Source organism: Dyella sp. AD56, from assembly GCF_002878475.1.
Lineage (GTDB): Bacteria > Pseudomonadota > Gammaproteobacteria > Xanthomonadales > Rhodanobacteraceae > Dyella.
Window position 1 is genome coordinate 57672 of record NZ_NRDP01000020.1, and the last position, 57671, is coordinate 115342.

Consider the following 57671-nt stretch of genomic DNA (forward strand, 5'->3'; position numbering starts at 1 on the left):
GGGCTGTTGCTCAGTCGGGAGATTGCCGGCTGGCTGCTGGGTGACGTCCGTTATCAAAGCCTTATTGCCGTGCTGGCCGCCGTGCAACTGGGTATTGCCCTGGTGAACTACATCCTCGCCGTCATCAACGGCTTCATGGATGTGAAGCGGCTTGCCTGCATCCAGGTGCTGGGGTCGCTGCTCAGTATTGCGCTTGCGTTGTGTCTGTCGCGCTGGTTGCATCTATACGGTGCGTTGCTGGCGTTGGTGGTCGGCCAACTGCTGGTACTCGCCGTGGGTCTTCCCGCATGGTGGCGAAGCCCGTACTTCAATCGGCGCATGTTACGCATGCGCTTCGATCGCGAGATGACGTTGCGGCTCGCTGCATTCTCGGTGATGACGTTGACCTCGGCATTGCTGCCGCCGCTGGTGAATATCGCTGTGCGAGACCATCTGGCCGCCCACTTCGGCTGGGAGCATGTGGGCTATTGGCAGGCGGTGGGCAAGGTGTCTGATGCCTACCTGTTGTTCCTGACCACGGCGATCAATGTGTACTACCTGCCCAAGCTGGCATCGACGCATGCGCGCGAATCGCTGGTGGCGGAACTTCGCCTTGCCTATCGCTACGTGATGCCGGCCGTGGTGCTGCTGACTGCAGCGGTCTACCTGTGTCGGGGCTGGGTGACGTCGCTGCTGTTCAGTGACGGCTTTGCGGCGGCCAATGCGCTTTACGCGCCGCAATTGATTGGGGACGTCGTGAAGGTCGCTTCCTTCGTGCTGTCGTACGTGATGCTGGCTAAGGCCATGACGGGATGGTTCGTGGCTTCCGAGATCGTCTTTGCCATCAGCTATGTCGCGCTGGTGTTTCTGTTTACGGGGCGTTTCGGGTTGGTGGGCGCGATGTACGCATTCGCCGTGAATTATGTGCTTTACCTCGCTTTCAACATCATCGTCGTGCGTCGCTACCTGGGGGAACTATGACGAGGGACGGAGATGTGCCCGAAGTCGTGCCATGCCGGCCGCTGGTTTCCGTGCTGGTGCCCGCGTACAACCACGAAGACTTCGTGGAGCGCTGTCTGGACAGTGTGCTGGAGGAACCGTATCCGGCGAAGGAAATCGTCATCATCGATGACGGATCGACGGATGCCACGGGTCAGCGCATTGCCGCCTGGATCGCCCGGCACAGTGATGAGGTACCCGTCGAGTATGTGCGTAGGGAGAACAAGGGCATTGCGGCCACGCTCAATGAGCTGGCGGCGCGTGCGCGCGGAGACTTCCTGCGTCTCGGCGCCAGTGACGACTACCTCTTGCCGGGCGGCATCGAGGCCCAGGTGGACTATCTGCTGGCGCATCCTGGCAAGTGGGCGGTGATTGGTGATTCGCTGGTGGTGGATCGACATGGCCGGCACCTGCACGACAGCGGCATGCGTGACCTGCACCACGCGGACATGAGGCTCTACCAGACAGGCGATGGCATCCGTCGTGCGGTGATCACGCAATGGGCCGTCGGCGGCCCGGTGACACTGGTACGTCGCCGCGCGTTGGAGCGAGTGGCGGGTTGGAACGAAGGGCTGCGATTCGACGACTGGGATTTCTTCCTGCGCCTCTCCGCGCACGATGCCATTGGCTTTATCGACCGACCTGTGTGCGCCTATCGCATTCACGACACCAACGTGAGTCGCACGCGCGATACGCGCGCGCGTATCCACAATCTCATCGAAGCCCGTGACGTGGCGATTCGGCGGATGGGTATGTTCGATGATCCGTATCGCACGCTGCTGCTCGCGCAGTCGCACCATATCGGCGCCAAGATTGCCTTTCTGCAGCGACGCCTATCTGCCGTCGCCGCGCACATGGCCGCGTACGCATGGCTGACGCAGGTGTCTCGAATGAAGAGTGGGCCACCCCATCGATTGGCGGCACGCACATGAAGCAGCTCCTTCGCTTGCCTTCGTTCTACCTGAGTGCGCCGCTGCTGGTGGCCTGCGGCTTGACGTTGCTCACCTATGACCTGCCATCCGACTACATGGAAGGCCTGCTGCTGCTTGCGGCGGCGGCCATGGCGATTCTGGCTTTGGACACCTTCGTCGGCATTCGCCTGCCGCGTAGCGAGGCATTCCTCGCGCGCGACTACACGGGAACGCGCGACGCCTTCGTGGCCTTGGTCTTCGCCGCCGTGATCGTGTTGTTTTGCCTGTTGGACCTGGTGCTGTTTCCGGTGCCCTTGTTTGCGTCTCCAACCTCTTACGCGAACATGGAAGGTGGCCGTGACCATATCCGGCATGTGTCGGACATGTGTTGGGTGCTGCCGCCGATCGGCCTGTTGTGCGCACGCCAGCGATGGCTGCGTGCCGCGCTCGTGCTGGCCGGCCTTGTCTTTCCGGTGTTGGTGATTGACCGAAACCGGATCTTTGCGGCGTTGTTCTCCGTGGCGCTCGTCGTGTTGCTGCGGCGTCACGAGGCAAAAGCCTTGCCGTGGAAACGGGTGCTGCTGTTGGCGGTGGGTGGCACGACGGTGTTCTCAGTGCTCGGCATCCTGCGCTCGGGCACGTTGGACTACGTGACGCTCCCTTTCAGCGACATGTATCGGGGCGCACCACAAGGCGTGAAGTGGCTGCTCCTGTATGCCAGCGCGGGGCCGTACAACTTCGCCTCCATCCTGGCCAAGCAGTACAACGACACCCATTTCCTGATCAATCAGTTGGTGCCGATGGCCGGATCGATCGCCACGGCGGACACCGGCATTCCGCTGGATGCGGCCAACATCAACGTGGGCACGGAGTTCTTTCCCTTCCTTATGGCGCTGGGGCCGGGCGGCGCCATCGCCTCCATGGTAGGTCTGTATCTGATGCTGCTGTGGAGCGTGCGACGTGTGCAGCCGATGGTGCCGCTGTTTGGTCTGCTCATCTTCCTGCGTGTGTCCTATACGGCCGTCATGGCGCCGTTCGCGCCGCAAGCGTTCACCTGGACCAGCTTCGGCTTCATTGCGTTATGCCTGTTGCTGCAACTGGTCTCCTCGCTGCTGCCGGATCGCCGTACTCAGGGGCCGCCTGTCGAATACGACATGCCCGCCGGCCACGGCGCATCCCCCTCCACCCATTGACGAGTCAGGATCATGCAACGAGATGAAGTTTACGTAGGAGACATGTCGCGGATCCTGATCCGCGAGTGGCCATGGTTTGTCGCAGGACTACTGGTGGTGATCGCCGCGGTCTTCGCATTTACTCAGTCGGCACGGCCGCAGTGGGAGGCCACAGGCTACATCCAGATCGGTCAGGTCGCGGGTGTTCTGCAGGGACAGGATCCGAAGGTCGAACCGCTGGCACGGGTACTTGAACGCCTGAAGTTTGTGCCGTTCCAGAATCAGGTGATGGCCCGCATGGGCATCGGCGAAGGCGCACCGGAGGCGAGGCTTTATCGCAAGAGCCTGAAGCTCGAGCCGCTGCCGTATGCCGGCCCGCTGGTGAAGTTCACCGTGAGGGGCTGGTCACCCCAGCAGGCCAGTCAATTTGCCGAGGCTACCGTGGCGCAGCTGCAAACGCTGCATCAGCAGTTGCAAGCCGGGCCGCTGGCGTTGACCCAGGCGCGGCTGGGCGAAGTGCAGGCGGATCTCGACATCGCCCAGAACCAGCGCAGGCAGTTGATTCTGGCTGCTACGCCGGATGATGCGCGCGACAGGAATGCGCAGGCCGCCGGAGTCGCTTCCATGCTGTTGGCCACCACGAACACGGAGATTCACACTTTGCAGCAGACCCGGGGTGAACTCGCGGTACGCCTCAGCCCGAACTATACGTACGACACCTCGTTGATGTGGCCCGTCTATGTACCCCGTGGGCCGGCGTTTCCGAATCTCCCGTTGCTATGGGGCGTCGGCGTGTTGTTCGGTTTGGCGCTGGGCGCGTTTGCCGCGATCGCGCGGCACGCTGTTCGACGTGCGCGTGCAGTCACCGTCACGTTCAACCAAACAGACGACACAAGGCACCTACCGACACATGGCGGTCATGGCGCAGCAGCAGGGCGCGACGCCGCCACATCCAATCCGCATGCAGGTGTGAGAAATCCATGATGGGGCAGGCAAGCCGACGTCCGCCGGAGGCATCCTTGAACGATGCGCAGTTACTCGACACGCAGCGCGCTTTCGACAGTGTTGCCGAGGATTACGACGGTCCGCGTGGCAACAACGAGTTGATCCAGCGTATGCGTACCACGCTGTGGGACACCGTCTGCCGGGAGGTGTCGCCAGGATCGCAATTACTGGACATTGGTTGCGGCACTGGCCTGGATGCCATCGAGTTCGCGCGGCGCGGCCATCAGGTGATCGCCACGGATTGGTCGCCGGCCATGATTGGCCGAACGCGCTCGCGTGCCGCCGTGGCTGGATTGGAATCCCATGTGGTGGCCATGCATCTGGGCGTGCAGCAGCTGGATCAGTTGCATGAAGAGTTCGACGGCATCTATTCCAATTTCGGGCCGCTCAATTGTGCGCCGGACCTGCGTGGGGTGGCGGAAGAATGCGCGCGCCTGCTGAAACCGGGCGGCAAACTGGTGTTCTCCGTGATTGGTCGTATCTGCCCTTGGGAGCTGGGGCACTACGCGCTACGCGGACGCTTCCGTCGCGCCAGCGTGCGTGGCACGCGCGGGCCGGCGGCAGTGGGGATGAACAAACACACCATATGGACGTACTACTACCTGCCGCGCGAGTTCTACCGCGCATTTGCTCCCTTGTTCTCGCTGGAAAGCTACCGCGCATTGAGCCTGTTCATGCCGCCGCCCTATTTGGTGGATTACTACCGCAAGCGGCGGCATTGGTATGAGCGGCTGGGTCGCCTCGATGACCGCATGGGGGCACTGCCCTTGCTGCGTGACATGGGCGACCACTTCCTGATTGTCATGCGCAGGCGGTGACGTGATGGCTGCGCCATCTGCACGCATCCACGCCAGCCTGTGCGGCGCGGCCTGTGTTCTGCCCGAAGGGCTGTCGCGTGCACCAATGCTGATGCGCGGTGGCTACATCGCCGACTCCGTGCCGGCGTGGGCCTGCCGGATCGATCTGCGTGACCACCTGATTTTCCCCGGGCTGATCAATGCACACGATCACCTGCATGTGAATGCCGTGCCGCCGCTCGCTACGACCGACGTGTTCGCCAACAGCTACGCGTGGATCAACGCGTTCCAGGCGCACTTCGCCGATCCAGCCGTCGAGGCCGCGCTACAGGTGCCCAAGGCAGTGCGCCTGCGTCATGGTGGTTTGAAGAATCTGCTGGCTGGGACCACATGCGTCGCCCACCATGATCCCTGGCACGAGGTGCTCGATGCCAGCGATTTTCCCGTGGCATTGTTGCGCGATTACGGCTGGAGTTATGCACTGGGCTGGCGTGCCTACGGTCCGCCGGTGCAGCAGAGCTTTATGCGAACACCGATGGATCGGCCCTGGCTTATCCATTTGGCCGAAGGGACCGATGCGACGGCGCAGGCCGAGCTGGCATGGCTGGATGAACTCGGTTGCCTCGCGTCACGCAGCGTGCTGATTCACGGCGTGGGGATGCGAGAGCGGGACATCGATCGAATCATCGCCGTTGGAGCTGGTGTGGTGTGGTGCCCGAGCAGCAACCTGCGGTTACTGGGGCGCACGCTGGATCCCCGGCGTTTGGCCGACACAGGACAGTTGGCCTTGGGTACGGACTCGCGCCTGAGCGGATCGCGTGACCTGTTGGAGGAGCTGCGCGAAGTCGCCGCCTGCGGCGCGCTCGCGCCGAGGCAATGGCTGGGACTGGTGACGACCGACGCGGCGCGGATGTTGCGCATGCCATCGCGCGGCGCGTTGCACGTGGGTGCGCATGCGGACCTCGTCGTGGTCGAGGACTGCGGTGGCGATCCGGTGCATAGCCTGGCCGGTATCGGCCGGGCGCAACTGCGCGCGGTGGTGCGTGATGGCCTGCCGCGCATCGCCGATCCGGATCTCGCGAACTGGTTCGACGCGGCTGGCGTGGAAACGGTTCCCGTCGTGCTCGATGGTCGCCCCAAGCTGCTCGCCAAATCGTTGGCGGATCCAGACGTGATCGCACTGGAGCCCGGTCTGGAGCTGCTGCCTGCGTACAGCGGCGCGGCGTTTTCCCTTGAGGCATGTCACTGATGTTGCACACACCGATTCTCGATCCCGCTGAAGCCTATGCGCTGTGGGCGCCCAGCTATCCGCCACACGCGCACAATCCCGTGATGCAGGCGGAAGAGCGGGCCATGCTCGCTCTGCTGCCACAGGACCTGAGCGGCCGCAACGTATTGGACGCCGGCTGTGGTACGGGGCGCTATATGCGCTACGCCTTGCAACGCGGCGCTGCTCGACTGCTAGGGGTGGATCTATCGCGCGACATGTTGCTGCGCGCCGACACCGAGTTGCACAAAGAACGCAGGCGCGTGCCTGTGGAGCTTATGCAGGGCGGCCTGGATGCGTTGCCCGTGGCCGACGCCTGGGCTGATCTCACGGTCTGTGGATTGGCCGTGGGGCATGCCGAGCAGCTCGAACCGGTACTGGCGGAGCTCAGTCGTGTCACGCAACCCGGCGGCATGGTGTTGTGCAGCGACGTGCATCCCATCGGTCACGCACTGGGTTGGTTGCGCGACTTCAAGGCCGAAGGTCGTCGTTATGCCGTGCGCCATACCGCGCATCTTTACAGCCACTGGCATGCCGCGTGCGCCGCGCTGGATCTGGAGATCGGCTGCGTCCTGGAGCCCATGATCGATCCCGCGGATATCCCGGCCGGGGCACACTTTGATCCTGCCGCACTGCACGTTCCGGTGGCCCTTGTTTTCCAGTTGTGGCGAAGGCCATGAGTTTGCCCATTCACGTTCCCATGAATCGGGGGCCGCATACGCTGCTGGTCAACCCCACGATTACATCGCAGTCCAGTGCGCGCTTCCCGCTGTCGCTACTCCATCTATCCACGTCGCTCGATCGCACCGGCAGCAGCCGCATCATCGATGGCAACATGGATCGCGACTTCATCGAGCGCACGCTGCACGCATTGGACGAACGCGCGTGTAGCGCAGTCGGCGTCAGCGTGATGGGTGGCCCGCAGATAGAGCCGGCCATCGCCGTGTCACGCGCCATTCGCGCACACCGTCCGGATGTGCCCATCGTGTGGGGTGGCTACTTCCCCACGCTCTATACGGACACGGCGCTGTCTGCGCCCTATGTGGATTACGCCATTCGTGGACAAGGCGAAGACAGCCTGCCGGAGCTGGTGACTGCATTGCATGCCGGTGATGCGATCGAGTTGGCGTCGATTCATGGCTTGTCATGGAAAGGCGAGGGCGGCCCGATCCACAACCCGGGCCGTCCGTTCTCACGCAACGGCCCACCGGTGGTTTTGCCGTACGACAAGCTGGGTGATCCACGCCGCTATCTGGCGCGCACGTTTCTCGGTCGCCGTACGGCAGCGCACCAGGCATCGGTGGGTTGCCGCTTCCGTTGCACGTTCTGCGGTGTGGCGGCGATGTTCGGCGGTGCCACCGCCTTGCCGCCGATGGCACGGCTGGAGCGGGATCTGGCTTATCTCAAGCATGAGCTCGGCGCGGATTCCATCCAGTACTTCGACCACAATTTCTTCGATCGCGAGGAGGACATGATTCCGCTGCTGGAAATCATGGCGCGTTACGAGCTGCCATGGTGGTGCTATGCGCGCGCGGATGCCTTGCTCAACTTGTCCGAAAGCACATGGAAGCTGGTTCGCAAGAGTCGGCTGCGCATGGCCTATATCGGCGCAGAATCCGCGAGCCCGACCATGCTTAAGGAGATCCGCAAGGGTACGCGACCGGATCAGACGCTGGCCGTGGCGGAGCTGTGCCGGCGCCACGGGGTGATTCCGGAGCTGTCCTTCATGGTGGCGCCGCCGGAGAACACGGAGGAAGAAACCGAGCACACGTTCGAGTTCATTCGCGAACTCAAGCGTATCAATCCGCAGTCCGAGATCATCGTCTATATCTACACGCCGCTACCCGAAAGCAGTCGCCACGAGAAGGATCGCAATCGACGCCCCTCCACGCCGCTGCTCGATCTCAATGGTGAGCCCGTGGTGTTTCCTGCCACACCGGAGGAGTGGACGCAGAAGCAATGGGTGGACTACGCCTGCCATGCGGATGCGCCATGGCTGAGTGATCGGTTACGCCAACGTATCCATGATTTCGTTACGGTGCTGCGTTGCCGTTACCCCACCGTGCAGGACCTGCGTTCACCGCCGTGGGCAAAACGCACGCTGGCCGCGGCGGCATCGTGGCGTTACCGGCTGCGCCGGTACGACCGTCCGTGGGAGCTGAACCTGGCGAACCGGTTGGTGCGTCTGCGTGTGCCGCAGGTTTCGGGGCTCTGATCCGTGCCGTCACTCCATGTCGCGCAGATCAACTTTCATCCCACGCCGGCGGGTCAGGGCCTGACTGACACCTTGACGCGATGGCCATCGCTGGTCGACGTCGCGGAGGCGGCAGCCGGCGCAGGGGCGCGGATTACCGTGATCCAGCGGGCCGCGCACCAGGAGCACCTGCATCGGAATGGCGTGGACTATCACTTTGTGGTGGCGAACGATCATGATGATGGTGGTGCCCGCACCATCGCGAATCTGCTGGCCGACTTGCGAGCGGATGTGCTGCATGTCCATAGCCTGAGCGCCGCCGCCCAGGCCCATGCACTCGCGCGAGCACTGCCTGGTGTTCCGATGCTTTTGCAGGACCATGCGGATCGCGTGCCGACATGGTGGCGGCGCTCGCGCTGGAGGCATTGGTATGCGTCGGCCCGAGGCGTGGTGTTCACAGCGAACGAGCTGGCGCGGCCCTACATGTCCGCGAAGCTGTTCGTTGCATCGACGCGCTTGTTTGCCATTCCCGAATCCACCAGCCGCTTCACCCCGGGAAGCCGTGCACATGCATGGTCCGAAACGGGTCTGTACGGGAATCCCTGCGTGGTCTGGGTCGGACATTTGCAGTCCGGCAAGGATCCGTTGACGGTGTTAGCCGGTGCTGCGGAGGCCGCTCAGGCCTTGCCGGACATGCAACTGTGGTGTGCTTTCGGTAGTGCGCCTCTGCTGTCGCAGGTTCAGCGACGTATTGCGAGTGATCCGCGCTTGAGAGGGCGCGTTCATCTGCTTGGCAAGGTGCCGCATGAGCGCGTGCAATCGCTGATGCGAGCGGCCGATATCTTTGTTTCTGGAAGTCGTGCGGAGAGTTGTGGCTACGCATTGCTGGAAGCCATGGCGTGTGGCGTGACGCCGGTGGTGACCCGTATTCCTTCATTCCGAGCGCTGACAGGCGAGATTGGCCGTTTGTGGTCGCCCGGTGACAGTAACGAGCTTGCGCAAGCGCTGATCCAGGCGGCTGCGTTTCCCGCGTCCCCGCAAGCAGTGCGAGCCCACTTTGAGCGCTACCTGTCGCTGGATGCGGTGGGGCAGCGCTGGGTTGATGCCTACGAGCAACTGGTCAGCGATCGCCAGGGAGATGCATCGTGAAGCTCGCGCTGGTTGTGCCTGGGGGTGTGGACCGCACCGGTGAGTTCCGCGTGATTCCCGTGTTGCTGGCATTGATCCGGCGACTGGCCTGCGAGCACGAAGTGCACGTGTATGCGCTGCGACAGGAGGCCGCCGCGGATGGTTGGCGGCTCGCCGGTGCGCATATCCACAATATCGGTGATGGCTGGCCGCGCCTGCGTGCCATCGGCGCCATCCGCGACGAGCACCAACGGGCGCCGTTCGATCTGGTGCACGCCATCTTCTCGGGTTCGTGCAGCCTCGTTGCGGTGGTGGCTGCCGTATGGCTCGGCGTGCCGAGTCTGGTGCATATCGCGGGCGGCGAACTGGTCGCCATGCATGAGATCGACTATGGCGGCCGCCGTTTCCTGAAGGGGCGGTTGCGCGAAGCGCTTGTGTTGCGCGGAGCCGACGCGGTGACCGCGGCGAGCGCGCCCATCATCGATTCCCTGCGGACACTGGGGCTGCGGGCGCGCCGCGTGCCATTGGGCGTGGATCTTCGCTGCTGGCCACCTAAGCCGCCACGATGCCGACGCGAGGGACGTGCGCGGCTTATCCATGTGGGCAGCCTCAACCGTGTGAAGGATCAACCGACGCTGTTGCGTGCGCTTGCCGTGCTGGTCGAACAGGGCGTGGACTTCGAGATGGATATCGTGGGGCAGGACACCCTCGATGGTGAGATGCAGCGACTGGCCCATGCGCTGGAGCTCGATGGGCATGTGCATTTTCACGGCTTCAAGACGCAGCGCGAGTTGCGTCCCATGATGGAGGCAGCTGATCTGCTGGTGATGTCGTCCTGTCACGAGGCGGGGCCGCTCGTGGCGCTGGAGGCTGCCGTGGTGGGTATCCCTACGGTTGGCACGGCCGTGGGACATATTGCCGAGTGGTCGCCATCTGCCGCGATGGCCGTGCCCGTAGGCGACTGGTCGGCGTTGGCAGAAGCCATTCGACGTGTGCTGGATGATGACGCGTTGCGCCTGCGGCTCGCGGTATCAGCGCATCGCCGCGCCGTGACGGAGGACGCCGACCACACGGCGCGTGCTTTCCAGGCGCTCTATCTTCAGGTGGTGACGGCGGGCCCGGGGCGCTGAGTCCATGCGGGCGATGTCTGCTCAAGCGCGGCACGCACCACGTACATGGTGTCCATGCGGGTTACCGGGTGCTTGAGCCAGGCGAGTGCGCGGCGCCACAGCGTGGCCGTTACCCATGGTGACGCCTGCAGCCAGAGTTGTGTGCGCACCATATCGGCCCGTTCCTGTCGTGCTTGCGCCGATGGACGTACGCGGTTCAAGGCGAATTGTCCGGCCTCGCGGACAGAGCGCGACCATTCGATGCCGGACCACGCATGCAGCCATAGTTCGGAGCAGGAGGCCTTGGTCAGGGTGAGGTGCCTGGATGCGAAGCGAAGTGGGCCACGGCATTCGGACTCAAGCTCGTAGAGCAGCGAGGGCGGAACGGCGCCGGTGTAGTAGCGCGACACCAATAGCAGCGGAGGCAGAGCCCACCAGGGGGATTCGGTGGTGCCGTCACCCCAGAGCGCCAACCACTCGCTGCGCACCATACGGGCGGCCAGCAGCGAAATATCGTTCAGATGGATGAGCCGCATCGTGCGATTGCAGATGTTGCCCGCCGCGTGCAGCAGCAAATGGCTCATCAGTGCGCCATGCGACGGATACGGGTTGATGCCTGGCGCCGGCGATCGAGGGTAGATGCAGCTCGTGATATCTACCGTGGCTACTGGAAGCCGTTCCTGGATGCGCGTATGCAGTTCGATGTTGATCGGTGTGTCGCGGTGTTCGCCAAGACAGGCGACGTTTGCGTTGTCCGCCGGCTTGTAGACCCGGTGCTTCCAGCCGGCGAACGAAAGCACATAGCCCATGCTTTCGAGCATGGCGCCGGCATGCTCCTGATTTTCCTCGCTCACCAACAGGTCGATGTCCGCCATGGGACGTTCGCCCGGCGCATAAATGCCGATGGCGTGGAGTGCCGTTCCCTTGAGTGCCACCAATGGCACGCCTATGCCGCGTGCCTGTGTGTCGATGCGCTGCAGCAAGGCATCGATGCGCTCGTGGCGCCGTGCCACATGGTCGTGCTGACTTTCCAGGAACCACGTCCACTCGGGATTGCTCCAATGGACGTAGGTGTGTAGTTGCCCGGCGACGCCATGAGCTACTGCAGCCGCGGTGGCCAGTCGCCATTCCAGCGCATTCCAGTCGGGTGTGTCGCCGGTGGGGTGTGCGAGCTCGATGGCGAGCGTTGCGGTGGTGCGCAGCAGGCCAGCCTTGATACGTTCAAGCGAGGGCTGGGCGCGTGGCGTGGTGCGTCCGTCAGGCATGTTGTGACGTTCCTGCGCGCAGTGGCGCATCCAGGGGAGTCGTGCGATGCGAGGCCTCTGTCTCGATCAATGAGCGCCAGCGCCCATCCAGGGTGCGAGAGGCTTGACGGTGCCGGTCGGGCAGGTCGACCACCTTCCATTGCTGCACAACGACCTGTTCGTGCAGCAGGTCGCGTACGCGGCGATAGAACTCCGAGTCGTAGGCGCCCTGGAACATCATGGCGAGGTCGTCGCTGTCCCGCCAATGCGTCTTCTCACCAAGTTGCGCCTTCACCTGTTCGTAGAAGCGCGTGCCGGGCAACGGATAGGAGACGCTGACGCCGATGTCATCCGGCGCGGCGCGTGCAATGAGATCACGCGTAGCCAGAAGATCCTCGAGCTGCTCACCCAGATAACCAAGCTGGATGAAGAAGCCCACGCGGATGCCCAGCGCACCCAATCGCTCGCGAGCGGTGATCAGATCAGCGACCTTGGTGCCCTTGTTCATATGGTCCAGTACGCGCTGGCTTCCACTTTCTGCGCCGATCCAGGCTTCCGTGCAGCCCGCGTGGCTCAGTGCCGCCGCCATGCGTTCGCTGATAAGGTCGGCGCGGGTCTGGATGGTGAAGGGGATGGCGCCGCCGATCTGGTTGACGTGCGCGGCAAACGCCTCGACCCAGTCCACGTGGAATCCAAAGATGTCATCGGCGAGCCAGATATGGTCCGCGTGGAAAGTGTGTTTGAGGTACGCCATCTCCGCCGCGACATCCTCGGCGGATCGACGGTTGTAATGGTTACCCCAGATGGGCTTGGCGCACCAGTTGCAACGAAACGGACAGCCGCGCGATGCCGCCATATTGAGGCTGAAATGGCCGTGCCGCTCCACCCAGAAGGTACGGTAGCGTTCCACGTCGATAAGGTCCCACGCGGGATGGCCGACGATGCGTGGATCGGGTGGTGCGGCGCCGATGCGTTTCAGTTGCAGCGTGTCGCGTTCCATCGACGCCACACCGGCGAGACCAGCCACCCATTCATGAGCGTCGATGGATGGATTCTGGTCGAGCCGACGGATCAGTTCGACCAAGGGCGCAATGCCTTCGCCGATCAATACGGCATCCGCACCCGCGGCCAGGAAAGCGTCTGGCTGGTCGGAGGCGTCGGAGCCCGCGACGATCACGCGCGCACCCGATGCGCGGGCCATGGCGATCATCTCGCAGGCCGCATCGCGCATGCGGGCCAGGCACATCTTGGTCAGGTAATTGAAGTTGTCTTCGTAGATGAGGACAACGTCGGGTCTGGATGTCGGCAAGGTCGCGGCATAGTCTTCGACGCCTTCGGCAAGCATGGCGTCGAACAGGGAAACCTGGTGGCCTATGCGACGCAACAGTGCGGCCACATGGATGGTCGCGAGAGGCGGATAGGGTTTGCCGCGTTCCCATTGCTTGCGGTCGAACCTCAGGAAGTAGGAGTGACCGACCTGAATGGTTAGCATCTTGGAAGGATCTCCGTCATTGCCGTTGGGCGAGCTGCTCCGGCGCATCCACGGCAGGTCGGCGATCAAGCCTCCAGCGTTTTACGCTCGTCAGGCGTGAGTGCCGCGAAGGGGTTCAGCGGTTGCGTTGCCTTGCTGAAATATTTGGATGTCCATTCGTATCGGCGTGTGCTATCACATGGCCGCCTGACATCATCGATACGTGCCATGACATCCGAGCCCGAGACGAGCGACCTGCTCGCTGATCCTTTCCTCGAGCGACCTGCGCGCGGGCGATCGGTCGAGCACTGGATCCTGGGTCGTCGCTTTCGCTTCACCAGTGAGAGTGAGGCGCTGCTTGCTTTGGTGGATGCCACGTACGCAGGACTGCCTCCGCATGCGCTTTCAGCAGACCCGACGCCGCTTCAGATCGAACTGCGCGTGGCGTCGCTTCGCAGCGAGTGGGCGGGCGAGCCGCCGCCGGTGCACATGCAGTCCGGGGCTGGCTTGTTGTGCGGGGTCGTGGATGCAGCCAACTATGTCGTGATTTCCCCTGCGACCGGCCATGCACTCATCGTGGCATCCGCGGACATGCTGGCCTTCCCTTATCACCTGCGCTACGAACTTATCGAGTTCGCGGTATTCACCCTGGCTACGCGCGTGCAGGGCTTGATCCCCTTGCATGGGGCCTGTCTTGGCCTGAATGGCCGTGGGCTTTTGATCATGGGTGGCAGTGGGGCAGGGAGAGTCGACACTGGCGTTGCACGGTATGTTGGAGGGGCTGGAACTTCTCGCCGAAGACGCCGTGTTTGTGCATGCGGAAAGCTTGCGTGCCACGGGCGTTCCCAACTATCTCCACGTGCGTGAGGATGGGTTGGCCTGGGTGGACGACGCGCAATATCGCCAATGGATCAGCAGCTCGCCGACGATCAGGCGTCGTAGTGGGGTGGAGAAATTCGAGATCGATCTGCGTGATGGACCAGCACGACTGGCTGCGCCGCTTGCGCTCGCGGGTATCGTGTTTGTTGCGTCACCCGGTCCGGCGACAACCACGGCGCAGCTTCGCCCTGTCGGCAGGGAGTGCGTGGCTGCTCGCCTTGCCGCCGAACAACCCTATGCCGCCAGTCAGCAGGGATGGGTGGCCTTTATGCATGAGGTGGCACGACTGAGTACATTCGAGCTGATCCGTGGGCATCATCCGCTGGAATCAGTCCGTATGCTCCGGCAGTTGCTGGACTGACCGCTTTCCACCCACGGGGTGAGCAACCCTTTTCCCTCCGCGCCGCACTCATCGACAGGAGCGGCTGAATCGGGTGGGGTCTTGCATAGTCATCAGGTGCCAACTGAACCGCGGCAGGCGCGGTCGCGCAGCAGCATGGAAGCCTGAGCATGCCGAGTGCATGGCGGGGTCTGTTGCGTGAGCGGGCGAATGGCCTGCCGCGGTCCTTTTTTGGGACGTTGCGGCCCCTGGGGCTGTGGCGGATCGCAGCGTACGTCGCGTTGTCGCTCGGCAGTGCATTGACTGGCGGCATCGCAGCCTTGCTGGTGGCGTCGATGATTCAGCCCGGTTCCGTGGGCTGGCTCGGTAGCCGGTGGCAAGTGCCGAGTGCCAGCATGGAGATGCACGCACTGCTCTTTGTGATGGCGTCCGCGGTGTTTGCGCTGATGCGTTGGCAGGCAGCGCGCTTGGCCGCAGGGCTCGCCAGCAGTTATGGCATGCAACTCCGTGGCCGCGTGCACGAAAGCCTGATTGAAGCGCCACTCGCATCGTTGGCGGATGCCACCTCCGCCGAACTGGCCAACGTACTGACACACAACGTCGAGATCGTGACGCAGGGCTTCAATGCCCTGATGCAGTTACTGGTGGCGGGAATCACCACCCTGGTCAGCCTGGCGTTTGCGCTCTGGGTATCGCCACCGCTCGTGTTGGCGGTGCCGATTCTCGTGGCGTGTTCGTTGATTGCCGCGCACTTCAGCAGTCGCGAACACGCCGCGGTGAGTCGGCGCTATGTGGCGGATATGACACGGCTGTTCTGGATGAGCGAAGACTTTCCGCGACGCTGGCGACACATCAAGTCGTTTGGGCAGGAGCAAGCGGAGAAGGAGCACCATGCCGCGGCGTCAGGGCAACTCGGCGAGGGATATCGTCGGCAACTGGAATTGATTGCATCCGGGCGCCTGGTGATTGAAGTGCTTGCAGCCGTGGGTATTGCTGCGATGCTCGTGGTAGCGCATCGATGGCACGGCGTCGACCAGGCCTCATTGATCGCGGTGTGCCTGCTGCTGGGGCGTTTGCTTCCGTATCTCGTCTCCACTCGGCAAAGCGTTCACCAGCTTGCATCCGCCATACCGGCTTTCGCGCTGTGGTGCAGGTATGCAGGCACGACGCCTTCCGCAACTACGGACACGATGGCAGCTCCAGGGGCGCAGCCTCTGCGTATCGAGTTATTGTCGATCGCCGATCCCACGACGTTCTGCGTGAACGATCTATGGCTCTACCCGGGCAAACTGCTTCTGATCCGTGGCGACTCGGGTATCGGCAAGACCAGCCTGGCGGATGTGCTCGCGGGCATGATTCGTCCCGCGGCATTTACGGCATGGCTGGGCGCGCGTCGTATGGACTTTGACGCCTACCGCGCATCGGTTCGCAATGGGGCCTATATCAGCCAGAGCGTACGACCTTGGCAACGGACGGTACGCGATTGCCTGCGCTGGGCTGCAAAGGACGCCAGTGAAGAAGCCATGCACGAAGCCCTGGTGGACGTGGGGCTCGATAAGCGCCTCGCGTCTTCGAGAGACGGACTCGACGCCACCCTGGATGGTTCCTCGGGCCGGTTGTCGGGGGGCGAGATCCAACGGTTGCTGTTGGCCCAGGTATTGTTGCGGCGACCGACCCTGGCCATTCTTGACGAGGCGACCAGTGCACTGGATGCGGCAGCCGAGGCGCGGGTGCTGACGATAGTCAGGCAACGATTGCCAGATACGATCCTTATCGTCATCTCACATCGCGACGGCGTTGCCAGCCTGGCGGACCGAAGCCTGACGATAGGCGCCGATCTAGTCGCAACCATCAAAGAGTCGATCGCATCCAGCGACAGCACGGACACGCTATCGCAGCTTTCCGAGTCCGGTCGTGCGGGAATGACCTCACATTAAGCCTCGGCGAACGGCATATTTTTCCGACGACGATAGGTCTGATAGTAGCCCGGCGTGTGATGGAGCTGGTCGCCGTGCGCGAGCGGTACGTCAGAGAGGATCCGACCGAGAAAGAATGTATGGGAGCCGATGTCCTGGCTGTGCAGCAGGGTTAACTCGCGCACGCATAGCGCCGAAGCCACCGCCGGAATGCCCAGTTCCAGCGAGGGGCGCACGGGAAACGGCAGGGCGCCCCAGTCCTTCAGCGGCACTTTATGGTGCTCGCTGAGTTTGTAGGCCATGGGTTTCATGCCAGCGGGAATACAGGACAGGGCAACGCGGCCCGTTTCACGCATGATCTGCGCGGAGACGTTCGTACTGCGCAAGGCGAGTGAATACAGTCCGCTCCGCGATAGCGGACCGATCAGGTCCATCGGGAACATGTTCCGGTGATGAGGTGTGTCGACAGAGACGAGTACGACCGGTCGCGGGCACAGATACGCGACCATCAATTGCTGTACCGCAGCGGGAGCCATCAACGCATGATGCGCGGAAGGTTGCCGTTGCATGAGGCGATTCTGCAGCCAGCGGTTCCAGGCGCTTCTCGGCCAGCCGAGGCAATGATGCTCGCCCGCTGTGACGCGATAGAGCGTGGGTGAACCATGCTCAACGATGCCCAGTGAAACCATCCGTGTCAGCCGCAGGCTTCCCACCCGCTTGCCCGTGAGCTTGTCGCAATACTCGATGACCGGCCGTTGACCAGCATCAATGCTGGTTGCGATGACCAGCGGCTTGAGCGAAGCCACGGTGTGATCCGCAGTGACATCGGTCACGCCGTCATCCCCGTGCAGATACGCAGCAACCGCGTGTTGCGGAGCGGCGATGGCTACCGTCGACCATTGCGGGAGCGGACGTACCAGGGGACGTATCCAGTCTTTCCACATGTCAGATGCGCCGGAACAACAGGAACATGTAGAGCTGGGTCGCCATGCCGAGGCCGCCAGGTTCGATCCGCTCCAGGCGGAAGTGCGGCGCTGCGGACCGAGCCACGACGCGCGGCGCAAAACGATGGATGCGGCTTTCGCTTGGGATGGCGTAATGCCCGCGGCGAAGTAGATGGAAAGCGTTGGCCAGCCACCAGCCGTAGCGCGCATCGCCCAGGTAATAGGGGTTGAGCATGCTCGTCAGCACAAAGCCGCCCTTGCGGACCGTGCGAGATAGCTCATCGAAGAGTTGGGTGTGATCCGCGAAATGGTTGAAGACCGCGAAATTCGCCGTCACAGCGAACGCCCTGCATTCGTTGGAGTTATCGATGCTGATGATGGTTCGCTGATCGAGTTCTTCGCGGCAGTACATCAACAGGTGATCGCGCATGGCGGATGAAGGTTCATAGACAAACGTGCGGTGCCCATGAGCCGTGTAGGTCCTGGCATCAATGCCCGTTCCCGCCCCGAAATCGAGTATGTCTGCCCCATGCGGCAGCAGCTCCATCGCCATCCGCTGGAACCGGCTGCGCACCGCCACGTCCCGGCGGGAGGTCAGAAAGAATTGGTGGTACTGCTCTCCGGTATGCATGCCGCTGACCACCTTCTTCGCGATTGTCGCCTCAACTCGCGCCAGCAAAAGAAAGCGCAGGAATGGCCATCAGATCGAACCTGTTTGGCACCCCGTGAGTGCCATGCCGGCCAATGAAAGTTGCGACGATGGGGCCGGGGTACCGCGGTCCGGAGGCAGGGTGCGCCGTGTCAGGCTTGGTGAACATGTCCTAAACCCCAGGCGACGCCTGATGAACCGTTTCGCGTGGAGAGGGCAATCACATGCGGCGGTGCACGTCTTTGCCGTGCAACCAGTCTGAAAGGCCACGCAAGTATGCGCCGCTCATCAGGACCACACCGTGCAGGGGAGTGGAGAGGTCCTGGCGTTCCTAGTGAAACAGGAGCTAGCCATGAGCACGAGTATGCAAAGGATGACTCGCCTGTCCGCCATCGGGCTGGCGTTTCTGACCCTCCATTCCTTCGGCGGCACGCAGACGGCCAGTGCACAGGATGCCTTCCTTCCGCGCAGCATCACGTCATCGACGATACCGACGAACGGCGACCTGAATCCCTATGGCGTGGCTTTCGTGCCGCAGAACTTCCCGCGAGGTGGGGCCATCGCTCCCGGCGACGTGCTGGTGTCGAATTTCAACAACATCAGCAATCTTCAGGGCACGGGTACAACGATTATCAAGTTGACGCCCACAGGTCAGCTAGCCCCAGGTGTCGCCGCAGGCACCGCCGGCAACGCGACGACTTTCTTCCAAAGCCATCTCGGTGGCCTTACGACTGCGCTTGGTGTTCTCAGCCGCGGTTTCGTCGTTGTCGGGAACCTACCTACAACGGACGGCACGGTAAACACGATTTCACAGGGTGCTCTTCAAGTTATCGACGGCCGCGGCAAGCTGGTCGCGACGTTGTCGGATAGCAGATTCCTGGATAGTCCCTGGGATCTGGCCATCAACGACCAGGGCTCCCGCGCGCAGATATTCGTCTCCAATGTGCTCAGTGGCACTGTGTCGCGACTGGACGTGACCATGGGCACGGCGGGTTTCGTGGTGACCAAGCGGGTTCAGATCGCTGTGGGGTATTCCCATCTACCCAACTCCGCAGCGCTGGTTCTGGGGCCAACGGGGCTGGCTTACGACGAGAGCTCGGATACATTGTTCGTTGCCTCTACCGCGGACAATGCGATCTTCGCCGTGCCAAGTGCGGGTGGTCGCAGTACGGCCGTGAACAAAGGCCGTGTCGTTTTCGTAAGCCCCCATTTGCGCGGCCCCCTGGCGCTGGCATTTGCCCCTAATGGACATTTGCTGACGGCCAATGGCGACGCAGTCAATGCAGACCCTCTGCATCCGAGCGAGATCGTGGAGTTCACGCGTACCGGTGGCTATGTCACCGAGGCCAACGTGGATGCTTCACAAGGTGGCGCATTCGGCGTTGCCACGGTGCTTTCGGTGCAAAACGTGGCATTCAACTATGCAGCGATCGACGATGTCGCTAATGACCTCATCGTAACCTTGGTCCCAACCGCCGAACAGTAGCGTCAGGCGTGCTGATAGCGTTGTGTCCGGACCTCGTGCCGGGCACGACGGCTTGCGTTCCTTGGCATACGAAATTTGTACTTTGATGGCAAGGCCGCGAACTTTTGCATGACGCGGATCGAACGTCGCGCCGGGCGATTAGGGCAAGTTATCGCGAGTAGTGCTGTACTTTCGACAAATGGATCCGATCGAAGGCGGAGGCCGAGCTGTGTGCTCGATCGCCGAGTAGGGCGTGCCATTAACGGATCGTGCGTTTCGCTCAGCGTCACTGGCGCTGCGTCGCGCTCCGTTGGCGGAGAAGGGGCGCTCGACTGGCCAATAGGCTCCCGCCTGGAGGTAACCCAATACGGCGCCCGCGCCGCGGTGCGCGGTCATCGCCATCACCTCGCTGAGCCTTGCGAAGACGATGAAATGTATAGCCGGTACGGACGTTAGATATTCAGCGATGGCACGCATAGATCGCATTCGCCGTTCTGATGGTTCAGCAATGCAGAGCGTTCTATTGGCTCGCTAGCGCGCGTTGAATGTCGACATCCCAGATGGCCGGCTGGCCGAGACGTTGACCAATGAGCTGAGCAAGGGCATGAATCTTGGGCGATCCCCGACGAGAAGCTTTGTAGACCGCGGAAATCACACTGCCTGTCGGCACATACGGTGAAAGGATGGAGATCAGGCGCCCGTCAATCAAAGCATCTGCCACCTGAAACGTCGGCATGATGGCGATTCCCAAACCCGCCAGCAGCGCATCCTCAAGCTGATAGCCGCTGTTGGTGCGCAGGCGACGACGGATGGCGAACCGCTGTACGACACCATCCACGGGCAGACTCCAGTGCGTGCCTGGCTGGCGGAAGCTGTACATCAATCCCTGGTGTGTGTTGAGTTCGCGAGGATGAAGGGGCGTGCCGTTCTGCGCTAGATACCCTGGACTGGCACAGATGACATGGCGATTCTCCGTGATGGTTTTCGCCACCAGGGCGGAATCCTGCACGACACCCATACGAATGGCTAAATCGTAGTTCTCATCCATCATGTTGACGTAATCGTCGCTGCCTTCAACGTCGAGGCGGATATCAGGGTAGGTCGCGGCAAATTCCGTGAGAATGGATGCCAGGTACCGCTGGCCAAAGACAATCGGCGTCGCGATACGCAATGGGCCACTGAAGCCATCGTGGGCTGCCTCGAGCGTTTCCTCTGCCATCTGGACCTCGTCCAGGATGCGCACCGCACTGTCGTAAAAGCGTTGGCCGGCGTCGGTCACCTTCAAACGCGTCCCCCGCTCGATCAAAGGCGCCCGGAGGCGAGTCTCCAGGCCGTGGATACGCTCGCTGACCACCGATTTGGCCGTACCCAGGCGTTTGGCGGCCTCCGTCAGGCTTCCTGCGTCGACGACCGCGATAAACGTACTCATCTCTAGAAACTTATTCATCGGTGCTCTTCATCGGCTTTCGACTCGGCGGTCAGTCAATAGTGTGCCGCTTTCCGTTCGGATTCGCCGAACAGCGGTGTCGTTCATCTCTGGCTATGCCCGCCTCGACGCGGTTCTTAGATTGGGAACACAGCGCAGCCGCGCCTTCCGATGGAGGACACTATGAAAGACGCAGACGAACATTTTGACGGCTCCCGTCGCCGTATTCTCGGCCAAACGCTCGCACTTTCGGCGGCTGCGGTCGCTGCGGGCATCGGCCTTCCGGGTCATGCGAATGCAACTTCCTTGAAAAAGGCCCGAGGCAATGCAGCTGGCGGGTCCAGTCGCGACTACGACGTCATTGTCGTGGGCGCAGGTTCCGCCGGTGCGGTTTTGGCGGCACGTTTGAGCGAAGACCCCGATCGTCGTGTGTTGCTGCTTGAGGCCGGCAATAACTATGCCCCGAATGCTTATCCGGATTTGGTGAGTAAGTCGGACCTGGTGGGTGCCAATCTGGATCCAAGGTTCGAGTGGGGGTACAAGAGCGAACCTTCGTACGTCGGCCACCCGATCCATGCGATCCGTGGCAAGGTTGTCGGCGGCAGCTCCGCCATCAATGGCGCGGTGGCTGTACGTGCGCGGCCCGAAGACTTCACGCGCTGGAATCTACCTGGCTGGGGTTACAGCGACCTCTTGCCTGACTTCAAGCGCCTCGAGAGTCGCACCGGGGGTGCGGATGCCATTCATGGCCGCAGCGGACCATTCCCGGTTCATCAGCTGATACGAAGTGAAGTCACGCCATTACAACGCGCATTCATGGATGCGACGGTTGCCAATGGCTACAAGACCATCGCAGATTTCGACGGCGCAGACGCTAACGGCGTTGGCCCATATCCCATGAACATAGTCAACGGCGTGCGCGTCAATACTGGCATGGCGTACCTCACGGACACCGTTCGCTCACGCAGAAATCTCACCATCCATTCCGACGGCCTAGTGGATCGCGTGATGTTTGAAGGCAAACGCGCCGTTGCTGTGCGACTAGCTAACGGACAGATTGTTTATGGAAGCCATATCGTGCTTTCCGCCGGCGTTTTCGGCAGCCCGGCCATTCTGATGCGCTCAGGTATCGGCCCTGGAGAACAGTCACGTCGGTTGGGTGTGCCTGTGATGGCTGATCTCCCGGTGGGCTTGCGCCTTACGGAGCACCCGTTCTACTTCAATGCCTATGCGGTGAAGCCCGAGTTGGCGGGGGCACAATCGCCGGTTATTGGCGCCAAGCTCTGGACGCGGACATCGACTGCGACGCCGGGCGACCTGGATTTACACATCACGGCTACGCATCTTTTTCCGCACGATCAAAGTCCCACCAAGCTTGGCTTTGTACTTGCCGTGGCGCTCACCCGGCCTCTGTCCCAAGGCAAGTTCTGGATCGACAGCCTCGACCCGGGCGCCATGCCCCGCATCGACTACAACTTCCTATCGGCGCCGCAAGACCGAGAGCGGCTTCTCGAGGGCGTCAAGCTCGCTCGGCGAATTGGCAAGACGTCGCCTTTCAGCCAGTTCGTCCACAGCGAACTCAATCCGGGGCCGCAGGCGGAGACCGACGAGGCAATTCTGGCGTCTATCCGCAACACGCTGGACTCCTACGAGCATGCATCGGCCACCGCACCCATGGGGCGGGAGAGCGATCCGGCGACCGTCGTAGATCTCTCTGGCCGAGTGCTCGGCCTGGAGAGCCTCAGCGTCATGGATTCCTCGGTCTTCCCGGACGTGCCGTCTGTCGCTACCAACGTTACGACGATTGCATTCGCAGAGCACTTTGCTGCGGCATTCCGCGCGTAGCTCGCGACCTTCGCACTCGTCGAAAACCCATTACCCGGCATGAACCCCCACGCCGGGTCTACATGAGAGGAATGACCCCATGAGTGATAAACACTCCCTATTTTCGTCCAAAGATGCCTGGAGCGGACAGATCTACAGCAATGGCTGGAAAGCTGCCGGACTGGGACGCGAACCGGTGCTCGACAAAGCGACTGGCCAGGTTATTGGTCAGTCGGGTGTTGCTTCCATGGAAGACGTGCACGCGGCAACGGTGGCGGCACGTAAGGCCCAAAAAGCGTGGGCGCGCCTTCCGGCACCGAGGCGCGGCGACATCGTTCGTGAGTTTTCGCGACTACTGCTCGTGCACGGCGACGAGATTGCCGCCGACCTTGTGCGTGAAAGTGGATCCATTCGTGCGAAGGGTCAGTGGGAAGTGCACATGGCAGCCCGTGAGATCCTCGAAGGCGCCGCATTGGCCAGCCTGCCGTCTGGAGTGCTCGCTGCGTCGGCGGAAGAGGGGCGTCGTAGTGTGGCGCGCCGCATTCCGATAGGTGTTGTCGGAATCATTACGCCGTGGAACTCACCGCTACTGCTGGCTGTGCGCGCGGTCGCCCCTGCGCTCACCATGGGCAACGCTGTCATTCTTAAGCCGGACTTGCAGGCTCCTGTCGCGGGCGGCTTTGCCCTCGCGCGCCTACTCGAACTGGCGGGCCTGCCAGACGGACTATTTCATGTGCTGCCGGGCGCGGCGATTACCGGCGATGCGCTAGTTCGCGAGCCCGGCGTGGATATGATTTCGTTTACGGGCTCCACTCGGGTTGGCAAACAGATCGGTTCGATTGCGGGTGGTCTGTTAAAGCGCGTGTCGCTTGAGCTCGGCGGCAACAACCCTTTGATCATTCTGGAGGACGCCGACGTCGAACGCGCCGCGAGTGCCGCCGCTTGGGGTTCCTTCTTTCATCAGGGCCAGATCTGCCTGACGACCGGGCGCCACCTTGTGCATGAAAGCATCGCGGAAGCGTACCTGCAGGCGCTTGTTCGCCATGCCAAGCAGCTTGTGGTGGGCAACCCCTCTGATGCCGAAACTCAGATCGGTCCTGTCGTGAATGAGCGCCAAGCAACGGGCGTGGACCGCATCGTTAGCGAAACGCTGGCCAAGGGCGCCACCCTTCATGCAGGCGGTTCGCGCGACGGCCTGTTTTTTCCCCCGACGGTGATTAGTGGCGTCGAACCAGGCATGCCTGCGTTTGATGAGGAGATTTTCGGTCCGGTGGCTGCGATTACAGTCTTCAAGACCGACGAAGAGGCCATCGCGCTGGCTAACCGTAGCGAGTACGGGCTCTCCGCTGCGGTCATCTCCCCGAATCTCGCTCGTGCGCAAGCCATCTCGGACGAACTTCATAGCGGCGTGATCCATATCAATGACCAGACCCTGCTGCACGAGGTCTACGGCCCGATTGGCGGCGTGGGCGACTCAGGCAATGGCTTCAACCACAGCACACTGACCAACGCCGATCAATTCTCTGAGTGGCAGTGGATCACCACGCGCTCCGTCGTTCCCGATTACCCGTTTTGATCCATCGCTGTCTCCCGGGACCGTCCCGGCCCGGGAGACATGAAGGACTACTATGACCAACAATCCAGGGCCGATCCCGAAAGGGGCCTTCCGAGTCTGGCACGCCCTCTGGCCATAACCCGCTCCCTCAGGGGAGATGAGGCAAAGAGCGCGCGCCTGTCGATGGGCGCGCTTCACTCTTGGCGTGACGATAGCCATGCTGGCTTGCAGTGCGAACATGGGGGTAGGGTGATTAGCCCGTGTTATCGCGGGTACCGGTGGTGTTGATCGAGGGGCCGGGTATTGCGAGACCTAGTCAATCTGGCCCGTCATTTAGAGAGCTTCTCGACGATTTCCTTCGTCGACAAAATGGCGTTCGCGTAGGCGGGCATATTGAACTTGAGCGACGCGTCCATCTCTGCCAGGCCAAAACTGCCGATAGCATCCTTGATGACTGTGACCTCGTAGCCAAGTTCGGCCGCGAAGCGCAACGTGGATTCGATGCAGGTATTGGCACGCATACCGATAATGATGACTTTGCGTAGCCCGTGCTTCTTGAGCTGAAGGTCGAGATCAGTGTTGGCAAAGCCGCTGGACATCCAATGTTCCAGCGCCACCACATCGCCGGGTATCGGTTCGAAGTCCGGGTGAAAACTGCCGCCCCATGTGCCGTCCGCGAACACGCGATTCTTGTATGCGCTGGCTTGCACCGGCGGCATCGTCTTCCAGTGGAGATGCGCATCGTTGTCGCGCCAGCGGTGATGCGGCGCGATGAAGACCCGGATGCCTCGCGACCGCGCAGCAGCGAGAATCTGGAGCATATGCTCGACGACATCGAGGGACTCCAGCGTCTCGCGACTCAACTCGTAGAGCTTGCCTCCCTCAGACAGGAAGTCGTTATAGGGGTCGACGATGAGTAAGCCGGTCAAGTCGGGTTCGTAGGTTGTCTCTGCCACCATCCACTCCTGCTCGATGGCTACGCCCCGGACTGCGGCATGGGGCATGCCGGTGTGATCAATCATCAGCCCAGGTTTTGATGAAGGAACTGGTAAGTCCTGGTGTGGGCCAGTGATGCGGCAGCCGGGTCATAGTGTGCTCCACCGTGCCTGGAGAACGCGTGACGCTGCCCCGGATAGCTGTAGATGGTCGCGTTCGGCTTGCTGGCAAGCGCCTGCTTGATCGCCGCCTGTGCGGACTTTGGAATGAACTCGTCCTCCTCACCCAGGTGCATCAAGAGGGGCGCGCGCAGCCCGCCGGATTCACCAAGGTATTTGTCGGTGTCGCCACCATGGTAGGCGACCGCGGCATCGACATCGGAACGCGCAGCGGTCAAGAACACCATGAGCGCCCCGAGGCAGTAACCAAGAATGCCCACCTTGCCGTCGCATTCGGGGAATCCGGAAACGGCCTTTATCGTGTCCTCCACATCCCTGACGCCGGCATCCCGGTCGTAGGCCTGATAGAGACGAAGCCCGTGTTGCCAGTCCTCCTCGGAGGTGACGCTTAGGCTCAGGCCGGGTTCCAGGCGCCAGAACAGGTCGGGTGCCACGGCGAGGAAGCCTTGTTCGGCCAGCTCATCACAGGTTGCGCGGATGTCGGCGTTGACGCCGAACAGCTCCTGCAGAACGACGATGGCTGGGGCAGGCAATGCCTTGGGCTGCGCAACATAAGCCGCGAACTCACCATCACGACCTTTTATGGTGACGCGATCGTTCATCGTATTCTCCCGGCTGGGCAGTCTGCTTCTGCTCGGGCTTCAGCAGAAGCCCTCATGTTGAGTGGTGGGTTGCGCCCGGAAGGATCGAGGTGATGCATGTTTCCATGCGTGGCCTTCGATACCTTCATTCACCTGCTTTCGCTACGGATCGTTGATTGCTCTTCGCCGAGGTTGCAGCCTCCTCGATGAGCTTTGCTGTTTCCTTCGGGTGTGAGATGTAGGCGACGTGGCTGGAGTTTACTTCGATCGTCTTGGCCTTCATGCGCTTGGCCATCATGCGCTCCTGGTCAGGGTTGATCGAGCGATCTTGCGTGGCCACCATGTACCAACTGGGCTTGGTCTTCCAGGCGGGTGAAGTGATCGGCGAGGTGAACGAGTCCTTCGAGATCAAGACCTGCGACTCCGCCATGAAATCAACCTTGGGCGAAGGAACGTCTGCGGCGAAATCGGCCGTGAACACAGCTGGGTCAATGTAGAAGTAGCCATCGTCAGTGGCTTTAATTCCCTTGGTAGCGGGCGGGAGCGCCTGCTCGATCGTGGCGGCGCTCTCGCCGGCGTCTGGCCCGAAGGCGGCGATGTAGACCAGCGCGGCAACTTTGGGATCATTGCCGGCTTCGGTGATGACTGAGCCGCCGTAGCTGTGACCCACGAGGACCACTGGGCCGGGCTGGCGATCGATCACGGCCTTGGTGAACTTGACGTCCTCGGCGAACGAGGTTTCGGGGTGCTGCACTACCGCAACCGTGTAGCCGTCCTTCCTGAGAATATTGGCCACAGGTTCCCAGCCGGAGCCATCGGCAAAGGCGCCGTGCACCAGAACTACATTTTTGATGCCGGAGGGCGGGGCAGCGGCTGCAGTCAGTGCAAATCCACCAAGCGTCGCGAGCAGCAGTGGCATTGCAGCAAGTTTCCAAGCGAATATTTCGGACCTCGTGGCCATGTTTGTTCTCCTGGCAGGGTTGGGACAACGAACGAGCTTGGCGACGCAATAGCCTCAACGCAAAGCAAGTGGCGTCATTGTGATAAGTGATGGAATCGCAAGGCGGCCATATGGCTTCTCTTCTTGCTCAACTCCGGAGAAACGCCAGGAGGTCCGCATTGATCGTGTCTGCGTGCGTCGTTGGCATCCCATGAGGTAGCCCCGGATACGATTTCAGCGTGCCATTCCTGAGTAGTGCGGCGGACTGTTTTCCTGTGGCCGCAAACGGAGCAATTTGGTCATCCTCGCCGTGCATAACGAGCACGGGAATGTCGATAGCGCCAAGGTCGTCATAGAACTCGGACTCGGAGAACGCCTTGATGCAGTCGTACTGCGCCTTGATTCCGCCCATCATTCCCTGGCGCCACCAGTTATGGCGAATGCCTTCGGAAACCACCGCACCGGGTCGGTTGTATCCGTAAAAGGGAAGGGTGATATCCAGATAAAACTGCGACCGATGGGAGGCGGTACCATCGCGGATGCCGTCTATGACCTCTTTGGGAACACCCTCGGGATTGCTGCTCGATTTCATCAGAGTGGGCGGAATGGCGCTGATGATAACTGCCTTCACGGCACGCCCGTTCGCATGGCGAGCGACGTATCGGATAACTTCGCCGCCACCCGTCGAATGACCGATGTGAATGGCGTTTCTGAGATCCAGTGCGTCGACGAGCTCAGCCACGTCGGCCGCATAGGTGTCCATGTCATTGCCATTGAACGTCTGGGTCGAGCGTCCATGGCCCCGCCGATCATGCGCAATGACGCGAAAGCCCTGAGCCAGAAAGAACATCATCTGGGCATCCCAGTCGTCAGCCGAGAGCGGCCACCCATGGTGGAAGACGAGTGGCTGCCCAGCGCCCCAGTCCTTGTAGAAGATCTTCGCGCCGTCACTGGTTGTAATGTACGAGCTACCGGCGTTTACTAGTTTTGTGCCTTGTAGAGTCATACGGCCGCTCCATCCGGTGGCAAGCGGCAGCTCTTGGGTGCCGCTTGAATGGCGAGACGCTGGGCGGGTACATGCCGCTGATGCGCAGATGGCTTTTTTCCGTGGACCAGATCGTCTTTGGAGAAATGAAGCGTATGCTCGACAGACGTAGCCAACAACGGCTGATTCAGACAAAAAGGCCGGTAAAAACGGTCAGTGCAAGCAGATCTCACATAGAGATTGGAATTGTGCGTGATGCCGGCACATCGGCCACCGGATTGCACGGCTTGGCCGAGCTTTTCACCTACGCTGGCGAGATGGCGGGGAGACGCCACGGGCAGGGCGCTTTGCCCGCTGTGCGCATCACCCAATGGCAGCGCGAGCCCGGCCAGTCTAGCGTGACTTGCACGTACGACAGCGGCGCAGGGGATGATCACGACCTGGCCGTTTTGGTCCTTCCTGGAAATCTGCAGGCCACCCTTGATGCCTCAAAAGATGAAGTGCTGATAGCCTGGCTTCGAGCGATGCACGCGAGGGGCGTGGTCATCGCTGCTGTCTGCGGTGGTGTTTTCATCCTCGCCAGAACAGGTCTGCTGACAGGGCGGCAAGCGACGACACACTGGGCGTTGCGTGACCAGTTCTCGCGGGAGTTTCCCGATGTCCTGGTCGAGACGGATCACATGGTCATCGACTATGGCGACGTACTTACGGCGGGCGGCGTTCTGGCCTGGGCGGATCTTGGCCTGCGTCTGGTGGAGCGACTGCTTGGGCCCCGCGTCATGATGGATACGGCCCGCTACATGAACATCGATCCACCTGGCCGAGAGCAACGCTTCTATAGCGATTTCGATCCCATGCTCAAGCATGGCGACAGCGCGATAGTAAGAGCGCAGGAATGGCTGGCCGGCCAGAGGGAGCGCGTCATATCGGTAGCGGAACTGGCAGCACACGCATGCATGGAGCCAAGGACTTTCCTTCGGCGATTCACCAAGGCGACCGGCATGAAACCGCTGGAATACCAGCAAAGGTTGCGCATATCGCGAGCGCGCGAATTGCTGGAATTTACGCGCTCTAGCATCGGCGATATTGCTGCGGCCATCGGGTACGAGGACGTTGAAAGTTTCCGCCGGCAATTTCGGAGATTCACTGGCTTGACGCCGTCTGACTATCGGCGCCGCTTCGCTCCTGGAGCGGATGAATCGTACTCGCCCCTTGCAGCAAGCATGACCCCCTGAGGCGTGTTGGTGACCGAGTCAGGTTTTGCTGATCGCGCGGCCACGGTTGTCACAGCTCAGCCCAGACGACGGTTGTGTGCATGGTTTTGGATGCGAAGTGGCTTAGGCCGGCGTCGTTTGATGCATCATCGAAAGCGCAACTGCGAGACAAAGGCGCGTCCGGCCGGACCGGGAAGCGCGTCCTTGCGATAAACCACGTGCATGGGGAGGAACACCTCACGTGGCAGTCCCTGGATTTTGATCTTCACCAGCGCTCCCGTATCGAGCTCCTTCTCGACCATATGCTCGGGCATGTGCCCCCAGCCTAAACCTGCACAGAGAAAAGCGTGCTTTGCGCCAAGGTCGGCAAGGCGCCACGTAAGTGGCGAAACGACGCCGAAGGTTCTTCCCTCGGACAGCGACGTGCGATCGGTCAACACCAGCTGCACCTGTTTCTCGAAGTACTTGCTGCTGATCGCGCCTTTATGCGCGGCAAGCGGGTGTGACGGCGCCACTACGGTGACCATGGGAAGGTCGATCAGCGGTTCCGAAGCGAGCTCGTCGGGTATGGCGGGTAGCGAACCTACGATGCCGATGCGGCACGCGCCGTCCAGCACAGGCTTAATTACGCCGCCCAGCGCCTCGACGTAGATGCGCAGAGGTGTATTTGGAAAGAACTCGCGGCAATGGCCAGCGGCGCGAGTAAGTCCTTCCATGGGATACATCACATCGATAGCTACTGAAAGCTCGGGCTCCAGGCCTTCTTTCATCGAGCGAGCGCGTGCCTTAAAGCCGTCCATTTGATTGGCCACGCTGTGCGCCTCGACCAATAGCGCCACGCCTGCTTCCGTGAGCTTGGGATAGCGTTCGCTTCGATCGAACAGGGTGACGCCCAGCTGCGCTTCCAGATTGAGCAGCGTCTGGCTCACTACCGATTGCGCGCGTCGCAGCTTGCGGCCGGCGGCAGAGAAGCTTCCTTCTTCCGCGGCAGCAATGAAGGTGCGGAGCTGGTCCAGCGTGACGGCGTCGAGCATATATCGTCCATAACGATAGATGTCATCGAAATATATAGGCTATTCGGATGCATGGGCAAGACCTAGTCTTTTGCCATCATCACCGAGGACGCCCCCATGAACGCTGTTGCTTCCACCCTGTTGCAGCCTGAGCCGACCGCGCGCCTGACGGCCACCTCCCGCAAAATTCGCACGGTTACCAATGGCTATCACCATGGCCCGATCATTCGCCTGGTCAGCCCCTCTGATCTTGGCGAGTGGATCAAGCCGTTTGTCTTTCTGGATGCTGGCGTACTGCCGCCGTCTGATGTTCCGATGTTCGGCATCCATCCGCATTCGGGCATTGCCACGCTGACAGCCGTGCTTTCCGGCAGCGTCGCCTACGAAGACACCACCGGCAAGCAGGGTGAAGTACGAACGGGCGGGTTGGAGTGGATGAGGGCAGCCGGTGGTGTTTGGCATGACGGCCATGTCCTCGGCAACACACCCGTGGAATTCTTCCAGCTTTGGGTCGCGTTGCCACCGGATCAGGAAACGGGCACTCCGGAAAGCCAGAACATCGCACCGGAAGAGGTGCCAGTCGTCGGGCCCGCACGCGTACTGCTTGGACACTACCAAGGGGCAAATAGCCCCATTCGTGGACCCGCTGGCATCACCTATTTGCATGTGCGTCTGAAGGCCGGCGAGCGCTGGCACTTTCAGCCGAACACGAACGAGACGGTGGCGTGGATAGCCCTGCATAAGGGGGCGACCACTATCCCCAATGGCCTCAATGCGGGCGACCTGGCCATCTTTGAAGAAGTCGAACAGCCGATCGAAATCGTCGCGAAAGATGACCTGTCCTTTGTGCTCGGCGCCGCCGTAAAGCATCCCCATCCACTCATGTTGGGCAAGTACTCCGTCCACACCAACGCTCGTGCACTCGTCGAAGGCGAGGCGGAGATCGCACGTATCGGTGGCCTGCTGCGCGCAGCAGGTCGTCTGAAGTAAGCACGGTTTGTTTCCATTCCTTGAGTGACCCATCCATTCCAAAGAGAGCATCCATCATGAATACCAAAGCCGAAACCGTTAGTTACGCCTCGTCCATCGACCGCGAACAAGTCACGTCGAAGCTCACCCTCAAGAACGTCGCAGAACTGGCCGGCCGCGTGCTGATCGCGGGCCTGTTCCTGCTATCGGGCGTTGGAAAGATCACCGCATACGCCGCCACCGCGGGCTACATGGCTTCCATGGGGGTGCCGGGCGGCATGCTTCCGCTGGTGATCGCTACCGAGGTCCTGGGATCCCTGGCCATCATCCTCGGCTGGCAAACCCGCGTTGTCTCGTTCCTGATGGCGGGCTTCACTCTGCTGACCGGCTTCCTGTTCCACGCCAATTTTGCCGATCAGACGCAGATGATCATGTTCATGAAGAACCTGTCGATCGCCGGCGCCTTCCTGCTGCTCACGGTCAACGGCGCAGGCCCGATCAGTCTCGACAGCAAGTCGCGCTGATATTCCATCCCTTTCGACAACAGTCCTTCAGGAGACATCTCATGAGCTACGCCATCATCGGATCGGGCGCCATCGGCGGCGCCCTTGCCAAACGGTTTTCCCACAGCAAGATCAAGGCAGTCGTTGCCAATCGCCGCGGACCGTCCTCGCTGAAAAGCGAACTGCAAGCCTTCGACCCCACTGTAAGCGCAGCGGAAATCTCCGACGCGCTGAGTGCCGAGGTGATCATCCTCGCCGTCCCCTTCGGTGCGGCGGGTGATGTCGCCCAACTGCGCAATGATTGGTCCGGCAAGATCGTGGTGGATGCCACCAATGCGATCGAGTTTCCCGCGTTCAAGCCCATGGACCTTGGTGGGCGGCCTTCCAGCCAGGTGCTGTCGGCGCAGTTCAAGGGCGCCAAGGTTGTTAAGGCGTTCAACACGCTGCCGGCAGCCGTACTCGGCGATGAGCCGCGACAGAGCAAGGGCAGCCGCACCCTCTTCGTTTCGGGCGATCACGCGGATGCCAACGAGAAGATCGCATCGCTCGTCACCTCGCTTGGCTTCTATCCCATCACGTTGGGAAGTCTTGACGAAGGCGGCTTGCTGCAACAGTTCGGCGGGCCATTGACGCTGCACAGCCTTATCCATGAATCCCCTGTGCAGGAGTAGGTCATGAACAGTTCGGTGAGCACCCACGAAGGTCGGACCGCACTGGTAACCGGTGCGGGGCAGGGCATTGGGCAGGCCATTGCACTGGCTTTGGCCAAACGGGGCGCACGAGTGATCGCCACCGATCTCGCCGCCCCAGAGGCAACGGTCAGCAAGATCGGAGCGAACGCTTTTGCTTTGCCGCTCGATGTGACGCAGGAAGAGGACTGGCGCTCGGTACTCCTGCAGAGCCAAGACATCGGGGACGTCGATATTGTCGTGAACAATGCCGGCTACTTCCCCAATCGGCTTATCGATGAGCTGGATCTAGCAACGTGGCGAAAGACGATGGCCACGAATCTGGACTCGCACTTCCTGAGCGTGAAGTACTTTCTTCCAGCGATGAGAAAGAGGAAGTGGGGGCGCTTTGTTGGTATCTCGTCGAACATGGTTGGTCTGGCCATACCCGGCATGAGTCACTACATCGCGTCAAAGATGGCCATCATCGGATTCATGCGGGGCTTGGCCAACGACGTCGCAGGTGACGGCATCACCGCTAACGCGCTGCTGCCTGGGCTGTTGAATACGTTGGCCACCGCTTCGCAATCCGAAGAGCAAAAGCGCTCGACCTGGGAGCAGCAGGCGATCAAGCGATTGGGCGAACCCGAAGACATCACTGGCGCCGTGCTGTTCCTGACTAGCGACGATGCGGCCTTTATGACCGGGCAGGCCATGGTGGTAGACGGCGGGCAATATCGGATCGGTTGACCCTTGACCCTCCGTGGTGTGTTGTACAGAATTTCGCCATTGATGAAATATCGCCAATGTATTCAGCGTAAAAATGCTTTGTATTCAATGAAATATCGTTGGCTCGTAAATTGCGTCGCATGACCGTCAGCCTGCTGATCGGGAGTGTTTCATGCCGCTACAAACGTACGGAGTAAGAAAGTACCCTCCGACGTCAGCACTACTGGCTTCATCGGTCGAACTTGGCTGGCCGACGATATCCGTGGAGCTTCGATCCCATGGAGTGTGTGAAACGCCTGGGATCGTTCCGCAGCACGTGGAGATCTGCCTGGTTGTCGATGGCAACAAAGATGCCCTGGTAAGGCGAACAGGGGCGGGGATCTACGAAGAGGCGATGCCAAGAACGGGCGCCATCTGGTTGAGTCCCGCCGGACTGGGTAAGGAGATCGCGATCACCGCGCCCATCCCCCAAACCATGCATCTGTATCTGCCTACGGCGCTGTTCACGCGACTGCAGGACGATTTCAATCTTCCCGTTGCGCCGGCCCATTCGATTCACTACGCCGCGGGCATCAGGGATGAGGTGATTGAGCACGTCGGGGGTTCCATCCTCTCCGAGCTGACTCACCAGACGACCGCTGGCCGGATGTACGTTGAGGCCGCCTCCCTGACGCTCGGAGCCCGGCTCCTTCAGAAATACTGCGATAGTGGCGTGTGCGCCCCCACGGACACTTCCGTACATAGCCTCGATCATATTCGTTTGCGCCGTGTCCTCGACTACATCGCGGCGAACATTGAGGGAGACATTACGCTCGCAGACCTGGCGGGAATCGCGGGTTACAGCATCTTTCACTTTGCACGGAAATTTGCACTCGCCATGGGTGTATCACGACATCGCTACATAAGCCGAATGCGGCTGGAGAACGCGATGGCGCAATTGGCTGCAGGCAACCTTTCGCTCACGGAAATAGCGCTCAATGCGCAGTTCTCCTCGCAGGCCAGCTTCACACGTGCGTTTCATCGAGCCACCGGCATGACGCCGGGCGAGTATCAGCGCCGTCGGCGTTAGCAGGCGAAGCCGGCTCACATGGGACTCTGTGCCTCCTATGCACCCGGGCATAGGTAAATGCGCCTGATCGAGCAAGCGCGGTAAAAACCGACGCAAGCGTGGGAAAGACAGAGCGGCAACACCGTGTCACTGTCCATGTCGCGACCCTTTCATTCTCTGCACCGTCGAACACTTCGGCAGGAGGGAAAATGAGCGCCAAAGCGACAGGTCAAGACCGTAACGAGCAATTGATTCGCCGGCTATATCAGCTTGCCGAGGCATCCACCAAAGACACGCAGATGTTCGTTTCATTGTTCTCTGATGGTGGCTACTTCTATGACGTTGCAGGCGGAAAAAAATACTACGGCGACGACATCGGCCTGACAGTCGACGTCTATGCCGCCGCTTTCCCTGACATGCATAGGGAGCTGGACAGCTTCTACTTCGATCACAACGTTGTGGTGGTGGAGCTTTCATTGAACGGAACACACAAGGGCGATCTGGCCATGCCTGCGGGAACGATTCCCGCGACGGGAAAGGAAATACATACGCCATGTTGCGACGTCTTCCATATTGAGAACGGAAGGATCGCCTCGTTTCATTGCTACGTCGCGGTTCCCATTCTTCTGGGGCAACTGGGTGTGCTCATGAATCTCGGAGCCGCCCTCAGGCACTGATCCGCCGATCGCCGCTGAAGGCCCAAGCTGTGTCGTCAAGCTCTACATCAATGGTGGCCTTGAGAGATGGGTCGCCGTGACTCGATATTCAGAGGAGAACATCATGGCAAAAGTTCTTGTGCTTTATTACTCGTCCTATGGCCATGTCGAGGCTATGGCTACGGCCGTTGCCGAAGGCGCGCGGGAGGGCGGTGCGCAGGTTGACATCAAGCGCGTCCCTGAGCTGGTGCCTGATGAAGTGGCACGTAACGTGCACTTCAAATTGGATCAAGCAGCGCCCATCGCCAAGGTCGAGGACCTTGCCGACTACGATGCCATCATCATCGGCGCGGGCACGCGGTTCGGACGCTTGTCGTCGCAGATGGCCAGCTTCCTGGATCAGGCCGGCGGCCTCTGGATGCGTGGCGCCTTGCACGGAAAGGTGGGTGGGGCGTTTACGTCCACGGCCACACAACATGGCGGACAGGAAACGACGCTGTTCTCGATCATCACCAACCTGCTGCACTTCGGCATGGTGGTTGTCGGCCTTGATTACGGTCATGCCGGTCAGATGACCCTGGACGAAATCACGGGCGGTTCTCCCTACGGTGCCACGACGATTGCCGGCGGTGATGGCTCGCGAGCGCCGTCCGCCAATGAATTGATGGGAGCGCGCTACCAGGGCCGCAAGGTCGCGGAAGTCGCCAAGAAGCTGCACGGCTGATGCCGGCGGGTTCGGCCCGGTGGAGGCCATCCCACATCGATCCAGAGAGGAATCGGCATGTCCGGATCGGCTGAAAAGCGCACATTCGAAGAGTTCGTCGCGGTGCATCCGCTTGATCCTATGGACGCAGCATTTGCTTCGACCATGCGCGCCATGATGCTGGCCAACAAAGGAGTGCGACAAGGCATCGAGGCGCGCGGACAGTTCGATGCCCTGATGGAAGGCGTATCACCGCGCGACGACGTGACATTCGAGACAGGCGTCGTCGGCGGCATACCGGGACTCTGGGTTCTTCCCGAGGATTGGACATCCGACGAGGCGATCGTCCATCTGCATGGTGGTTGGTTCAACTTCGGATCCGCCAAAGCCTATCGCCATCTGGTGGGTCATGTAGCCGCGACGGTGCGGGCGAGGGCGTTCATTCCAGACTACCGCCTGGCACCCGAACATCCATTTCCAGCCGCTCCGCAGGATGCACTTGCCTGCTACCTGGCGCTCGTCGAGAGCGGTGTTCATCGGATTGCCCTCACGGGAGATTCTGCCGGAGGCAATCTGGCCTTGGTGCTTGCGTCGCGTGTGATCGGCCAGGCCGCCACCATCAGAGCGACTCTCGTCGGCGCCGCCGTGCTTTCACCGATCACTGACTTGACGTTTTCCGGGACGACTTACGTCACGCGAGCGGACGCCGACCCGCTTTTCACTCGAGCGCAAGTGGAAGAGCTGGTGCATTCCTATCTGCGCGGAGCCGATGCAAAGCATCCGTTGGCATCGCCGCTTCTGGGGCGATTCTCTGGTCTACCTCCGATACGTATCCATGTCGGCGACGATGAGGTGCTGTTGGACGATTCGCTTCGATATGTCGGGCGCGCCATGGTTGCCGGCGTGGATGCGAAGGTTGTTGTGTGGGAAGGGCTTCCGCATGGCTTCATCGGAAGCATCGGTCGACTGAAAGCGGCAGCCCAGGTGCTGCAAGACATCAGTAGGTTCCTTGCCGAGAAGCTGCAAGCGAATGCGGAATCGTAGGAGTTGCAGCCCCTTGTTCCCCTGGATGGTATGGAGAGCGATGTGAAGATTGACGCGAAGGACGCCAGCCTATGCGCGACCAAAGTGGATGAATCGAGCCTGCTTCGCCTGCTTGCGGTCGACAGCTTCGCCAAGGCGCGGTGACTGCCCATGCGCATGTCAGCGTTCGCGTGCCTGCTGCTTGCGGCAGCCTTGGGTGACATGGGCCTTCCTGGCCTCTGCGCTGCGCAAGTGCAACTTCCAACAGTGAATCTGGGACTGACGAACTTTGAAGATGGCTTCGGCAGCCAGGGATGGTTTCTCCAAGAGTTTCCCGACTACTACGATGCCGACAAGCTCAAGGATTACCAGGGAAATACCGTTCCTGGCCGCAATAGGCTCACCGTATTCAGCACCACCACCCACATTGTTTACGTCAGCCAGCGGCGCGTTCTCGGTGGCTGGTTGGCATTTGAAGTCTTACAACCCTGGGTGGATCTCGATGTACGGGCGGGCGGTGGCCCGTCATCAAAGGTCCGTGGCCTCGCGGACCCAACGGTGGGTGTCGGGGTGCAATGGGAACCCAAAGAGTTTGCAGGCGGCGTGTTTGTTGGTCGCTTCGTATGGGATGTAGGTGTTCCCGTCGGTCAATACAGTGACCGACAGCCGGTCAATGTTGGCAATAACCTGATTGTCGTCAACCCCTACTACGCGCTCACTTACGAGCGCGACAAGTGGGAGGTGAGCGCGCGGCTGCACTATCTCTGGAATTCCACCAACCATGAGCCGTTCGAGGGATTGGGCGCCAATTCGGTGCAGCCGGGTCAGGCATTTCACATGAACTACTCGGCGTCGTACGCGGTAACCAGCCGTGTGCGTGTTGGCTTCAATGGTTATTGGTTGCAACAGCTGACCGACGACAAGATAGACGGCGCTCCTATCCCGCACTCCCTGGAGCGAACCGTCGGCCTGGGGGCGGGCATCCAGATTCACTGGGGCCGCTACACCTGGCTTCATCTGAATGGCTACAAGGAGATCGATGTGCGCAATCGAGCGCAGGGCTCCTCCGTAACCCTTCGACTTTCGCAAGCCGTACCCTAGCTGGATGAAGTCTGCGGATTTAGTGCCGGCCTGTCGCATACGCAAAACCGGTCAAAACAACCGCAAGCATGGGAAAGACGCAGACGGATCTGCGTGATTACATCGGTCTGGACTGGAAGGATGACGAAGTCCCCGCGTCGTCCCGGTCGAACAAGAGAGCGCCGATAACTGACATTCCAAACGTGGTGATCGAATCCTGACACGGCACCGGCCGGTCATTCCTTGAGCATGTTGAACTCATGGGACTTCGGTGGCGATGGAACGATAACCATCTTGCGCTCACCTTCTTTGAGGAGAAATGAGATGTCCGCACTACCGCGTGGCGTAAACGAAGCGAATGGCGTCAAGGAATATCGATACTTCGCTGGTGGAGAATGGCGTTCCGCTGAGAACAACAAGCTGTTCGACGTCTTTCGTCCTTACGATCGGGGGCTTTATGCACGCGTCGCCGCGGGTGGACGGGCCGAAGCAAAGCTAGCGGTTGATGCGGCTGCAAAGGCTTTCCCTTCATGGTCGCAAACCACGCCGGCGGAGCGCGCGAAGTTGTTTTTCAAGGCGGCTGAGATCGTGAAGCGTCGCCGCGCCGAGATTGCGGAGATCCTGGCCGTTGAAACCGGCAGCACTATTTCCTTCGCCACGTTCCAGCAGGACCTCGTTGCCGCCACCATTGAGCAGGTGGTGGGGTGGATGTACTTGCCGAAAGGCGAGGTGCTGGAAACCAATATGCCCGGCAGTCACTCCATCGGAGTGCGACGGCCCCTGGGCGTAGTGGCGAGCTTTACGCCGTGGAACGGCGCCAATATTTTGTCGTGGCGAGCCGTTCTTTCACCGGTCGCCGCCGGCAATACGGTCGTGGTGAAGCCATCTGAACTTGCTCCAATCTCCGCGGGCATCATCCTGGCGCAGATTGTGGAGGAGGCTGGTTTTCCGCCGGGTGTCATCAACGTGGTGACCCATGCGCCGGGTGCTGCCGGTGATATCGCCGATGTCTTCTTTGAAAGTCAGGATGTGCGTGTCATCAATCTTATTGGTGGCGTGAAGACGGCCAAGATGCTCGCCAAACGTGCCGGCGAAACGCTCAAGCGCACAACGATGGAGCTGGGTGGCTACAACCCAATGATCATTCTCGACGACGTGGATGTGGACTATGCCGTCCGCACGGCGACGTTCGGTTCTTTTTTCCACCAAGGGCAAATCTGCCTCAATACCCGCCGCATCATCGTGCAGCGCAAGATTGCCGACGAGTTCCTCGAGAAGTTCGTCGCGCGCACCAAGACGTTGCCATCCGGCGATCCTCAGGATCACAAGACCGTCATCGGTCCATTGATCACGCCCGCTGCGGTCAAGCTGTGCGATGACCGCGTCAAAGAGGCCGTTGCCAAGGGTGCCACGCTGCATACAGGCGGCGTCTTCGAGGGCCAGATCTATCAGCCGACCATTCTCAGCAATGTACCGCTTGACGCCACCGTGGCGAATGAAGAGACCTTTGGTCCGGTCGTTGTGGTAGAGGTCGTGGACACGCCTGAGCAGGCCATCGAGGCGGCGAATCGTACGTTGTACGGGCTTACCTCATCCATCCTCGCAGGCGACACCTATCGCGCGTTCGAAATGGCGCCAAAGATTCTGGCTGGCATCGTCAATGTCAACTCACCCACCGTCAACGACGAGATTCATGCGCCGATGGGTGGCGTGCGTGACAGCGGTTGGGGACGGACGGGCCCGGACAGTCTGAAAGAATTCCAGGATGTCATCTGGATCAACTCGCATAGCGGGCAGCGGCAATACCCGATCTGAATTCTTGTGGCACGTGATCCCACGCCCGACCGCCAAGTTGGAGGACCCGAGATGAGCCAAGACAACAAAGTGATGCAGACCCTTCTGGATAGTGTGTCGAGCGGGCAGATGAGTAGGCGCCGCTTCTTGGCCGCCGTCAGTGCCGCCGGCCTTGGGGCTTGGCTCTCGACCACGATGGTGGGACAAGCATTCGCCGCTGGCGACAATCAAACAACGAACCAGGCAAAGATCGAGGGCGCATACGACTACATAGTGGTGGGTGCTGGCGCGTCCGGTGCGATCATTGCCGGTGAGTTGTCAAAGACCGGTGCCAAGGTGTTGGTCGTCGAATCGGGTGGCGCTGATACAGCTCCCACGATCAGCAATCCAAGCATATGGTTCTACAACATTGGCGGCCAGATGGATTGGCATCTGCCGATCGCGCCCGTTGCACAGCTGAACAACCGCAAATTCAACATGGCGCTTGGACGCGTTCTGGGTGGCGGTAGCTCGATCAATGCGATGGTGTGGTCGCGTGGCCTGGAACGTGATTACGACTCGTGGGAACGGAACGGTGCGAAGGGATGGGGTTTCAAGGACGTCCTGCCGACATACAAGGCGCAGGAGGATTGGGAGGGCGGTGCCAATGAGTGGCGCGGTGTCGGCGGCCCCGTCCACATTCGCAAGCCAGGCGATCCCCATCCGACAGCGCCTGCCTTTATCGAAGCTGCTCACCAGATGGGTTTTCCCGTCATCGACGATCCGAACGGCCCGATGCGCCCTGGGGCTGGCTATATCAACATGAACATCGCGGCTGATGGCACTCGCGTGAGTTCCGCGCGCGCTTTCCTGCGGCCGAATCTCGATCGTCCGAACCTGACGCTGCTGCTGAATACCAATGTCACCAAAGTCATTTTCGACGGTGATCGTGCGACGGGCGTTGAAATCGTTGGCGCCGATGGTGCTCGGAAAGTCAGGGCCAACCGCGAAGTGATCCTGGCGGGCGGTACGATCCATAGCGCCCGGCTTCTCTTGCTGTCTGGCATCGGTGACGCGACGCAGTTGCAGAAGATTGGCATCAAGCCCGTCGCCAATCTTCGCGGCGTGGGCCAGAACCTGCAGGACCACGTGATCGTGTCCGGCATCGTTTATCAGTACAAGGGCAAGATGCCGGATCGCCCCGCGGACAGTAATGCGGTCGAGGCGGAGGTGTACTTATCCAGTGGTGTCGATAGTCATTCGACCGACATCAACCTTGTACTGGAGCAACTACCGATAGCTACGCCGGAGGCCGCAGCGCGCTTCGGCGCGCCGCCGAAAGAGGGTTTTACGATCGCCCCCGCACTTATCCAGCCGACCAGTCGTGGCCAGGTACGGCTCGGCAGCGCGGATTGGCGCGATGCTCCGATCATCGAGTGCAATCATCTGGGCACTGATCGGGACATGGCCGCGATCGTTCGGGCCATTGAAGTAGCGCGAGAACTTGGCAGCAAGGCGGCGCTCGACGGTGTTCGGGAGGCCGAGGTTGTGCCTGGACCGAAGGCCAAGAGCCGGCAGGACTTGATCGATCTTGCGCGGACGGGTGCGGCGAGCTTCGGTCACGCGGTGGGCACCGCCAAAATCGGCACCGACGCCGATGCTGTGGTGGATAGCGAACTTCGTGTTCACGGCATTCGCGGCCTGCGCGTGGCGGACGCGTCTGTCATGCCTTCGATCATCTCGGGCCCGACCAATGCGCCAGCCTTCATGATCGGCGGTCGCGCTGCTGGATTCATCAAGGCCGCCACCTGATAACGGACGATAACCATGTCTTTCACGATTGACGTCCACCAACACATGCTGCCCGACATCTTCTATCGCGCGACCAATGATGCGCATAGTCCTGTCGGCGGTATTGCGCCCGCACCCTGGTCGAAGGAGTCCGCGCTGTCTTTTATGGACGACGCGGGGATCGATGTTGCGATTACCTCTATCAGCACGCCGGGCGTTCACATGGGTGACGATGCCGCCGCCCGCGATCTGGCCCGCCGGGTCAATGAACTGTCGGCTGGACTGATCCAGGAGCGTCCCGATCGCTTCGGTGGATATGCGGCACTTCCTTTGCCTGATGTCGACGGCGCCTTGCGCGAACTGGAGTACGGCCTGGATGTGCTCCAGTTGGATGGCGTTGTCCTTTTCTCTAACGTACGCGGCATCTATCTTGGCGACGCGCGATTTCGCCCCTTGTTCGACGAGTTGGAAAGGCGCAAGGCGGTCGTTTTCATCCATCCAAACGCCTCGCCGGACGCCTCTGCCCACAACCTTGGGCTGCCGGATACCTTGATCGATTTCACTGCCGATACGACGCGAGCGGTGGCTCAAATGCACTATGGCCATACTTTCGCGCGCACCCCAACGTGAAGTACATCATTTCGCATGCTGGCGGCACCACTCCCTATCTGGCGGCGCGCTTTTCCGTTGTCGACGAGATGAATGTGATTCCTGGCGGAGACGAGCGCGGAACGGCGGCGGATACATTTCGCCGGCTCTATTGGGACACGGCGGTGTCCTGGCGGCCACCGATCCTGCCGGCGCTCCGATCCATAGTCGGCATGAGCCAGGTGCTATTCGGCTCTGACTATCCTTATCTTCGTCGGGATCTGGCTGTCGCCTGCCGTCATGAGGTCGAGACAAGCGTGGAGTTGAACAGCAGCGAGAGCCGTGCGGTCCTTAGCGACAACGCGCTGAAGCTGTTCCCGCGGGTTGCGGAGCGTATCGCGACCGGGAAGGGGAGAGCTCAACCTCTGCGAACCTAGTACGACGGCGAGTGCGGCATCCGACGAAGCGCTGTGCCGGCGTCGCCTTGGAATCCGGCGTGGCATTACACATTCCATGGATATGGAGCGGCGTTCACCGGACAGGACGGCCTGTCCATGATCCACTGTCTAGTCGGGCAGAGGGCTCAGCGCCATAACTATCCTGAAACGAGCAATCACGCTGCTCGATGTCAGGAGATGGCAATGCTGCAACTCAGGCCAAGAGAGACGCTGGATGGCGGCCATCACGGATGGCTTAATGCTCGTCACCACTTCGTCGTTGCGGCGAATGGCAATCTCGCCAACCGACCACTGGGTGCACTCGTGGTCTGGAACGACGACGAGATCGCTCCGGGTACAGGGTTCGGCCGTCACTCGCATGCCGACATGGAGATCATCACCTACGTTCGCCAAGGTGCCGTCACGCATGAAGACAGTGCCGGCAACGTCGGCTATACCGTTGAGGGTGACGTGCAGGTTATGAGTGCCGGGACGGGAATCAGTCACTCTGAACGCAATCGTGGCGAGGTCCCATTGAAGCTGTTTCAGATATGGCTGCTTCCAGGGCAGCGTGGAGGAACACCACGCTGGGAGAGCAGGCGCTTCCCCAAAACTGATCGCGCTGGCCAACTAGTGACGTTGGCCAGCGGTGATCCCTGGGACGTGGATGCACTGCAGATACGCGCCGACGCACGGGTTATGGGCGCCACGCTGCTGGCGGGGACGACGCTCACGCATCGCCTTGGCGCCCACCGCCATGCCTATCTCGCGCCAGCCAAGGGTGCGGTCTTCGTCAATGGGGAGCGTGTTGTCCTCGATGATGGCATTGCCGCGACCGACGAGGCCAGCCTCACGATCACGGCCGAGGAGGATGCGGAGCTCATCCTTGTCACCACTTCCTGATCTCGCAGCCGGGATAGGAGTGAGCACAACGAAATAGATATGCGGCCTGAACTCAGCTATGGGTCGGAATCGAGTTCTCGTCCAATCCAGGATCGAATGTAGCCTGGACAATGGCGAAGCTCGATCCCTTGACGCTCGCAATCCCGAAGAAAGCAGACCACCCGGCGGTCGGCGAGAATCAAATCTTTCAGGTCCAGCACAACCGCTTGATCAGTCGCCTCCACGGCGAGCAGTGCCGACAACTCGCCCACGTCGTCGGCCTGAAGTTGGCCGATCACAACCCATACGATGTCGCCGTTTGCGATGCGCAGCATCTTGAACACGAGTCACCTCCTGGTGCTGGCAAAGCAACCACCAGGCCAACATCTAAGCCACTGAATCCATGCACGTTCATCGGCCATATGCATGGCGAGATATCGCCAATGGCGATATGCTGAACAACACATGCGAGTCTCCGGCAGGCGTCCTATGAATGCTTCTACCCAGGAATCGCTTCAAGCCACCCTGAATCTGATTCCGGCGCACACGTGGTACACAGACCCATCAGGTGCGCTGGTATTCGTGAACGAGCGATGCGCAAACTACCTGGGTCTCGCGAATGACGATCCGCTACGGTTCGGCAAGGTGAGAGGCGCAGCGTGGGACTCGCATATCGCATTACTTCACCCCGATGATCACGACGAGACACGCAAAGCATGGTCGGCGTGCATCGACTCCGGCATCGCCGGTGAAGTGACTTTCCGAGTGCGCAGTGCCGAAGGCGGATACCGCTGGTTTCTCAGTCGCGCCGAACCGCTTATGAGCGCGACTGGGGCGATTCAGGGATGGATCGGTATCAACATCAATATCGAAGAGCGCAAGCAGGCCGAGTTCTATCTCGCGGAAGGTCAGCGACTTGGGCGATCGGGCAGCTGGGCATTCAACGAGACGGGCTTTCAGTACTGGTCCTCTGGCCTATTCCAGATCTACGGACTTGAGCCTGGAGGAAAGGCGCCGAGCATTTCGGAATACATGGGGCTCGTGCACCCCGAAGATCAGGGTTTTGTAGCGAATCACATTGAAAAAGTGCTGGCCGAGCAAAAGGCCTTCGACTTTATGAAGCGAGTTGTCCGCCCGGATGGGGGCATTCGCTTCATACGTTGCGTTGGCGTGCCGGTGAGCGATGGTGTCGCTGGGCGTGGATTCGTGGGGACAGGAATAGATGTAACAGAGCAGGAGCTGTTGATGCAGGAACTCCGGAAGAGCGAAGAGGAGTTCAGGCAGATTGTGGATCTCACGCCCCAGCTCGTGGCGGTATTGGGCCCTGGAGGTGAGCGACTTTACGCAAACCGCATGGCGCTTTCCTATGTTGGCATCAGCTTGGATGAGTGGTTGCGCGGAACGCTGGGGGCCCAGATCCACCCTGACGATCGCGAACGGCAAGCCACTTTCTTCGCCGAACGGCTTTTGGATGAATCCGCTGCCGAAATAGAAGTACGCCTGCCGAACACCGACGGTTACTATCGTTGGTTCCTCGCGCGTTTCAGTCCCGTCCGAGATGATCAAGGCCATTTGCACCGCTGGTACATCGCATGCACCGATATCGACGAACGCAAGAAGGCGGAGGAGCGACTTCAGCATGAAAATGTCGCGCTTCGCGAGGAAATCGAAAAGACCTCCATGTTCGAAGAGATTGTCGGTACGTCACGGGCGTTGGCCGACGTACTTGGACGCGTTTCCAAGGTGGCTGCGAGCGATTCGACCGTTCTGATCACAGGCGAGACCGGGACCGGCAAGGAGCTCGTGGCTCGCGCGATTCATCGACAATCGCGGCGCTCGTCGAGGGCATTCGTGGCTGTGAACTGTGCAGCCATTCCGCGCGAACTGGTGGCCTCGGAATTGTTTGGCCATGAGAAGGGGGCGTTCACGGGCGCCCTGCAGCGACGCCTTGGCCGTTTTGAGCTCGCTGATGGCGGAACGATTTTCCTGGATGAAGTTGGAGAGCTTTCGCCTGAAACGCAGGCTTCGCTGCTGAGAATGCTGCAGGAGCGGGAGTTCGAGCGAGTAGGTGGCGGGGAAACTATCCAGGTCGATGTCCGCGTTATTACGGCGACGAATCGGGATTTGGAAGAGGCTGTCGCTGATGGATTCTTCCGGAGAGATCTCTTCTATCGCCTGAACGTTTTTCCTGTCGAGGTTCCCCCATTGCGGGAGCGGGCAGATGATATTCCGTTGCTCGTGGAGTACTTCATTGATCGCTATGCCCGGAAGATGGGCAAGGCATTCCGGCATATCAACAGGCGGACGCTCGATCGCCTGAAGTCCTACCCTTGGCCGGGAAACGTTCGCGAACTACAGAACGTCATCGAGAGATCCGCCATCGTCTGTGATTCCGAAGAATTCACGATTGATGATAGTTGGCTGTCGACAAGCCCCAAATTTGACAGTCGAATCGTGTTGCCCACCACGCTCGCCACTCACGAGAAGGTGATCATTGAAGATGCGCTGCGTGAATGCGGTGGGCGGGTGTTCGGGCACGGAGGCGCGGCGGCACGGTTGGGCATTCCACGCTCCACGCTGGAGTCGAAGATCCGTTCTTTGAGGATAGATAAGAGTCGTTACCGGCAAGGAACGGTGAAGAGTTAGATGGCCCGCTGGAGAATCCTTCTGTACAGAAAACAGGCTTCTTACTGGATGGCTCCAGGATCGACTCTCTATTAGGGGCGCTTACTTGCCGGGCTTCTTCCACATGCTTCATTGCCAATGATCATGCGTTGAAGAGCGGTTCGCTGATGGGTTTTGCGGCCACTAGTACAAAATGTGCACCTTCGTTGGCCTCCAGCGCGATTTGGGTTGCCGATCCCACGCCTATCGTCGTGGCTCTGCCAGCACAAAGGGCGCGCTTGTTATCCTCGCAGCGTACACACAGTGCCCCTGATACGACATAGATCCACGCCTGCAGGTCATCGCTGAGCTTGTGGTCGAAAATGCCGCCGCTCTCCAAGATTCCGTCCAGCATCACTATCTCGTCTGGCATGCCACCCGTGCCACGTATCTCGTTACTTTGCGCCAATAAGTCCCGAACGCGATGCTTGGGTCCCTTCACGGTGATGACGTCATCGGCTCGCACATGAATCGCCCTGGCGGGCTGGGTCTTCAGTCGATTTGGCAGGTTGACGAAGATCTGGAGTGCGTGAATTCGTGCACCTTCACCTGGCGTCTCTTCGTGCGCGGCGCCGCTGGCTGCCGCGAGCCAATATAAATCACCGGCTCGCAATTCGACGTCCAAGCCCAAGGTGTCGCGACTGAGAAACTCGCCTACCGAATCCTCGAATAGAACGGTCACCACCGATATGCCGGCATGGAGGTGTGGTGCGAAAGTAGGGCCGGTCATGACAAAGTCGTCCACCATGAGAAGTGGATCCATGCGGCCACCAAACATCTCTTCAGAGAAATGGCGAGCTGAGAAGGAGTCTCCAACGGTGCGATGACATCCCTCTACGACGGGACCCAGGCGAGTGGCGGGCGCTTGAGTTCGTGTTGAATGGGGGTGGCTGCACACTATCCACGCCCTTTAAAGGCTCGCCAAATGGCGTCGAATCCAGAAGCCATTGCTTTCCTTAACCACTCGCCTTCATCCGAATACAGGCCAAGCTCGCCCAACATGCTCAGGCGCTCACGGGGTTTGAACGGGTAGGCCGATATCTCAGCCATCGTTGGGCTCCAGCCTGACTCAGGTCGTGGGCCCACGTTACGGAATGTACTGCCGGCCGATAAGACGCCTCGTCTTAGACAAAGCGTCCAATCGGTTGGACGATCTACATCAACACGGCTTTCGGCAGCTCCGCCGAGAGATGGTCGATAAATGCGCGCACGGACGGTAGTAGGCCTTGGCGATAAGGCAGCAGGGCCGTGATAGTGGAATCACCGGCGATCCAGTCGAGCAACACGCGCCGCAACGCACCCGAGTGCACGGCCTTTCGACAGACATATCCTGGAAGGGCGACGACACCCAGCCCTTGGATGGCCGCTTGCTGGAGGCCAACCATATCGTTGCCCCAGAGCCTGGGCGCCAGCGGTATCACCACTTCATCCCTCTGTTGGCCACTGTGCCGAAGACGCCACATGGGCGCGACACCGGTCCGCAGCATATAGAGCGACGGAAAATCCTGAAGGTCTTGGGGTGTAGATGGTTCCCCGCGTAATGCGAGGTATTCCGTGCCCGCGAAAAGATACCAAGGCGCCGGCGCAAGGTGCGTTGCACGAGATTGGAGTCGGGGAGGGGGCCTGAATGCGCGCGGATAGCCAGGTCAAAATTTTCACTGACAATATCGACGGTGCGATCCAGCGCGTGCGCCTCAATGCTGACCTTGGGGAATTGCACCAAGAAACCTGCAATGGCCTCTGCGAGCGCGAACTGCATGGTTGCGACGCCCGCCGTGCATCGAATGGTTCCGCTCGGTTCCCCCAGGCGTTGCCGGATCACGCTTTCAGCTAGCTCGGCTTCGCGAAGCATGGAGACGGCGTGTCGGTAGAAGTCTTGGCCGGCGTCAGTCACGCCAAAATGCCGTGACGTCCGGTTGAGGAGTCGTACCCCCAGATGGGCTTCCAGCGCTTGCATGCGGTGGCTGATCGTTGACTTGGGCATGCGTAGCGTCCTGCCGGCCGACGTGATGCCCCCGCGGTCGACCACCTGCACGAACAAGAAGAAGTCGTTGAGATCGAGCATGGCCTCACCCGCATCGTCCAACCAGTGGGACGCTGGGTTCGCAGTCTGGCGACTTCTGGGCGGATGATCCAGTGCGTAGCTTTGTCTCCACCACGACACCTGATCGTGATCCGGGATTTCCCCGGTTACCTAGGCACTACCCACGCCATTGGAGACTGTTATGACGCAGCGCACCTACGAGCCGCTCACCCGCGACAATGCCGCCCTTGTCCTGGTCGACCACCAGGTTGGCCTTCTGTCAGGCGTTCGCGACTACTCGATCGCGGAGCTCAAGCACAACGTTGTCGCACTGGCCAAGGCCGCCAAGGCGCTCGGCCTGCCGATCGTCGTGACGACCACTGCACGCGACAGCATGTGGGGTCCGACGTTCCCCGAGCTGGTTGAAGCACTGCCGGGGGTGCAGATCATTGATCGCATGTCCGTCAATGCGTACGACGACGATAAGGTCGCCAAGGCCATCGACGCTACGGGCCGCAAAAAGCTGATCTTCGCTGGCGTGTCGCTGGAAGTCTGTGCCGCTCTTCCGGCCATGACGGCGGCAGCGCGTGGATACGACGCATACGTGGCCGTCGACGCTTCAGGCACCTTCAACAAGACCAAGCACGATGTGAACCTTCTGCGCATGCAGCAGGCCGGCGTCATTCTGTCGGACTACAGCACCTTGATGGTCGAGATTCTGAAGTTCAACAGCAGCCCGGAAGCGGGTGCAGTTTATGGCGCGCTCGACATGGATTGGGCGACGCTCGTCGGTCAAATCGCGGCCAGCTACAAGAAGTAGGCGTAGGTGGGGCGGCCTGACTTCTCGCGAACCGTCAGGCCGCCCTAGCAGACGCTGCGCCAGCCTGACCGTTGACGATATCGGTCGACCGATCCTGTTGTCATGGCTCTCTCACGAGTGGCAGAGCCGTTGTTGTAGCGGGCGCAATACCGCGCGCCTCCATCATCCATTTGGGGAAGCCACCATGTTGTCGCCGCGCTTCAAGAGCCTCGGACGAACGGACCCGATATGGGTCGACGCCATACTGGATTGGCGTTGGACATGGTTGATCGCCCGACTCGCGTTGACCGCACCGTTTGTCGTCGGCGCACTGATGAAGCTGAGTAACTTGCCAGCGGCAATTCTTGAGCAAGAGCATTTCGGGCTTCATCCAGGCCTTCCGTGGGCGCTGGCCACGATCGTCGTGGAGGTTGTCGGCCCTCTGATGATTCTCACTGGGCGATTCATTTGGGTGGGGGCCGGAGCGCTGGCCGTGTTCACGTTTATCGCCAACCTCCTGGCTAATAGGTTCTGGGAGATGTCAGGCGCAGAACGCTTCATGGCAACGAATGGATTCTTCGAGCACATTGCTCTGATCGGTGGTTTTGTCCTCGCTGCACTGGCGGCAGAGTTTGAGCAGAGAAAGTACAACGCCAAGCGTGAAGTATCGGAAGGCGAGCGTGTAACCGATCCGAAGTGGTGGCATTGATGGGGAAGGGCGGAGATTCCCTTTCTCGTGTCAAACCCGAAGGTGGTGGCCTCGATTATCGAACAAGCGGCCAAGAGCGTGGAAATGTCTTCCAAGTGATTGAGGCGCTCAGCGCTGGAAGGCCCCTATCGGGGCCTTCTTTTCACGACTCGCTACTTGGTAGCCAGAGGGTTGGTTGGATCCCGTCCCAGACCTAAAGGCCAATAATGGTTTTCGGTTCCAGGTAGGCCTCCAGGCCGAAGACGCCATATTCGCGACCGATGCCGGATTGCTTGAAGCCGCCGAAAGGCGCCTTGGGCTCATGAGTGAGCGTATTGACCATGACCCGGCCGGCATCGATGCGGGCCGCCACGCGCGCACCGCGTTCAGCGCTTGTGGTAGCTACGTAGGCTGACAAACCATAGGGCGTGTCGTTCGCAATGGCGATGGCTTCGTCTTCGTCGTCATAGGCGATGATCGACAGCACCGGCCCGAAGATTTCCTCGCGGGCGATAGTCATGTCGTTACGCACGCCCGTGAACAATGTGGGGCGTACTAGCCAGCCACGCGTGTAGCCATCTGGACGGCCCTCGCCACCAGCCAGCAGCCGGGCGCCTTCGTCGATGCCTTTGCGTATATAGCCCTGCACGCGCTCCCACTGTTTGCGGCTGACCATGGGGCCGACGTTGGTGTCGGCATTCGCCGGATCACCGGCCACCGTGGTTTCGACGACAGCCTGCGCAAGCGCTTCGAATTCCGCCAGGCGAGCCCGCGGCACCAGGATGCGCGTGCCGGCGATGCACGCCTGTCCGCTGTTCATGAAACCCGCCTGGATCGCCATGGGTACGGCAGTGGCGAAGTCGGCATCGTCCAGGATGATGGTGGGCGATTTGCCGCCGAGTTCCAGCGTCACACGTTTCACGTCATTGCTGGCAGCGCGCAGGATGCGCTTGCCCACGGCGGTGGAGCCGGTGAAAGAGATCTTGCGTACGTCCGGGCTTTCGACGATGGCCGCGCCCACGACATCGCCACGACCCGTCACGATATTGAACACGCCAGCGGGAGCGTTGGCCTCGTGCAGCGCCTCCGTCACGATGCGAGTCTGCAGCGCGCTCATCTCGCTGGGCTTGATCACCGCTGTGCATCCGGCAGCCAGCGCCGTGGAGAGTTTGCTGCCGATAAAGCCGGCATTGCTGTTCCACGGCGTGATCATGCCCACGACGCCTACCGGCTGCATCACCACGCGCGCTGTCCCAAGTTGGCGCTTGAAGTCGTACGCCTCCATGGCGTCGATGGCGTCGAGAAACACCTGGGCCGCATATCGGGACGTCCAGCGCGCAAAAGCGACGGGAGCACCGTATTCCTGTACCACGGCGGCAAATAGCTCATCCTCTCGGGCAGCCATGGCTGCATGCATTCGACGCAACAGGGCGGCCCGTTCGGCCAGCGTAGTGTGCGACCAGGCGGGCAAGGCGCGCTTGGCCGCCGCGATGGCGCGGCGTGCGTCATCGGCGTCGGCAAGGCGGACGGTTCCGATCACGTTTTCGGTGGTCGGATTGAACAGTTCAAAGCGCTCCTCGCCGTGCGGGGTAACGAAGGCGCCGTCGATATAGATCTGGTCGATGCTGAACATGGCAGTTCTCCTGAAAGGGTGACCTTCCAAGGATGCGGGCTGCCCATTGCCTTGATAAGCTGCACAAAAGGGGATGGGTTGTTAAGCAGGAGCGGATAATGCGTAGCGGCCTGACTGAACTCGAGGCGGTGCTGGCGGTGGCCCAGCGCGGCAGTTTTCGTGCCGCCGCAGCCGAGCTGGAGATGTCCACATCCGCGCTGAGCCAATCGGTGGCAGCGCTGGAAGCCCGACTCGGGACGCGATTGTTCCATCGCACCACGCGCAGCGTGCGCCTGACCGAGGCAGGGGAGCGTTTCGTGGCCGAGGTGGCTCCGGCGATTGCTGGCATCCGCGGCGCGATGGAGCGGGCCGGCGAATCGGCCGGCGCGCCTACCGGCACCCTGCGCTTGAACACATCGGTCGGCGCAGCTAGGCGTCTGATGAAGCCGCTGTTGATCCCTTACATGCAGCGCTATCCCCAAGTGCAACTGGAGCTGGCCACCGAAGCTCGCCTGATTGATATTGTGCGGGAAGGCTACGACGCCGGCTTCCGCACGCTGGATATCGTGCCGGGCGATATGGTGGCCGTACCTGTCGGGCCACCCATTCGCCATGCGGTGGTCGGGTCTCCCGCTTACTTCGCAAAGCACGGCCGACCCAGTCATCCCGGTGATCTGGCTCGCCATGTCGCGATCCGTGCGCGCTTGCCCTCGGGCCACATCTACCATTGGGAGTTCGAGCGCCGAGGGGAAACCTTGGCTGTCGACGTGCCCGGCGTCGTTACGTTGGACGAGCCTCACTTGTTGCGCGAGGCAGCGCTGGCCGGACTGGGCCTGATTTACGTGAGCGAATACGACGCTGAAGCCGACCTCACAGCAGGACGACTGGAGCGGGTGCTGGATGACTGGACACCACCTTTCGACCGATTGGCGCTGTACTACCCCGGGCGCCTGCATTTACCTGCGCCGCTGCGGGCGTTGGTCAACTTGATCAAGGAAGCCGGCTAAACGGTGACTCGATGAGTCCCGTGAATCTCTGTCGCAAGCGACGTAACGACGTCACTTCATACACACCGTTGCTTTTTCTGGAAGGCAATGGCTTGAAGCTTCAGTTGAGCCAGGGGCTTCACGTAGGGCGACGCAAATGGTGAACGGCATGGCGGTGACGTGAAAATTTCACATGCGATGCCCGCAGAGCGAGTAGCGTCTAGATTCACCACGCCCGGGATTTCGTAGCCATGACCGACTGCGTCGGAACTACTAGCAATGGCTTCAATTACACCGCGCAATACGAGCTGGCGGTGATGAGTAGCGTGACTTGGGCTGCAACATTTCGAAAAGATGGGATCTATCGAGGCATGCGTCATGGACGCGTGTTCGCCATTAGTGAACTGTCTGATCCGGACTTGAAGCGGGCCGTGATGGATGACATCGAGGAAACGTGGGTCGGAATGCATTGAGGTAGCCATCAGTCCGCCTCATGCGGAATGGGATTCTGCATGGCGCGTTGACTGGTAGCGGTGCCACTAGCCACCGCGAGACACCTTGGCCACCTTCATTCGTCTGAAGAACTCCGCGCCGGAATGTGGCGATGAACTCCGGCGCGGGAGCCTCAATCAGTCGTCGACATCATCTCCTGCATGCATTATTGCAATGCCGTTCGTGGTGCCACTATTGAGGGTGACGCTGCTCTTCAGGTCGAAGTTTCCATCGCCATCGACATGGAAGATGGATACATGGGATGCCGATCCGTTGCCATCCACCACGGCGGCGAGGTTGTCACGGTACGTTATGTCGGTTGGATTGCCGTTGAATGTGGCGACGACGGCCGCGTCCTGGACAATCTTGCGGTTGTAGACGGAGTAACGCGATACGGAGTGGCTCGGTGAATTCGCCGAGAATAAGAACGAGCCATCGAGCGCAACCCAGCAGGGTGCCATCTGTGTGCCGGAGCCGGTCACCGTCAACACGGCATTATCCCGTACCAGGCTGATCTCGTTGGCATGGGCGATGGTGACGTAGGCATCGCGACCACGCGTGGCCAGCCCGAAGGGCGCATTGACGTTGGCAGGGATGTTGGCCACCAGCTTGGTTTGGCCCGTGACGGCTCCTTGGTCTGTCAGATGCACGGTTTCGATGGCGTTGCTCTTCTCGGTGACGACGAGTTCTCCATCGATCACGCCTACCTGGGCGGCGGAGCCATCGGCAATCACCAGCTGCGCCGAGCCATCAGCCGTAGGCTCCACGCCGTAGCGGTCAATCGGATGCGATTCGATATGTGTGGTCGTGAGGATATAGAGGTGGTCGCGACCGAAGGCGACGCTGACGGGATTGGTGATGGCGGGCACGACCTTCATCCGTTGCAACGGAACGCCGCCATCGATTTTTCGAAAGATCGATACGTTGCCGGATCCAAAATTCACCACAGCAAGCAGGCGACGGTTTTGAGCAATGCCACCGGCATTGCCGGCCACTCCGCCTGTTCCTCCGGTTTCGGATTGTTCCACCAGCACGCCGCGTGTGTTGTAGACAAGTAGCTCGTTGCTGGCAGTGTTTGATGAGGTGACAACAAGATCGCCGTCGTTCCATGCCGGGTCGGTTTGGGCATAAGCCGTTCCGACTACCATCAATCCCAGTAGCGCTGACCCACAGATAGTTCTTTTCATGACCAATCCTTGATGTGATCGTAGGTAATTGCGGCATCGTGTGTCGCCACGACGCGCTCCCAACAGCGACCGTGCGCATCGGTCTTTAGGTATTCGAACGTTGCGTTCGCGGGGTTACATCGCTCGTCTCCCGGAAAGGAGGCGCGGCTGTCGCGATGTAACCGGCGTACGTCCATGCACGAAATAGTCAGTAGCTTCGACGCGAAGCATCAGCATCGAAGCAGACACGTTGGGTTGAAACGCAAATCTTGCCCGGCTGGTTTTAAGCGCTATCCGGGTTCTTTCCAGCGATCGTGTGTGGTCAGTTCGCCGGCACCGGTGCGCGAGTAAACTAATCGCCAAACCGTTCAGTTCGCCTTGCTTCCCTGGAGTATGGCCATGAGTACGGAAAGCCTTGATGCTGGCGCATCTCCTCCGGTTACCTTGGTGGTTCCGGAACCGCGCAGGCTCGTCTATCGGCACCCGCTGCCGATCCGGATCATGCACTGGATCAATGTAGTTGCGCTGACGTTGATGTTCTTCAGCGGGTTGCAGATATTCAACGCGCATCCACGTCTTTACTGGGGCAATCGATCCGACGAAGGCACGGCCATCTTTGCGTTGGGCGCTCACCAGGATCCGGCAGGCAACCTGCAGGGCGTCACGCGCATCGGAACGCGTGAGTTCAACACGACCGGCGTCCTTGGTGTATCGAACGGGAAGGATGGCAGTCCCCAGGTACGCGGGTTCCCGCCATGGCTCACTGTGCCAGGCTCGCAGTGGCTGTCGATGGGACGTCGCTGGCATTTCTTCTTCGCGTGGGTGTTTGTACTCAACGGGCTGTGCTACGTCGGCTACGCACTGGTCACCCGGCACCTGCAACGGGACTTGTGGCCCACGGGTGCGGACTGGCGCGGCATCGGGCGATCCGTCATCGATCATCTGCGTTTCAAGCACCCGCACGGTGAAGCGGCGCTGCGCTACAACATCCTGCAGCGGTTGGCGTACTTGACTGTCATCTTCGTGTTCGGTGTGGGCATCGTGCTTATGGGGCTGGCCATGTCACCACGCATGGATGCGGTGCTTTCGCCCATGGTCGAAGCTGTTGGCGGCCGGCAATCGGCGCGGACTATTCATTTCATCATCGCCTGGGGCTTCGTGGCCTTTGTGCTGATTCACCTGTTCGAAGTGTTGATCACCGGCGTGTTCAACCAGCTTCGGGGCATGATCACCGGCTATTACGCGATCGACCCCGCGCCAGTCGAGACACAGCCACAGGTCGAGGAAGCACCGAGTGATTTCGAGCCATCGGAGGACCGCTCTCATGAGTAATCGCAGATCGTTCCTGCGCATAACGATGGTGGGGGCGGCGGGAGTGCTCGTCGCCGGTTGTGACCGCATCTCGCAGACGCTGTGGGGCCCCATTGTGCTGAGCAAGGCGGAGGGTTTGAATCGCCGCGTGCAGGCCTTGTTGTCGCCATCGAGCAGCATGGCGAAGGAGTATGCCGAAGCTGATATATCGCCGGTATTCCATCCCAATGGCACCACCATGCCCACCACGCCTGCCTATCAGACCCTGATGGCTGACAACTTTCGAGGCTACAAACTGCAAGTGGATGGGTTGGTGACCCGCCCGGCGATGCTCTCCATTGACGACCTGAAACACCTGGACCTGCGCACGCAGATTACGAGGCACGATTGTGTGGAGGGTTGGAGCGCCATTGGGAAATGGCAGGGAACGTTACTGTCTGCCGTACTCGATTATGTCGGCGTCGATCCGAGGGCACGGTTCGTCATGTTCCACTGCTTTGACGACATGGAAGAAGACACGCCTTACTACGAGAGCATTGATCTTGCGGAGGCCAGGCATCCGCAGACGCTCTTGGCTTTCGCCTTGAACGACCAGCCGCTACCCGTGCCGAACGGTGCGCCCTTGCGCGTGCGGATTGGGCGTCAGCTCGGCTATAAGCAGGCGAAATACCTGGCACGCATCGAACTGGTCAGCTCGTTCGAGGATATCGGGGATGGCCAGGGCGGCTACTGGGAGGATCAAGGCTACGAATGGTACGCCGGCATCTAGTGCCAGGAGTCCGTCGCGCCGCCCGCAGCCGTGAGAATGGAGTCGATCGCCGCACGTAAGGCGGCCGGGATGATCAGGGATGGCTATCGGGGGTAGGGCAGCGATCTATTCGCTAAGGTGTCTAATGTTTGCTCCGACCCTAAGCAGACTCTCCTCCTTCAACGTGAACGCTCACGTCCAACTCAGAATGAGTCCACCACCGAATCCTCTTCGTGGAGCTCACGCCGCGCTTCGTGTGGGCCTTCAACAGTCTTGCGATACCTGCCTGGGGCGATTCCCATGCTGCGCTTGAAGGCATGACTGAAGGCGCTTTCCGATGTATAGCCAATCGCATCTGCCACCTCGGCTACCGTCGCGCCAGCGAGTAGTTGCCGCTCGGCGACGTGCATGCGCCAGTTGGTGAGGTAAGTCAGCGGAGGCATTCCCATAACCTCACGGAATCGAACAGCAAACGATGTGCGTGACATGCCCGCCACCTGGGCAAGATCCTCCAAGCTCCAGGCGCGTCCGGGCTCTGCGTGCATTCGACTAAGCACGCACGCAAGTCGTTTGTCGCCAAGACCTTTCAGCCATCCTGTGTCATCTTCCGGCGCGTGCGCAAGGTAGGCGCGAAGCGTGTTGACGAATAGGAGTTGTGAAAGCTCAGCAAGGATAACGGTTCGGCCAGGGCGCTCCGCTGGCTCCATCTCGCGCACAAGCTGCTTGAGCAGCCAGGCGATGATGGCCGCGTCGGGCATGCTGCCGTGTACATGGAGCATGGGTGGCAACCCATCCAGAAGCAGCGACTGGCGTCTGTCGTCGATGTGCACGAACCCAGCCAGCATCGCAAGGTCGCTCCCGGCTCCAAGGCGGTAGATGCCGTCTTGATCCGCGACAAGCGGCGTGTTTACGGCGGTTGCTATCAAGGCTGGATCGCTAGCCAGAATCAGAGACCGCGTGCCGTTCGTCACCAGGACATCGCCCGCGTCAAAACGGACTGGTGCGACCATCCCGTCCATGTAGCACCAGCAACCCCCTTCAATCGCCGCACAGAACTTGATGGCATCCAGATTGGAGCAGCGTCGGCCCCACGCGCCGCCAGCGAGAAGGCGGCCGGACACGATGCAACGCGCCTGGACGAGTTCGAGTACGTCGGAGAGAGGGTCGGAAGCCATGTTTGAACTATCACGCATAAAAAGCGCATCAACAAGCATTCTTCATACGAGCTTCTGGGCCTACCTTGGCAGGCACCACTAGGGAGCCCCATTCATGCCCACACCTCAGAACGCTATCGGCTCTGGCTTTGGAGCCGCCTCGACGGCTCAAGATGTCATTCATGGAATCAACCTGCGCGGCAAGAACGTCGTTGTCACTGGCGGATACTCCGGCATCGGCCTGGAAACCGTTCGCGTTTTGCGCTCGGCCGGCGCAAAGATTTTTGTTCCCGCACGAGACATGGCGAAGGCTGAGCAAGCCTTGCGCGACATGCCTGATGTCGTTGTTCACGGCATGGATCTGCTCGACCCTGCATCCATCGAGCGCTTTGCCGAACGCGTACTCGACACCACGGACGCGCTCCATCTCCTGATCAACAATGCAGGCGTCATGGCGCCGCCACTCATGCGAGACGGCCGCGGCTACGAGTCGCAGTTTTCGGCCAATCATCTAGGCCATTTCCAACTGACCTGCCGCTTGTGGCCCGCGCTCGCTCGCAGCAGGGATGCGCGCGTCATCGCGCTCAGTTCCTACGGACATCGCCGAGGCGGCATCGATTTCTCCGATATCCATTTCGAGCGTCGCCCTTATGACCCTTGGCTGGCTTATGCGCAGTCAAAAACAGCAAATGCGTTGTTTGCCGTGGCGCTTGATTCTATCGGGCGACACCAGGGTGTCCGCGCATTCTCGGTGCACCCAGGCGCGATCATCACGGACCTTGTTCGCTACATGTCGCGAGAGCAGCTTGAAGCCGGCCAGATCATCGATAAGAACGGTGATCCCATCATTGATCCGGAGAACAACAAGAAGACCATCCCGCAGGGTGCATCAACCACAGTGTGGTGCGCGACGAGTCCGCAGCTTCTCGGTATGGGGGGCGTCTATTGCGCCGATTGCGATATTGCCGAGGCGTTGCCGAGCGACGACAGCGCGAATCTGCACGGCGTGCGACCGCGCGCCATCGATCCCGTGGCGGCCGGACGGCTCTGGCAGCT

At 60.6% G+C, this 57671-nt stretch carries 51 protein-coding genes and 3 pseudogenes (2 of these 54 cut by a window edge); 37 read left to right on the plus strand and 17 right to left on the minus strand.

What is annotated here, in order from left to right:
• The 10 genes in view from DyAD56_RS13525 to DyAD56_RS13570 are tightly spaced (at most 42 nt apart) and all read left to right on the plus strand, a layout consistent with a single transcriptional unit that may run on beyond the window.
• Nucleotides 1–960: the 3' portion of an O-antigen translocase gene (locus DyAD56_RS13525; protein WP_102303290.1), read on the plus strand. It extends 291 nt beyond the left edge of the window; only the last 960 of its 1251 coding nucleotides appear in the window; its start codon lies off the left edge, out of view; it ends in the stop codon at nt 958–960.
• Complete coding sequence (locus DyAD56_RS13530) at nt 957–1910, plus strand: glycosyltransferase (RefSeq protein ID WP_102303291.1); 954 nt, start codon at nt 957–959, stop codon at nt 1908–1910. Before DyAD56_RS13525 ends, DyAD56_RS13530 begins: the two co-directional genes overlap by 4 nt.
• Nucleotides 1907–3082, plus strand: coding sequence for a hypothetical protein (locus tag DyAD56_RS13535; protein ID WP_102303292.1), 1176 nt, complete (start codon nt 1907–1909; stop codon nt 3080–3082). The genes DyAD56_RS13530 and DyAD56_RS13535 overlap by 4 nt, the downstream gene beginning before the upstream one ends.
• 42 nt (nt 3083–3124) lie before the next feature.
• Entirely contained in the window at nt 3125–4045 is a 921-nt protein-coding gene (locus tag DyAD56_RS13540; protein WP_233202420.1) for a lipopolysaccharide biosynthesis protein, read from the plus strand.
• Nucleotides 4042–4884 carry a class I SAM-dependent methyltransferase gene (locus tag DyAD56_RS13545; protein WP_102303294.1) on the plus strand — a complete coding sequence of 281 codons (843 nt, stop codon included), beginning with the start codon at nt 4042–4044 and terminating at the stop codon, nt 4882–4884. Before DyAD56_RS13540 ends, DyAD56_RS13545 begins: the two co-directional genes overlap by 4 nt.
• A gap of 4 nt (nt 4885–4888) precedes the next feature.
• Complete coding sequence (locus DyAD56_RS13550) at nt 4889–6112, plus strand: amidohydrolase family protein (protein ID WP_102303295.1); 1224 nt, start codon at nt 4889–4891, stop codon at nt 6110–6112.
• Nucleotides 6112–6810 carry a class I SAM-dependent methyltransferase gene (locus DyAD56_RS13555; RefSeq protein ID WP_102303296.1) on the plus strand — a complete coding sequence of 233 codons (699 nt, stop codon included), beginning with the start codon at nt 6112–6114 and terminating at the stop codon, nt 6808–6810. The genes DyAD56_RS13550 and DyAD56_RS13555 overlap by 1 nt, the downstream gene beginning before the upstream one ends.
• Nucleotides 6811–6830: 20 nt before the next feature.
• Nucleotides 6831–8345: a radical SAM protein gene (locus DyAD56_RS13560; RefSeq protein ID WP_102303297.1), complete on the plus strand. Its 1515-nt coding sequence runs from the start codon at nt 6831–6833 to the stop codon at nt 8343–8345.
• A 3-nt stretch (nt 8346–8348) separates the two neighbouring features.
• Nucleotides 8349–9473 (plus strand): glycosyltransferase family 4 protein, encoded by a 1125-nt coding sequence (locus tag DyAD56_RS13565; RefSeq protein WP_233202421.1) that lies wholly within the window; start codon nt 8349–8351, stop codon nt 9471–9473.
• Nucleotides 9470–10582, plus strand: coding sequence for a glycosyltransferase family 4 protein (locus tag DyAD56_RS13570; protein WP_102303298.1), 1113 nt, complete (start codon nt 9470–9472; stop codon nt 10580–10582). The genes DyAD56_RS13565 and DyAD56_RS13570 overlap by 4 nt, the downstream gene beginning before the upstream one ends.
• On the opposite strand, the gene DyAD56_RS13575 is transcribed toward DyAD56_RS13570, so the two are convergent.
• Nucleotides 10552–11826, minus strand: a complete 1275-nt coding sequence (locus tag DyAD56_RS13575) for a nucleotidyltransferase family protein (RefSeq protein ID WP_102303299.1) — start codon at nt 11824–11826, stop codon at nt 10552–10554. The genes DyAD56_RS13570 and DyAD56_RS13575 overlap by 31 nt on opposite strands.
• On the minus strand, nt 11819–13297 hold the full coding sequence (locus DyAD56_RS13580; RefSeq protein ID WP_102303352.1) for a radical SAM protein: 1479 nt from the start codon (nt 13295–13297) through the stop codon (nt 11819–11821). The genes DyAD56_RS13575 and DyAD56_RS13580 overlap by 8 nt, the downstream gene beginning before the upstream one ends.
• 706 nt (nt 13298–14003) lie before the next feature.
• Here DyAD56_RS13580 and DyAD56_RS24300 point away from each other — a divergent pair.
• Both DyAD56_RS24300 and DyAD56_RS13590 read left to right on the plus strand, forming a co-directional pair.
• Entirely contained in the window at nt 14004–14516 is a 513-nt protein-coding gene (locus tag DyAD56_RS24300; RefSeq protein WP_233202422.1) for a hypothetical protein, read from the plus strand.
• Between the two features lie 149 nt (nt 14517–14665).
• The gene (locus tag DyAD56_RS13590; RefSeq protein WP_102303300.1) at nt 14666–16432 is read left to right on the plus strand and encodes an ABC transporter ATP-binding protein; all 1767 of its coding nucleotides are present in this window, start codon (nt 14666–14668) and stop codon (nt 16430–16432) included.
• Here the strand turns inward: DyAD56_RS13590 and DyAD56_RS13595 are convergent.
• Together DyAD56_RS13595 and DyAD56_RS13600 are read right to left on the minus strand one after the other, a co-directional pair.
• The gene (locus tag DyAD56_RS13595; protein ID WP_233202423.1) at nt 16429–17217 is read right to left on the minus strand and encodes a flavin reductase; all 789 of its coding nucleotides are present in this window, start codon (nt 17215–17217) and stop codon (nt 16429–16431) included. The two genes, DyAD56_RS13590 and DyAD56_RS13595, sit on opposite strands and share 4 nt — an antisense overlap.
• Nucleotides 17218–17356: 139 nt before the next feature.
• Nucleotides 17357–17986, minus strand: coding sequence for a methyltransferase domain-containing protein (locus tag DyAD56_RS13600; protein ID WP_102303353.1), 630 nt, complete (start codon nt 17984–17986; stop codon nt 17357–17359).
• 370 nt (nt 17987–18356) lie between these two features.
• Between DyAD56_RS13600 and DyAD56_RS13605 the strand changes: the two genes are divergently transcribed.
• On the plus strand, nt 18357–19490 hold the full coding sequence (locus DyAD56_RS13605) for a hypothetical protein (protein WP_146010509.1): 1134 nt from the start codon (nt 18357–18359) through the stop codon (nt 19488–19490).
• A gap of 499 nt (nt 19491–19989) precedes the next feature.
• Here the strand turns inward: DyAD56_RS13605 and DyAD56_RS13610 are convergent, their stop codons facing one another.
• Nucleotides 19990–20916 (minus strand): LysR family transcriptional regulator, encoded by a 927-nt coding sequence (locus DyAD56_RS13610; protein ID WP_102303303.1) that lies wholly within the window; start codon nt 20914–20916, stop codon nt 19990–19992.
• Between the two features lie 162 nt (nt 20917–21078).
• Between DyAD56_RS13610 and DyAD56_RS13615 the strand changes: the two genes are divergently transcribed.
• Together DyAD56_RS13615 and DyAD56_RS13620 are read left to right on the plus strand one after the other, a co-directional pair.
• Nucleotides 21079–22740: a GMC family oxidoreductase N-terminal domain-containing protein gene (locus DyAD56_RS13615; protein ID WP_102303304.1), complete on the plus strand. Its 1662-nt coding sequence runs from the start codon at nt 21079–21081 to the stop codon at nt 22738–22740.
• Nucleotides 22741–22819: 79 nt separating this feature from the next.
• Nucleotides 22820–24295 (plus strand): benzaldehyde dehydrogenase, encoded by a 1476-nt coding sequence (locus tag DyAD56_RS13620; RefSeq protein WP_102303305.1) that lies wholly within the window; start codon nt 22820–22822, stop codon nt 24293–24295.
• Between the two features lie 308 nt (nt 24296–24603).
• Here the strand turns inward: DyAD56_RS13620 and DyAD56_RS13625 are convergent, their stop codons facing one another.
• The 4 genes from DyAD56_RS13625 to DyAD56_RS13640 all read right to left on the minus strand — a co-directional run bounded on the left by DyAD56_RS13625 (nt 24604) and on the right by DyAD56_RS13640 (nt 27916).
• A complete protein-coding gene (locus DyAD56_RS13625) occupies nt 24604–25296 on the minus strand; it encodes an isochorismatase family cysteine hydrolase (protein WP_199178967.1) in 693 nt (230 codons plus the stop codon).
• Nucleotides 25296–25991 (minus strand): dienelactone hydrolase family protein, encoded by a 696-nt coding sequence (locus tag DyAD56_RS13630; RefSeq protein WP_102303306.1) that lies wholly within the window; start codon nt 25989–25991, stop codon nt 25296–25298. The genes DyAD56_RS13625 and DyAD56_RS13630 overlap by 1 nt, the downstream gene beginning before the upstream one ends.
• A 124-nt stretch (nt 25992–26115) precedes the next feature.
• Complete coding sequence (locus DyAD56_RS13635; protein ID WP_199178968.1) at nt 26116–26931, minus strand: alpha/beta hydrolase; 816 nt, start codon at nt 26929–26931, stop codon at nt 26116–26118.
• A gap of 127 nt (nt 26932–27058) precedes the next feature.
• Nucleotides 27059–27916 carry an alpha/beta hydrolase gene (locus tag DyAD56_RS13640; protein ID WP_102303308.1) on the minus strand — a complete coding sequence of 286 codons (858 nt, stop codon included), beginning with the start codon at nt 27914–27916 and terminating at the stop codon, nt 27059–27061.
• 44 nt (nt 27917–27960) lie between these two features.
• Here DyAD56_RS13640 and DyAD56_RS13645 point away from each other — a divergent pair, with 44 nt between their 5' ends.
• Nucleotides 27961–29130 carry a helix-turn-helix domain-containing protein gene (locus tag DyAD56_RS13645; RefSeq protein ID WP_146010510.1) on the plus strand — a complete coding sequence of 390 codons (1170 nt, stop codon included), beginning with the start codon at nt 27961–27963 and terminating at the stop codon, nt 29128–29130.
• 125 nt (nt 29131–29255) lie between these two features.
• Here DyAD56_RS13645 and DyAD56_RS13650 read toward each other — a convergent pair whose 3' ends face one another.
• Nucleotides 29256–30143 (minus strand): LysR family transcriptional regulator, encoded by an 888-nt coding sequence (locus DyAD56_RS13650; RefSeq protein ID WP_102303310.1) that lies wholly within the window; start codon nt 30141–30143, stop codon nt 29256–29258.
• Between the two features lie 96 nt (nt 30144–30239).
• Here DyAD56_RS13650 and DyAD56_RS13655 point away from each other — a divergent pair, with 96 nt between their 5' ends.
• The 13 genes and pseudogenes from DyAD56_RS13655 to DyAD56_RS13720 all read left to right on the plus strand — a co-directional run bounded on the left by DyAD56_RS13655 (nt 30240) and on the right by DyAD56_RS13720 (nt 42993).
• Nucleotides 30240–31112, plus strand: a complete 873-nt coding sequence (locus DyAD56_RS13655) for a pirin family protein (protein ID WP_102303311.1) — start codon at nt 30240–30242, stop codon at nt 31110–31112.
• A gap of 56 nt (nt 31113–31168) precedes the next feature.
• The gene (locus DyAD56_RS13660; RefSeq protein WP_102303312.1) at nt 31169–31615 is read left to right on the plus strand and encodes a DoxX family protein; all 447 of its coding nucleotides are present in this window, start codon (nt 31169–31171) and stop codon (nt 31613–31615) included.
• A gap of 41 nt (nt 31616–31656) precedes the next feature.
• Nucleotides 31657–32265 (plus strand): NADPH-dependent F420 reductase, encoded by a 609-nt coding sequence (locus DyAD56_RS13665; protein ID WP_102303313.1) that lies wholly within the window; start codon nt 31657–31659, stop codon nt 32263–32265.
• Nucleotides 32266–32268: 3 nt separating this feature from the next.
• Nucleotides 32269–33012, plus strand: coding sequence for an SDR family NAD(P)-dependent oxidoreductase (locus tag DyAD56_RS13670; protein ID WP_102303314.1), 744 nt, complete (start codon nt 32269–32271; stop codon nt 33010–33012).
• Nucleotides 33013–33163: 151 nt separating this feature from the next.
• Nucleotides 33164–34060 (plus strand): AraC family transcriptional regulator, encoded by an 897-nt coding sequence (locus DyAD56_RS13675; protein ID WP_102303315.1) that lies wholly within the window; start codon nt 33164–33166, stop codon nt 34058–34060.
• Nucleotides 34061–34248: 188 nt separating this feature from the next.
• A complete protein-coding gene (locus DyAD56_RS13680) occupies nt 34249–34716 on the plus strand; it encodes a nuclear transport factor 2 family protein (protein ID WP_102303316.1) in 468 nt (155 codons plus the stop codon).
• Between the two features lie 103 nt (nt 34717–34819).
• A complete protein-coding gene (gene wrbA, locus DyAD56_RS13685; protein WP_102303317.1) occupies nt 34820–35419 on the plus strand; it encodes an NAD(P)H:quinone oxidoreductase in 600 nt (199 codons plus the stop codon).
• Nucleotides 35420–35476: 57 nt separating this feature from the next.
• A complete protein-coding gene (locus DyAD56_RS13690) occupies nt 35477–36442 on the plus strand; it encodes an alpha/beta hydrolase (protein WP_102303318.1) in 966 nt (321 codons plus the stop codon).
• 150 nt (nt 36443–36592) lie between these two features.
• A complete protein-coding gene (locus tag DyAD56_RS13695; protein ID WP_102303319.1) occupies nt 36593–37522 on the plus strand; it encodes a transporter in 930 nt (309 codons plus the stop codon).
• A 303-nt stretch (nt 37523–37825) separates the two neighbouring features.
• A complete protein-coding gene (locus DyAD56_RS13700; protein ID WP_102303320.1) occupies nt 37826–39316 on the plus strand; it encodes an aldehyde dehydrogenase family protein in 1491 nt (496 codons plus the stop codon).
• 51 nt (nt 39317–39367) lie between these two features.
• Entirely contained in the window at nt 39368–41086 is a 1719-nt protein-coding gene (locus tag DyAD56_RS13705; RefSeq protein ID WP_102303321.1) for a GMC family oxidoreductase N-terminal domain-containing protein, read from the plus strand.
• A gap of 45 nt (nt 41087–41131) precedes the next feature.
• A pseudogene (locus DyAD56_RS24305) lies at nt 41132–42090 on the plus strand (amidohydrolase family protein).
• A gap of 204 nt (nt 42091–42294) precedes the next feature.
• Complete coding sequence (locus DyAD56_RS13720) at nt 42295–42993, plus strand: pirin family protein (protein ID WP_102303324.1); 699 nt, start codon at nt 42295–42297, stop codon at nt 42991–42993.
• A gap of 56 nt (nt 42994–43049) precedes the next feature.
• On the opposite strand, the gene DyAD56_RS13725 is transcribed toward DyAD56_RS13720, so the two are convergent.
• Nucleotides 43050–43316 (minus strand): hypothetical protein, encoded by a 267-nt coding sequence (locus DyAD56_RS13725; protein WP_102303325.1) that lies wholly within the window; start codon nt 43314–43316, stop codon nt 43050–43052.
• Between the two features lie 145 nt (nt 43317–43461).
• Between DyAD56_RS13725 and DyAD56_RS13730 the strand changes: the two genes are divergently transcribed.
• Nucleotides 43462–45618: a sigma 54-interacting transcriptional regulator gene (locus DyAD56_RS13730; RefSeq protein ID WP_158241347.1), complete on the plus strand. Its 2157-nt coding sequence runs from the start codon at nt 43462–43464 to the stop codon at nt 45616–45618.
• Nucleotides 45619–45739: 121 nt separating this feature from the next.
• On the opposite strand, the gene DyAD56_RS13735 is transcribed toward DyAD56_RS13730, so the two are convergent.
• The 3 genes and pseudogenes from DyAD56_RS13735 to DyAD56_RS24515 form a co-directional block, all read right to left on the minus strand.
• On the minus strand, nt 45740–46414 hold the full coding sequence (locus tag DyAD56_RS13735) for a pirin family protein (protein ID WP_102303327.1): 675 nt from the start codon (nt 46412–46414) through the stop codon (nt 45740–45742).
• A 376-nt stretch (nt 46415–46790) separates the two neighbouring features.
• A pseudogene (locus DyAD56_RS24310) lies at nt 46791–47198 on the minus strand (LysR substrate-binding domain-containing protein); the annotation flags it as partial.
• Nucleotides 47199–47230: 32 nt separating this feature from the next.
• Nucleotides 47231–47701: pseudogene (locus tag DyAD56_RS24515) on the minus strand (LysR family transcriptional regulator); the annotation flags it as partial.
• Nucleotides 47702–47861: 160 nt separating this feature from the next.
• On the opposite strand from DyAD56_RS24515, the gene DyAD56_RS13745 reads away from it, so the two are divergent.
• Together DyAD56_RS13745 and DyAD56_RS13750 are read left to right on the plus strand one after the other, a co-directional pair.
• Complete coding sequence (locus DyAD56_RS13745; RefSeq protein ID WP_102303328.1) at nt 47862–48479, plus strand: isochorismatase family protein; 618 nt, start codon at nt 47862–47864, stop codon at nt 48477–48479.
• A 184-nt stretch (nt 48480–48663) separates the two neighbouring features.
• Nucleotides 48664–49167: a DoxX family protein gene (locus DyAD56_RS13750; protein WP_102303329.1), complete on the plus strand. Its 504-nt coding sequence runs from the start codon at nt 48664–48666 to the stop codon at nt 49165–49167.
• A gap of 193 nt (nt 49168–49360) precedes the next feature.
• Here the strand turns inward: DyAD56_RS13750 and DyAD56_RS13755 are convergent, their stop codons facing one another.
• A complete protein-coding gene (locus DyAD56_RS13755) occupies nt 49361–50779 on the minus strand; it encodes an aldehyde dehydrogenase family protein (RefSeq protein WP_102303330.1) in 1419 nt (472 codons plus the stop codon).
• A gap of 98 nt (nt 50780–50877) precedes the next feature.
• On the opposite strand from DyAD56_RS13755, the gene DyAD56_RS13760 reads away from it, so the two are divergent.
• A complete protein-coding gene (locus DyAD56_RS13760; protein ID WP_199178972.1) occupies nt 50878–51765 on the plus strand; it encodes a LysR family transcriptional regulator in 888 nt (295 codons plus the stop codon).
• Between the two features lie 230 nt (nt 51766–51995).
• Nucleotides 51996–52217, plus strand: coding sequence for a TonB-dependent receptor (locus tag DyAD56_RS13765; RefSeq protein ID WP_102303331.1), 222 nt, complete (start codon nt 51996–51998; stop codon nt 52215–52217).
• A gap of 156 nt (nt 52218–52373) precedes the next feature.
• Here DyAD56_RS13765 and DyAD56_RS13770 read toward each other — a convergent pair whose 3' ends face one another.
• Nucleotides 52374–53423 carry a hypothetical protein gene (locus tag DyAD56_RS13770; RefSeq protein WP_146010511.1) on the minus strand — a complete coding sequence of 350 codons (1050 nt, stop codon included), beginning with the start codon at nt 53421–53423 and terminating at the stop codon, nt 52374–52376.
• Nucleotides 53424–53801: 378 nt separating this feature from the next.
• Here DyAD56_RS13770 and DyAD56_RS13775 point away from each other — a divergent pair, with 378 nt between their 5' ends.
• Together DyAD56_RS13775 and DyAD56_RS13780 are read left to right on the plus strand one after the other, a co-directional pair.
• The gene (locus DyAD56_RS13775; RefSeq protein ID WP_102303333.1) at nt 53802–54734 is read left to right on the plus strand and encodes a cytochrome b/b6 domain-containing protein; all 933 of its coding nucleotides are present in this window, start codon (nt 53802–53804) and stop codon (nt 54732–54734) included.
• Nucleotides 54727–55482 (plus strand): molybdopterin-binding protein, encoded by a 756-nt coding sequence (locus DyAD56_RS13780; RefSeq protein WP_102303334.1) that lies wholly within the window; start codon nt 54727–54729, stop codon nt 55480–55482. Before DyAD56_RS13775 ends, DyAD56_RS13780 begins: the two co-directional genes overlap by 8 nt.
• Nucleotides 55483–55664: 182 nt before the next feature.
• Here the strand turns inward: DyAD56_RS13780 and DyAD56_RS13785 are convergent, their stop codons facing one another.
• Nucleotides 55665–56636 carry an AraC family transcriptional regulator gene (locus DyAD56_RS13785; RefSeq protein ID WP_102303356.1) on the minus strand — a complete coding sequence of 324 codons (972 nt, stop codon included), beginning with the start codon at nt 56634–56636 and terminating at the stop codon, nt 55665–55667.
• A 94-nt stretch (nt 56637–56730) separates the two neighbouring features.
• Here DyAD56_RS13785 and DyAD56_RS13790 point away from each other — a divergent pair, with 94 nt between their 5' ends.
• A protein-coding gene (locus DyAD56_RS13790) for an oxidoreductase (protein WP_102303335.1) crosses the window boundary here: on the plus strand, nt 56731–57671 show its 5' portion. The gene runs 34 nt beyond the window's last position; only the first 941 of its 975 coding nucleotides appear in the window; its start codon is at nt 56731–56733; its stop codon lies beyond the right edge, outside the window.

Coding starts and splice junctions, on each gene's coding strand:
- DyAD56_RS13705 (WP_102303321.1), top strand. CDS start 39,368: ATGAGCCAAGACAACAAAGTGATGCAGACCCTTCTGGATAGTGTGTCG.
- DyAD56_RS13695 (WP_102303319.1), top strand. CDS start 36,593: ATGCGCATGTCAGCGTTCGCGTGCCTGCTGCTTGCGGCAGCCTTGGGT.
- DyAD56_RS13730 (WP_158241347.1), top strand. CDS start 43,462: ATGAATGCTTCTACCCAGGAATCGCTTCAAGCCACCCTGAATCTGATT.
- DyAD56_RS13780 (WP_102303334.1), top strand. CDS start 54,727: ATGAGTAATCGCAGATCGTTCCTGCGCATAACGATGGTGGGGGCGGCG.
- DyAD56_RS13665 (WP_102303313.1), top strand. CDS start 31,657: ATGAGCTACGCCATCATCGGATCGGGCGCCATCGGCGGCGCCCTTGCC.
- DyAD56_RS13560 (WP_102303297.1), top strand. CDS start 6,831: ATGAATCGGGGGCCGCATACGCTGCTGGTCAACCCCACGATTACATCG.
- wrbA (WP_102303317.1), top strand. CDS start 34,820: ATGGCAAAAGTTCTTGTGCTTTATTACTCGTCCTATGGCCATGTCGAG.
- DyAD56_RS13535 (WP_102303292.1), top strand. CDS start 1,907: ATGAAGCAGCTCCTTCGCTTGCCTTCGTTCTACCTGAGTGCGCCGCTG.
- DyAD56_RS13770 (WP_146010511.1), bottom strand. CDS start 53,423: ATGAAAAGAACTATCTGTGGGTCAGCGCTACTGGGATTGATGGTAGTC.
- DyAD56_RS13670 (WP_102303314.1), top strand. CDS start 32,269: ATGAACAGTTCGGTGAGCACCCACGAAGGTCGGACCGCACTGGTAACC.
- DyAD56_RS13735 (WP_102303327.1), bottom strand. CDS start 46,414: ATGTTTGGTGGCCGCATGGATCCACTTCTCATGGTGGACGACTTTGTC.
- DyAD56_RS13750 (WP_102303329.1), top strand. CDS start 48,664: ATGTTGTCGCCGCGCTTCAAGAGCCTCGGACGAACGGACCCGATATGG.
- DyAD56_RS13765 (WP_102303331.1), top strand. CDS start 51,996: ATGACCGACTGCGTCGGAACTACTAGCAATGGCTTCAATTACACCGCG.
- DyAD56_RS13580 (WP_102303352.1), bottom strand. CDS start 13,297: ATGCTAACCATTCAGGTCGGTCACTCCTACTTCCTGAGGTTCGACCGC.
- DyAD56_RS13625 (WP_199178967.1), bottom strand. CDS start 25,296: ATGATTGATCACACCGGCATGCCCCATGCCGCAGTCCGGGGCGTAGCC.
- DyAD56_RS13530 (WP_102303291.1), top strand. CDS start 957: ATGACGAGGGACGGAGATGTGCCCGAAGTCGTGCCATGCCGGCCGCTG.
- DyAD56_RS13775 (WP_102303333.1), top strand. CDS start 53,802: ATGAGTACGGAAAGCCTTGATGCTGGCGCATCTCCTCCGGTTACCTTG.
- DyAD56_RS13760 (WP_199178972.1), top strand. CDS start 50,878: ATGCGTAGCGGCCTGACTGAACTCGAGGCGGTGCTGGCGGTGGCCCAG.
- DyAD56_RS13590 (WP_102303300.1), top strand. CDS start 14,666: ATGCCGAGTGCATGGCGGGGTCTGTTGCGTGAGCGGGCGAATGGCCTG.
- DyAD56_RS13755 (WP_102303330.1), bottom strand. CDS start 50,779: ATGTTCAGCATCGACCAGATCTATATCGACGGCGCCTTCGTTACCCCG.
- DyAD56_RS13610 (WP_102303303.1), bottom strand. CDS start 20,916: ATGAATAAGTTTCTAGAGATGAGTACGTTTATCGCGGTCGTCGACGCA.
- DyAD56_RS13620 (WP_102303305.1), top strand. CDS start 22,820: ATGAGTGATAAACACTCCCTATTTTCGTCCAAAGATGCCTGGAGCGGA.
- DyAD56_RS13550 (WP_102303295.1), top strand. CDS start 4,889: ATGGCTGCGCCATCTGCACGCATCCACGCCAGCCTGTGCGGCGCGGCC.
- DyAD56_RS13635 (WP_199178968.1), bottom strand. CDS start 26,931: ATGGCCACGAGGTCCGAAATATTCGCTTGGAAACTTGCTGCAATGCCA.
- DyAD56_RS13640 (WP_102303308.1), bottom strand. CDS start 27,916: ATGACTCTACAAGGCACAAAACTAGTAAACGCCGGTAGCTCGTACATT.
- DyAD56_RS13555 (WP_102303296.1), top strand. CDS start 6,112: ATGTTGCACACACCGATTCTCGATCCCGCTGAAGCCTATGCGCTGTGG.
- DyAD56_RS13690 (WP_102303318.1), top strand. CDS start 35,477: ATGTCCGGATCGGCTGAAAAGCGCACATTCGAAGAGTTCGTCGCGGTG.
- DyAD56_RS13575 (WP_102303299.1), bottom strand. CDS start 11,826: ATGCCTGACGGACGCACCACGCCACGCGCCCAGCCCTCGCTTGAACGT.
- DyAD56_RS13615 (WP_102303304.1), top strand. CDS start 21,079: ATGAAAGACGCAGACGAACATTTTGACGGCTCCCGTCGCCGTATTCTC.
- DyAD56_RS13630 (WP_102303306.1), bottom strand. CDS start 25,991: ATGAACGATCGCGTCACCATAAAAGGTCGTGATGGTGAGTTCGCGGCT.
- DyAD56_RS13680 (WP_102303316.1), top strand. CDS start 34,249: ATGAGCGCCAAAGCGACAGGTCAAGACCGTAACGAGCAATTGATTCGC.
- DyAD56_RS13540 (WP_233202420.1), top strand. CDS start 3,125: ATGTCGCGGATCCTGATCCGCGAGTGGCCATGGTTTGTCGCAGGACTA.
- DyAD56_RS13720 (WP_102303324.1), top strand. CDS start 42,295: ATGCTGCAACTCAGGCCAAGAGAGACGCTGGATGGCGGCCATCACGGA.
- DyAD56_RS13605 (WP_146010509.1), top strand. CDS start 18,357: ATGAGCACGAGTATGCAAAGGATGACTCGCCTGTCCGCCATCGGGCTG.
- DyAD56_RS13650 (WP_102303310.1), bottom strand. CDS start 30,143: ATGCTCGACGCCGTCACGCTGGACCAGCTCCGCACCTTCATTGCTGCC.
- DyAD56_RS13785 (WP_102303356.1), bottom strand. CDS start 56,636: ATGGCTTCCGACCCTCTCTCCGACGTACTCGAACTCGTCCAGGCGCGT.
- DyAD56_RS13675 (WP_102303315.1), top strand. CDS start 33,164: ATGCCGCTACAAACGTACGGAGTAAGAAAGTACCCTCCGACGTCAGCA.
- DyAD56_RS13600 (WP_102303353.1), bottom strand. CDS start 17,986: ATGCATACCGGAGAGCAGTACCACCAATTCTTTCTGACCTCCCGCCGG.
- DyAD56_RS13660 (WP_102303312.1), top strand. CDS start 31,169: ATGAATACCAAAGCCGAAACCGTTAGTTACGCCTCGTCCATCGACCGC.
- DyAD56_RS13655 (WP_102303311.1), top strand. CDS start 30,240: ATGAACGCTGTTGCTTCCACCCTGTTGCAGCCTGAGCCGACCGCGCGC.
- DyAD56_RS13545 (WP_102303294.1), top strand. CDS start 4,042: ATGATGGGGCAGGCAAGCCGACGTCCGCCGGAGGCATCCTTGAACGAT.
- DyAD56_RS13700 (WP_102303320.1), top strand. CDS start 37,826: ATGTCCGCACTACCGCGTGGCGTAAACGAAGCGAATGGCGTCAAGGAA.
- DyAD56_RS13745 (WP_102303328.1), top strand. CDS start 47,862: ATGACGCAGCGCACCTACGAGCCGCTCACCCGCGACAATGCCGCCCTT.